Genomic DNA, 57201 nt, shown 5'->3' with positions numbered 1-57201 from the left:
GGTCGGTTTCGCCCGCGCGGTGGCGCTTCATCAGCTCGATCTGGAGCAGGTTGAGCGGTTCGATATAGGGCAGGCGGAGGCGGATCGACGCCTCGAGCGCCGGGTTCTTCTCGAGCAGGCGCGTCTGGCCGGTGATGCCCAAGAGCCCGTCATGCGCGCGGTTCCACCCGTCGCGGATGCGCGTAAAGATCGCATCATGCCCGTCGATATGCCCGGCCAGTTCGGCATAGCGCGCCGCGATCCCCATGTCGGATTTCGCGAGCACCATCTCCATATTGCCGAGCAGCGCCGCAAAAAAGGGCCAGCCCGCTGCCATGTCGGCGAGCAGCGCCTTGTCCTCGAACGCCGCGAAACCCTCGCCGGTGCCGTACCAGCCGGGCAGCATTGCGCGCGACTGCGCCCAACTGAACACCCACGGGATCGCGCGCAGATCCTCGATCGCGCTCGACTTGGTGCGGCTCGACGGCCGCGACCCGATCTTCAGCGTCGCAATCTCGGCGATCGGCGTCATCGCGCGGAAGAAATCCTTGAACGCCGGGGTGTCGTAGACGAGCCCGCGATAGGCGGCGAAGGCGGTGTCCGACAGCTGGTCCATCGCCGCGGTGAAGCGCGCCGCATCCTCGTCGCTCGTCGCCTCCGGTTCAAGGCTCGCGAGCAGGCTCGCCGACACCATCGCCTCGAGGTTCGTCGCCGCGCTCGCCGCGGTGCCATATTTCGCCGCGATCACCTCGCCCTGTTCGGTGATGCGGATGCGCCCCTGCACCGTGCCCGCAGGCTGCGCGCGGATCGCGGCAAAGGCGCTGCCGCCGCCGCGCCCGACCGCGCCGCCGCGGCCGTGGAACAATTGCATCGCGGTGTCGGCTTCTTCGAACACCGGGGTCAGCGCCTGCGACGCCTGATGCAAACCCCAGGTCGAGGTCAGGTAACCGCCGTCCTTGTTCGAATCCGAATAGCCGATCATCACTTCCTGATGCCCGCGCTGGCCGATCTGCGGGCCGATTTCGGGCATCGCGAAATAACGCGCCATGATCGCGGGCGCGCGGTCGAGGTCGGCGATGGTTTCGAACAAAGGCACGACCATCAGGTTCGACAGGCCCGCCGCCTCGCCGCTCCGCCACAATCCGGCTTCGCGTGCGAGGACATGGACCTCGAGCAGGTCGGACAGGTCCTGCGCCATGCTGATGATCCACTGGCAGATCGCGTCATTGCCCAGCCGCGCGCGCACATCGGCGGCGGCGTGGACGATCGCGAGTTCGCCCGCGGTCTCCTCGCTCCACTCGTGCCAGGGCGCGGCGAGCGGCCGGTCGCTTTGCAACTCGGCGGTGAGGAGCGCGACGCGTTCCTCTTCACCCAGCGCCAGATAATCGGCGCACACGCCCGATACCGCCAGCAGTTCGGCGAGCACGCGTTCGTGCACCGCGCTGTTCTGCCGCATGTCGAGCGTCGCGAGGTGGAATCCGAATACTTCGACGGCGCGGATCAGCCGTCCGAGCGCACCGATGCCGGCGAACTGGCCCTTGCCGCTCGCCGACAGGCCGCCCGCGATGGTGACGAGGTCGCGGCGGAAATCGGCCGGGGTCGCGTAGGGCTCGCCGGGCAGTGCCGAAGGGCGCGGGGGCGCGCGGCCCACGATCTGCGTATAAGTGGCGCACAGCCGTGCATAAATGCCCGACAGCGCGCGGCGATAGGGTTCGTCGCGGCGGCTCGGCGCGGTATCGCCGCTCGCCTCGGCCAGCGCTTCGACGGCCTCGGGAACCGCGGCGAGGGTCGCCGATACCGACAGCTCGGCGCCGAGCGCGTGGACGCGGTCGATATAATGACCGAGCACGGCGGCGGCGTTGCGCGACGTCGCCATGTGCATCGTCTCGGCGGTCACGAAGGGGTTGCCGTCGCGGTCGCCGCCAATCCAGCTCCCGACGCGCAGGAAGCTCGCGGGACGCTGCCCCAGCTCGGCTTCCCAACGCGCGTAGAGTTTCGGCACCACGGGCAGGAAAACGTCGCGCAAATAGGTCAGCGCATTGTCGATTTCGTCGGCGACGAACAATTTCTCGGTGCGCAGCGGGCGCGTCTGCCACAGCAGCACGATCTGGCGCCGGATCGCATCCTCGACGACATCGCCCTCGGGGGTCTCGTCGGCGCCGGCGTCGCGCAGCAGCATCAGCTCGGCGATGCGGTTCTTGTGGTCGAGCACCGACTTGCGCCGCACCTCGGTCGGGTGCGCGGTCAGAACCGGCGCGACGAGCGACGCGCCCAGCAGTGCCGCGATCGCGTCGCCGTCGATCCCGTCGTCTTTCAGTTTCTCGATCGCCGCCGCGACCGTCGCTTCGGGCTCGGCCGCAACCCCCTGCCGGTCCTCGGCGAGATTCGCGAGCATCGAGAAGAGCATGAAACCGCGCACGAAGGCGATCGTGTCGTCGAGGCTCAGCGCGTCGAGCCCCGGATCGATCGCCTCGGCCCCCGCGATGCCGCGGTGCCGGTCGACGCTCGACGAGCGGATATATTCGGTCTGGCGAAACAATTTGTCGCCGCCATAAGCGCGGATGACGTCGCCGAGGATCCGCCCCAAATAGCGGATGTCGGGATTTTGCGAGATCTGGATAGGCGGGCCCATGGGCCCAGCTTGCTGCACCTGCGAAGAAGCGGGGTCAAGGCGCGCATAGCTATGCTTTTATTGCGGGCGCGTTAAACCTGTTGAAATTGCTCGCGGGGATATGGGGTCTATGAAGCAACGAAACGCCATGATTGCTGTTTGGGCGGCGCTGCTCATTGCCGTTGGCTCGGCATTGGCGCTCGCTGTTCAGGACGCCGGGACGCCCGCCGAGGACGACCCATTCTTCGTACCGGAAAGCGAGTTGAAACCGGGAGAGAGCAGGAGGGTACCGGTAAGTCCTGATGCGGTCGAGGTTCGGCTTTTTGTTGAGGGGCTGCCTTTCCGCGAGACGCCACATGTACAGGCGCTCATGGATCGGACGGATGGCTTGCCGCTTACCAGCGCGGATCGGGCGATTCTAGATCGGTCGCTTATCCGCCACCGCTTGCTGCCGTCCGAACAGCACGCAACGCCCGCCTGCTACGATCCACATCACGTCTTTCGTTATTTCAATGCGAAGGGCGAGCAGGTGGGCAAGCTGGAGGTTTGTTACTGCTGTCGTCAGGTCCGGGTCTATTCTGACGACCCGCGACGGGCGCGAGGCGAGGTCTTTGACTTCGATTTTGAAGGCGCCGCTGCCATGCTCAAAGCCATGAACGTCCCGACCGACATTAATTGTTCAGGGCACGCCTAACGCGTCCGCACCATGACCAGCGTGCCCATGTCGATCCGCGGTCGGCCGTCGAAGGTCACGCCATTATGCGTGTCGGTGATGAACATCAGCTTCCCCGACGCGTCGGTGATGCGCGCCGAGACCGAATAGCGGCCACGCGGGTCGAGCTTGCGCTCGTCGACGGTCAGCGAGAAGGCAAAGGGCACCTGCCGGCCGTCGGCGGTGAACGACTGCTGGGCGATCGTCTTCGACGGCGCGTCCATCAGGCTGACGTCGCTGAGCTGGATTTCGACCTGCGCGGTCGGGGGCAGAGCCATGCGCTCGCGATAGGTGATGCTGCCGGTGACCGACACCGGCGCTTCGGACGGCGGCATGATCGTCGCGCACGCGGCGAGCAGCGGTGCGGCGATCGCACTGACGGCGAGCATGCGGGTGATGCGAACCATGATGTTTCTCCTTTTTTCGATGGTTGGCGGCCGCCTAGTCCCATCGAGGTGAACCCACGCTGTCGCCCCTGTTGTGCGCTCGTCAGCCTTCCAGTTCAACGTCCCAATAGAGCCAGTCGATCCAGCTCGTGTGGAGATAATTGGGCGGAAAGGCGCGGCCATTGTCCTGCAGCTGCCAGCTCGTCGGGCGCCACGGCTGGCGATAGAGCGGCATATGCGCCTGTTGCGGCGTGCGGCCACCCTTTTTGAGATTGCACGGCGCGCAGGCGGTCGCGACATTTTCCCACGTGGTGCGCCCGCCGAGCCGGCGCGGCACGACATGATCGAAGGTCAGATCCTTGCCCGAGCCGCAATATTGGCACGCAAAGCGGTCGCGCAGGAACAGGTTGAAGCGCGTGAACGCCGGATGCTCCGACGGCTTCACATATTGGCGCAGCGCAATCACGCTCGGGATCGGCATCGTCCACGTCGGCGAATGGATTTCGCGCTCGTAATTTTCGACGATGGTGACGCGGTCGAGAAACACGGCCTTCACTGCGGTCTGCCAGGGCCAGAGGCTCAAGGGATAATAGCTCAGCGGCGTATAGTCGGCGTTGAGAACGAGTGCCGGACAGCTATCGGGATGCCGGGCAAGATCGGGATGGAACATGGCTAAATAACGCTGCCCCCTTTGCTCGCGGGATGGCGCGCCACTGCCGTTCCTGCATGACACCATCATTACATGCCGCATCAGAATCTGACGTCAAGGGGGCTTATGCCCGCAAGATATGGAATGTTTGCCTTTGACTCGGCACAGCATATGGATTCATGGGCGGAAAGATGCTGACGCGTTTCGCCCCCAGCCCGACCGGCGAGCTCCACCTCGGCCACGCCTATAGCGCGGTGCTGGCGCATGAGGCCGCGCGCGCGGCCGGCGGGCGTTTCCTGATCCGCATCGACGACATCGACGGCAGCCGCTCGCGCGAGGAATATGTCGGCGCGTCGCTCGCCGATCTGGCGTGGCTCGGGATCGGCTGGGACGGCGATCCGCTGCGCCAGTCGGCGCGGCTCGGCGCCTATGCCGCTGCGCTCGAAACGCTGCGCGACCGCGGGCTCGTCTATCCCTGTTTCTGTACCCGCGCCGATATCGCGGCGAGCCTTTCGGCGCCGCATGGTCCTTCGGGAGCCGTCTACCCCGGTACTTGCCGCGCCCTGCCGGATGCCGAGCGCCAGCGCCGGATCGCGGCCGAACCGCATTGCTGGCGCCTCGACATGGCGCGCGCGCTAGCGGAAACCGGCGAACTGCAATGGGAGGAGGCGGGGCAGGGGCTTCGCGTCGCCGACCCGCTCGCGCACGGCGATATCGTCCTCGCGCGCAAGGACGCGCCCGCGAGCTATCATCTCGCGAGTACGCTCGACGACGCCGCGATGGGGGCGACGCATATCATTCGCGGCGCCGACCTCATCGCCTCGACCGACGTTCATCGCCTGCTCCAGGCGCTGTTTGGCCTGTCGACGCCGCTCTATCGCCACCATGCGCTTGTCTGCGGCCCCGATGGAAAAAGGCTGGCGAAACGCGACGCCGCGGCGTCGCTCGCCTTACTGCGCGCCGCCGGCGTTGACGGGCGGGCGCTCGCCGCCGATTTGGCGGCGGACCGGCTTCCCGCTGGCTATTCGCTGCAAAATCCCTAAATTGGGGCACATGGAAATCCTGCTCATCCTTGGCGTCGTGATTGCCGCCGGCTTCGTCCTCTTCTCGCTCGCACGTGGGCTCTTCTTTTTCTCGCAAGGCCACCGCGCCCAGATGGACGGCACCGCGCAGGAGAATCAGGTGATGCAGAACAGGATGATGATGGCGCGCGTCAAATGGCAGGCGATCACGATCATCCTGCTCGTGCTGATCGGCCTCTTCGCCGCGGGCAAATAAGTTCGGGCCATGGTTAAGCTCAACAAGATTTACACGCGTACCGGCGACGACGGCACGACGGGGCTCGTCGACGGCTCGCGCATCGCCAAGTCCGACGCGCTGATGGCGGCGATCGGCGACGTCGACGAAGCGAACAGCGCGATCGGGATGGCTGCCGCCGTGCTCGACCCGAAAAGCGATGAGGCCGCCATGCTGTCGCGCATCCAGAACGAGCTGTTCGACCTCGGCGCCGACCTTGCGACCCCGCCCGACATCCAGTTCGGATTCGGTCCGCACGACATGGCGCTGCGCATCGTGCCGAGCCAGATCGCGCGGCTCGAGGACGAGATCGACGGCATGAACGACGCGCTCGCGCCGCTGCGGAGCTTCATCCTCCCCGGCGGCACCGAAGCCGCAGCGCGCCTCCACCTCGCACGCGCGGTGACGCGCCGTGCCGAACGCGCGGCCGTTGCGGCGGGTGCTGCGCGCGATCTCAATCCGCTCGCGCTCAACTACCTCAACCGCCTGTCGGACCATCTTTTCGTACTCGCGCGGCACATCAACGCTGCGGCGGGCGGCGACATATTGTGGAAACCCGGCGCGACGCGATGATTGGCTGAGGGGGTAAATGTTCCCTAAATGTTCTAGACATTCCATCGCGCTGTAACCATAATCGGCTCCAACGCGAAACCGAATCGCACCTCGGGGGATTGTCTCACCATGGCCAGCCGCACCGACGCTTCGCCGACCACCGACACGCCGGAGAGCCTCATATGGCGCTTCGCCGCGACCCGCCGGCTGTCGCTCGATCTTGTCGCGAAGCTCTCCGACGCCGACGCGAGCGCGCAGTCGATGCCCGACGCCTCGCCCGCCAAATGGCATCTCGCGCACACGACCTGGTTCTTCGAAACCTTCATCCTGCGCGATCATGTCGCGGGGTACCGCCTCTTCGACGAGCGTTATCCCTTTCTGTTCAACAGCTATTATGAGGCCGAAGGGCCGCGCCATGCACGCCCGCAGCGCGGCCTCCTGACGCGCCCGTCGCTCGACGAAATCTGCATCTGGCGCGCGCATGTCGACGCCGCGGTGCAGAGCGCGCTGCCCGATCTGCCCCCCCCGGGGCGCGCGCTCGTCGAACTCGGCATCCATCACGAGCAGCAGCATCAGGAACTGTTGCTCACCGACCTCAAGCATCTCTTCGCGCAAAATCCGCTCGGACCCGCCGCGTGGGAAATGCGGATCGCGAGTGAAGTTCGGCAGTTTTCCGCGATGAAGTGGATCGCGGGTGCCGAAGGCATCGTACAGGTCGGGCATGGCGGCACCGGCTTCGCCTTCGATTGCGAAGGCCCGCGCCATGACGCGCTGCTGACCCCGCACGCGCTCGCCAGCCGCCCGGTGAGCAACGGCGAATGGCAGGAATTCGTCGCCGATGGCGGTTATCACACGCCGTCGCTCTGGCTCAGCGATGGTTGGGCGTGGGTGCAGGCCGAGGATGTCGACGCCCCCGCCTATTGGGACGGCGGCCGCCAGTTTACGCTGGCGGGATGGCAGGACATCGATCCCGCCGCGCCGGTCACGCACATCAGCTTTTACGAGGCCGACGCCTTTGCGAGCTGGGCCGGCGCGCGCTTGCCGACCGAGTTCGAATGGGAAGCGGCCGCGGCCACCTTCGATCCGCACGGCGGTCAGCAGCTCGACGCCGCGGGACCGGTGCGGCCCGCGGCGCCCGCCGACGATGACACGGGCCTGCAACAGATGTTCGGCAGCGTGTGGGAATGGACCGGCAGCGCCTATCGTCCCTATCCGGGCTTTCGCGCCGCGCCCGGCGCGGTCGGCGAATATAATGGCAAGTTCATGAGCGGGCAGTTCGTGCTGCGCGGCGGCAGCTGCGCGACCCCGCGCGGGCATATGCGCGCCTCCTACCGCAACTTCTTCTACCCCCACCAACGCTGGCAGTTCACCGGCGTGCGGCTAGCCAAGGATCTTTGACATGGGCGTTGTGCGTCAACTTCGGCAGATTTCCGCCGACGATGCGGGCGTCGATGTCGCATTCCGCGCCGACGTCCGCGCCGGGCTGTCGCAGCAGCAGAAGGCGATTCCGGCGCGCTGGTTCTATGACGCGACAGGGTCGGCGCTGTTCGAGGATATCACGGCGCTCCCCGAATATTATCCGACGCGCAGCGAAACCGACCTTCTCACCCGCTACGCCGCCGACATGGCGTCGGCGATCGGGCCGGGCCGCGCCGTGATCGAACTCGGGTCGGGCAGCTCGACCAAGACGCCGCTGCTGCTCGACGCGATCGCGCCGGCCGCCTATGTGCCGGTCGATATTTCGGGCGATTTCCTGCGCGACAGCGCGCTGGCGCTCGCGGCGCGTTTTCCGGGGCTCGCGGTCTATCCGGTCGAGGCCGATTTCACCCAGCGCGTCACGCTCCCCGACGAAATCGCAGGCCTGCCCAAGCTCGGCTTTTTCCCGGGCAGCACGATCGGCAATATGGTCGCGCGCACCGCGGTCGACCTCTTGCGCAACTGGCGCTGCGCGCTCGGCGAAGGCGCGCTCCTGCTGATCGGGATCGACCGGATCAAGGATGTCGCGACGCTCGAGCTCGCTTATGACGACCCCGCGGGGGTGACCGCCGCGTTCAACCTCAACCTGCTCGAACGCATCAACCGCGAGCTGGACGGCGATATCCCGGTCGAGAATTTCACCCATCGCGCGATCTGGGACGATATCCACGCGCGCATAGAAATGCACCTCGTTGCCGCGTGCGACATGGACTTCACCGTCGACGGCCGCGCCTATCATATGGCCGCGGGCGAGACGATCCACAGCGAGAATAGCCACAAATATGGCGCGCGCGATGCCAACCTGCTTTTGCGCGCATCGGGCTGGACCCCCGTCGCGACATGGGACGATGTCGATCCCGCCTTTGCGCTGATCCTCGCCGAAGCGACGGCGTTCCGCTCCGCGCCCTGATGCTGCCTACTTGACGCGCGGGACCGACGCCGTAGGGGCACAGGCACGGTTTCCAGCGAAAGGACAGCATATGATCGTCGGCGTTATCGGTGCGGGGCAAATGGGCGCAGGCATTGCGCAGGTGTCGGCAGGCGCCGGGCATGACGTGTTGCTGTCCGATATCGACCTCGCGCGGGCCGAAGCGGGCAAGGCAGGGATCGCCAAGGCGCTCGGGCGCCTCGTCGCGAAAGAGAAAATGACGCAGGCTGACGCCGACGCGCTCCTCGGCCGCATCACCCCGGTCGCCGACCATGCCGCCTTCGCGCCCGCCGAGCTCGTCATGGAGGCGGCGACCGAGCGCGAGGAAATCAAGCGCGCTATCTTTGCCAGTGTCGGCCAGCATCTCTCGGCGACAGCGATCCTCGCCAGCAACACCAGCTCGATTCCGATCACCCGCCTCGCGCAGGCCGCGCCCGATGCAGCGCGCTTCATCGGTGTGCACTTCTTCAACCCCGTGCCGGTGATGGGCCTGATCGAGCTGATCCGCGGCCTCGCGACGAGCGACGACACGCTTGCGAAGGTCGAGGCTTATGGCCGCGGGCTCGGCAAGGAGATCGTCCACGCCAACGATGCGCCGGGCTTTATCGTCAACCGCGTGCTGATGCCGATGATCAACGAAGCGATCTTCGCGCTCGGCGAAGGCGTCGCGACGATGCAGGACATCGACGCCGGCTGCCGCCTCGGGCTCAACCACCCGATGGGACCGATCACGCTCGCCGACTTCATTGGGCTCGATACGTGCCTCGAAATCATCCGCGTGCTTTACAGCGGCACTGGCGACCCCAAATTCCGGCCCGCGCCCTTGCTCGTCCAGTATGTCGATGCGGGCTGGGTCGGGAAGAAGGCGGGGCGCGGTTTTTACGACTGGACGGGTGAGGCGCCCGTGCCAACCCGCTGACGCCAATAAAAAGGGACCTTCCCCCGACTTTTATGACTGGACGATCCGCGCGGCATTGGCGACGATGCTTTCGGGGTCGGACATCCTTGTCTGTTGGGGGGAAATATATGCGTTTGGTTTTGGCCGCCGCGGCGGCGGCATTTTCGATTGCGGCGGCACCGGCGCACGCCCAGTCGGTTACGATCAAGAATCCGGCGGCTTTTGTCGCAACCCTGAAAGCCATGGGCTATGCGCCCGGCGCGCTCAGCAACGTCGATACGACGCCCGAGGTCGATGTCAGCATCGATGGTTTCGGAACGACGCTTCGCCTGGTGGGGTGCTCGGGCGGCGCGGATTGTAAATATATCACGCTCGTCGCGTCTTATAGCGATGTGATCAATCCGCCGACGGTGTGGGTGCAGAAAATGAACGACGAGTTCGACCTCCTGCGCGTCGGCAGGAACGAAAAGGGACAACTTTACATGTTCGGCGCTTATGTGGTCGAGGGCCTGCCGCGCAGCGAGCTCAAGCGTATTTTCGATTATTGGGTAGCCGACACCTCGGCGATCGGGACCGAAGCGATCAACGGCGGCTATACGAAGAAGAAATAGCGGAGCCGGCCGGGCCTTTATGCGTTGATATGATGCGCCGTTCCGGCGCGCCAACAGAGGGAAAGACCATGCGCAGCATCTGGTTGATGAGCCTGTCCGTCGCGGCCTTCGCCGTCCCGGTCCATTCATATGCCCAGCAGGGCGCCCCCGAAGAATCGACGATCAAGGATACCGCCAATTCGGTGACCGAACCGTTCGATGGCAAGGAAGTGCCGCCCAAGCTGCTGGCGATCCAGGAGGATCCCTATTCGCTGGCGGGGCTTGGCAAATGCGCGGCGATCATCCGCGAGGTGGAAGAGCTCAACGCGGTGCTTGGTGCCGACGTCAACGAACAGGTCGACAAGAGCCGCGCCAAGAAGCGCGAGGAAACCGCCGGGCGCGTCGCCGGTACGGTGGCAGGCGGAATCATTCCGTTTCGCGGGCTGATTGCCGAAGTAACCGGCGCCAATGCCGAACGGCGGCGCTATGCGCTCGCCGTCTACGCCGGAACGGTGCGGCGCGGTTTCCTGAAGGGCGTCGGGCTCGAGCGCGGCTGCAAGGCGCCCGCCCGGCCCTGATCGGTCACAGCGGCGTATAGACGACGCGGCAGCTTTCGGGCGCCGAACGCAGCGCGGTGTTCCACGTTACGTCATTGCCGTTGCGCTGCAGCCGCGCGCCGCTCTTGTTCTCATAGACCGCCCCGCCGTTCGACGGGGTCTGTTTGAGCACCATCGAACCGCGGCCGTTGACGCGGACGATCGCGGTGTTGCCGACATAGTCGACCTTCAGCTTCGTACCGCGGTTGCATTCATACGTCGTGCCCGTGTTGCGCGGCACCGACGAACAGGCCGCGAGCGCGAGGACTGCGGCGCCTGCCGCGAAAATGGCGGTCGGTTTCATATCCGTTCCCCCTCAATAGCCCGAACGGACGCACAGCACGTCGGCGAGATAGACCCGCCCGCTCACCGTTTCCATATGTTCGCGCGCCGACCCGTTCCAGCCGATCGAGCGGCACCAGTTATCCGCAGTCTGCGCTGCGCAATTGGCCGTCGCCGATCCGCGCGTGCAGGCGAGCACGCGATAGTTGCGCTCTGCGGGCTGCGTGTGGAACTCGGCGAAATTGCCGCGCGCGACCTGGTCGTTCGCGGGCGGATTGGGGTTCCAGCCGCCACCACCACCGCCGACCGGCCGGATCGATTGGATGGTGAGGCCGCGAAGAACGTTGTTCAGCATGGGCGTGTCGCGATCGACCGTTCGGCAATTGCCGCGATAGCGCGATTTCTCGCAGAGCTCCCACCGCCCGTTGGGGACGCGGATGGAATTGACCGGCCAGGAAAGGCCCAGATTGGGCTTTTCCTCGCCGATGAATACCGCGGGGCCGCGATAGCCGGCATCGCGATAGATGGTCGCTTCGGGAGGACGGTCGGGACGGTAGCGTTCGGTTTCGACGGTCTGCGCGTTCGAGGTGGCGAGGAAACCCGCCCCTATCGACGCCGCAGCCGCGGCAAGGATCGACAAACGATAAGCGGTTTTCATGACGGCCTCCCTGTTGACGAACGCGACGTGGGATTTGTTCTGCGGCACAGAATTTACGCTATTCAGGGGCCGCTTGCAAATTTTCCCAACCGATGGAGGCTAATACTTGCTCGTGTCGTAACGATTAGGTCAGGGCACCTTGGCGGGCGCCGTCGCCGGGGGTGCCGCAACATCGGACTTCGGCGTTTCCGCCGGTGCGGCAACGGGCGTGGCGGGTTCGGGCGCGGGGGTCGCCAGCGGCGGGGCAACGCCCAGCATCAGCCCCGCGAGCGCCGCCGACATCAGGTTCGACAGGCTGCCCGCGAGCAACGCCTTCAGCCCCAGCTTGGCGATCATCGGGCGCTGGTTCGGGGCGAGGCCGCCAGTCACCGCCATCTGGATCGCGATCGAGCTGAAATTGGCGAAGCCGCAGAGCGCAAAGGTCGCGATCGCGACCGCGGCCAGCGACATGTCGCCCTGCGCCTTGCCCAGGTCGATGAAGGCGACGAATTCGTTGAGCACGATCTTGCTGCCGAACAGGCCGCCGACCACCGCACTTTCTTCCCACGGCACGCCCATCAGCCACATGACGGGGCGGAAGATCGCGCCGATCACCGCCTGGAACGACAGGTCGGGATAGCCGAACCAGCCGCCGATCCCGGCGAGCAGCCCGTTGGCGAGTGCGACGAGCGCGACGAAGGCGAGCACCATCGCGCCGACCGCGACCGCGAGCTTGACGCCAGTCTGCGCGCCCTGCGCCGCCGCCATAATGATGTTCGCGGGCTTTTCCTCGTCGTGGCTCGCCTCGGGCATGATCACGGGTTCGATGCCGAGGTCCTTCGGATCGTCGGGCATCATGATCTTGGCCATCAGGATGCCGCCGGGCGCGGACATGAAGCTGGCGGCGAGCAGATAGGGCAGCAGCTGTTCGCCGATCATGCTCGCATAGGCGCCGAGGATCGTGCCTGCGACCCCCGCCATGCCGACCGTCATGATCGTGAAGAGCTGCGATGGGCTGAGCCCCGCGAGATAGGGGCGGATGACGAGCGGCGATTCGGACTGGCCAACGAAGATGTTCGCCGCGGCGCCGAGGCTTTCGACCTTGGTGATGCCGGTGATTTTCTGGATCGCGCCGCCGACCCATTTGATCACCAACTGCATGATGCCGAGATAATAGAGGATCGAGATGAGCGAGGCGAAGAAGATGATCACCGGCAGCGCGGCGATCGCAAAGCTGTGGCCGCCCATTTCGGGCGCGGCGAGCGGGCCGAAGATGAAATCGGTGCCGGCCTTGGCATAGCCGAGCAGGTTCGAGACGGCGTTCGACATCGCCTGGATCACCGCACGCCCCCACGGGGTGCCGATGACGAGGACCGCGAATCCGGCCTGGAGCAGGAAGGCGGGCACGACGACGCGGAGCCGGATCCAGCGGCGGTTCGACGAAAAAAGCACGGCGATCGCAAGCAATGCGACGATGCCGACCAAACCGATAAGGCGTTCCATAATGCTGATGCGTCCCCCGCAAGTTAATGGGCCTGAATAACGGGCTTTGGCGCCGGGGCAAGCGCCGCGCGTCGAGCGGTGCTTCCCGGTCTTTCCAGCGCCTGCAAAACCGACTATCGGGCGGCATGACCGAACCGACCTCGGCGGCGCTGCCGCGCACGCTTTCGCCCTCGCTCTTCCTCTTCTCGATCGTCTATGGCGGCATGGTCGTGCTCGCCGGCGTGCTCGGGAACAAGCAGGTCGCGCTGGGAAGTTGGCTGGCGGTCGAGGCGGGCATCTTTGCCTTCCTGATCCTTGTGGCGCTGTCGAGCGCGGTGTCGGAGCTCCACGGACAGTCGACCGCGAACCGCCTCGTGCTCTGGGGCTTCGTCCCGCTCGTGCTGTCGATCATGCTGACCGCACTGGTCCTGGCGCTTCCCGCCTCGCCCGAAATGCAGCCCGAACGGCTGGCGGCGTTCGACATGATCCTCGGACAGAGCCCGCGCCTGATGGCGGCGGGAATCGTCGCCTATGGCACATCGCAATTCCTGAACGTCACGATCTTCAGCAAGCTTCGCGGGCGCGAAGGCGCGGGTACCGGCGCGACATGGATTGCGATCCGCGGCGCGATCGCCAGCGCGCTCAGCCAGATCGTCGACACCCTGCTGTTCGTCACGATCGCCTTTTACGGCGTGTTCCCGATCGCCAACCTGATGGGCGGACAGATGCTCGCCAAGGTTGCGCTGTCGGTGCTCGTCATTCCTTTCGTCATCACCGGCCTGGTCGCTCTCGGCCGCAGCCTCGATGCGAAGAACGCCGGATGATGTCGATGACCGATCCCTCGAAAATGCCCGATCTGCTTGCCAAGGCCGAAACGCTCGTCGAGGCGCTGCCCTATCTGCAGCGCTATGCCGGCGAAACGTTTGTGATCAAATATGGCGGCCACGCGATGGGCGATCCCGAGGCGCAGCGTGATTTTGCCGAAGATGTCGTGTTGCTCAAAGCGGTCGGGATCAACCCGGTCGTCGTCCATGGCGGCGGGCCGCAGATCGGCGCGATGCTGAAGCAACTCGGGATCGAATCGACCTTTGTCGGCGGGCTGCGTGTCACCGATGCCGCGACCGCCGAAGTCGCCGAAATGGTCCTCGCGGGCAAGATCAACAAGGAAATCGTGAGCTGGATCGCCGCGCTCGGCGGTCGGGCGGTCGGCATTTCGGGCAAGGACGCGAACCTCGTCCTCGCCGAAAAGGTCAGCCGGACCGAGCCCGACCCCAATTCGGGGATCGAGCGCCATGTCGACCTCGGCTTCGTCGGTGAACCCGTCGCGGTCGATCCGACGATCCTCGTCAACCTGACGAACGACAATTTCATTCCCATAGTCGCGCCCGTCGCGCTTGGCGCCGACGGCGCGACCTATAATATCAACGCCGACACGATGGCGGGCGCGATCGCGGGCGCGCTCGGCGCGAAACGCTTTTTCCTGCTCACCGACGTCGCCGGGGTGCTCGACAAATCGGGGGCGCTGCTCACCGACCTCGACCGCCCGGCGATCGACGAGCTGAAGGGTGATGGCACGATCACCGGCGGGATGATCCCGAAGGTCGAAACCTGCGTCGCGGCGGTCGACGCCGGGGTCGAGGCGGCGGTCATCCTCGACGGGCGTATCCCGCACGCGATGCTGCTGGAAATTTTCACCGCGAGGGGTGCGGGGACGCTCATTCACCGCTAAGAGACGCGGCAAGACCCTTTTTCGGAGAATTCGCCTTGCTTCTCATGCTCCTCCAGATCGTCCACATCATCCTGACGGTCCTGTGGTGGTTCATCATCGCGCAGGCGGTGATGTCGTGGCTGATTGCGTTCAACGTCATCAACACGCACAACCAGTTCGTCGGCCAGCTCTGGACGGTGCTCGACCGGATCACCGAACCGCTCTATCGCCCGTTCCGCCGCATCATGCCCGATTTCGGCGGACTCGACCTGACGCCGATGCTGGTGCTGATCCTGATCATCATCATCGACGGGCCGGTGCTGAGCTATCTCGCGCGCCTCGCCTACGCCAACGGGATGGCGTGATGACCGCGGCGCAGGTGATCGACGGCAAGGCGTTTGCCGCCGGCCTGCGGGCGCGGATCGCCGACGCGGTTCCGGCGTTTGAAGCCGCGACGGGCCGTGCGCCCGGCCTCGCGGTCGTGCTGGTCGGCGACGATCCGGCGAGCGCGGTCTATGTCGGGTCGAAGGGCAAGGCGACGGTCGCCGCGGGTATGGAAAGCTTTGAATATCGCCTGCCCGCGACCGCGACGCAGGATGAGGTCGAGGCGCTGCTCGCGCAGCTCAACGCCGACGATGCGGTCGACGGCATCCTGCTGCAATTGCCGCTGCCCGGCCATCTCGACGAACAGGCGGCGGTCGCGACGATTGATCCCGACAAGGATGTCGACGGGCTGACCCCGGTCAGCGCCGGGCGCCTCGCGCTCGGCATTGCCGGCATGGTGCCGTGCACCCCCTATGGCTGTTTGCTGCTGCTCCAGGACCGGCTCGGCGACCTGTCGGGCAAGGACGCGATCGTCGTCGGGCGCTCGATCCTCGTCGGCAAGCCGATGGGGCAATTGCTGCTCGGCGCCAATTGCACCGTCACGATGGCGCACAGCCGGACGAAGGATTTGCCCGATCTCGTCCGCCGCGCCGATATCGTCGTCGCCGCAGTGGGCCGCGCCGAAATGGTCAAGGGCGACTGGATCAAGCCCGGCGCGATTGTCATCGACGTCGGGATCAATCGTCTGCCGCCTGCCGACGGCGCCGCGAAAGGGCGGCTGGTCGGCGACGTCGATTATGACAGTGCGGCGGCGGTCGCCGATGCGATCACGCCGGTTCCCGGAGGGGTCGGCCCGATGACCATTGCCTGCCTGCTCCGCAACACGCTTGTCGCCGCGCACCGCCGCGCGGGGCTTGCCGATCCGGAGGGGTTCTGATGCGCCGCTTGCTGGTCGCCGCGCTCGGCCTGACGATGCTGGCGGGCTGCGCCGCGCCGCACGACGAGTTCCGCAACCGCCCGCTTGCCGCGAACCCCAGCGCCTTCATCGCCGCCGAAATCGGCTTTGCCCGGCTTGCACAGGAAAAGGGGCAATGGACCGCGTTTCGCGAGACCGCGCATCCCGACGCGGTAATGTTCGTGCCGCAGCGGGTGAAGGCGCGCGACTGGTTGAAGTCGCAAAAGGACCCCGCCGAGGCGGTGAAGTGGCAGCCGCACGCGGTTTATGTCAGCTGCGACGGCAATTCCGGTGCAACAACCGGCGCGTGGCAGAAGGGGCCGGCGAACGGCTTTTTCACCACCGTGTGGGTGCGTGACGAAAAGGGCCGGATCAACTGGATCCTCGACCATGGCGATGAACTTAAAGCGCCGCGTGAAGCCCCCGACTTCATCGCGTCGAAGCAGGCGGTGTGCGGATCGCGCCCAGCGGTGCCGATTGAGGCTGGCGGCGAGGGCGAGGATATGGCGGTCGGCTTGTCGGCCGATCAGACGCTGAGCTGGACCTCGACCGTCCGCGCCGACAAGTCGCGCCGTGTGAAGATCCGCCTGTGGGACGGCAAGGATATAGCAACGGTCGTCGACGACCAGGTGGCGGCGCCGAAACAGCCATGATCGACCTGTTCATCTCGGCCTTCGTCACCTTGTTCGTCGTGATCGACCCGCCCGGCTGTGCGCCGATCTATGCCAGCCTGACGACGGGCGCGAGCGCGGCGCAACGCCGCTCGATGGCGATCCGCGCGACGATCATTGCGGGGCTGATCCTCGTCTTCTTCGCAATGTTCGGCGAAGCCCTGCTGAGCTTCCTCCACATCGACCTCGACAGTTTCCGCATCGCGGGCGGTATCATGCTGTTCATCATCGCGATCGACATGGTGTTCGAAAAGCGCACCGAACGCCGTGAACAGCGCGCCGAGAAGGTGATGGCGACCCCCGAGATCGAGGATGTGTCGGTGTTCCCGATGGCGATGCCGATGCTCGCTGGGCCGGGGTCGATCGCGTCGGTGATGCTGCTCGTGTCGCAGAACAACGGGCTCGACCGCGCCTTCGTCATTTTCGGCGCGCTGCTGCTTGTGCTGCTGCTGACGCTGGCTGCGCTTCTTTCGGCGGGGCCGTTGATGCGCTTGATCGGCAACAAGGGCGAAGCAGTGATCACCCGGCTTCTCGGCGTCCTGCTCGCCGCTCTCGCGGCGCAGTTCGTGATCGACGGGTTGAAGGCGAGCTTCCCGAGTCTGGCATAAAAAGGGGCGCCGCCTTTCGGCGACGCCCTTTCTTTTCCATGGGAATGGAACCTGTTTACCGCGCCGCGTTGACGTCGGCCTGCGTCACCGGGGCGATGCGGATTTCGACGCGGCGGTTGCACTGATAATCGGCCTCGCTGCGTTCGGGCGAGCATTTGAGCTGCGATTCGCCGTAACCGAGCGTCGCCATGCGCGCGCGCTGGATGCCGCGGCCGGCGAGATAGTCGGCAACCGAAGACGCGCGGCGTTCGGACAAGCCCTGGTTATAGCTGTCGCTGCCGGTCGAATCGGTGTGGCCATAAACGTCGATATAGGTGCTCGGATATTCGGCGAGCGTCGAGGCGACATTGTCGAGCGCGCTGCGGAACTGCGACTTCACCATCGCGCTGTTGAGGTCGAAGGTGACATCGCCGGGCATGTTGAGCACGAGCTGGTCGCCCTGACGCTCGACGTCGATGCCGGTGCCCGCAGTGCGTTCGCGCAGCTTCTTTTCCTGCTGGTCCATATAATAGCCGACGCCCGCGCCCGCGACCGCGCCGATACCGGCGCCGACGATTTCCTCGGTGCGGCTGTTGCGGCCGCCGATCAGGTCGCCGAGCAGGTAACCGCCCAGCGCGCCGCCGACGCCGCCGATCGCGGCCTTCGATATCTTGCGTTCGCCCGTTACGGGATCGGTGACACAGCCGGTCAGCGCGATCGCACCGATGCTGGTAAGGATGGTGAGCTTGATTGCCTTGCTGTTCATTTTTTCGCTCCCTTTATTCGGCGGTTGCTTCTGGTCCTGCATATACCACCCGTCCTGCGGATAACATATGGCGGGCAATCTGGTTCCAGAATTTGACTGAATGAAGGCTGAGCCGGAGGCGCGAGCGCGTGCCATTGTGCAATGCGACGCCTTTCGCTTATAGGGGGCACATGACCGAAGCTGACAGGGGCCGGGCGCCGACGCGCCGTACGACCGCCCAATGACCCCTTTTCCCTGGTCGGATGTTGCGATCATCCTGGTCCTCATCCTGCTCAACGGCGTTTTCGCCATGTCCGAACTTGCGATCGTCTCGTCGCGTGATCCGCGCTTGCAGGCGGCGGAAAAGCGCGGCAGCCGCGGTGCGAAGATTGCGCGCCTGCTCGCGTCCGACCCCGGCCGCTTCCTGTCGACCGTGCAGGTCGGGATTACATTGATCGGCGTTCTGACGGGTGCCTATTCGGGGGCCAGCCTGGGCCAGCCGGTGGCCGAGCGCCTGCAGGCGCTCTTCGGCCTCGATGCCGAGACCGCCTTGTCGGTTGCGTTCGCCGTGGTCATCGCGCTCACCACCTATGCCTCACTGATCGCGGGCGAACTCGTGCCCAAGCAGTTTGCACTGCGCGCGCCCGAGCGGATCGCGATCATCGTTGCGCCGATGATGTACTGGCTGTCGCGGATTGCCGCGCCGCTCGTCTGGATTCTCGACAATAGTTCGGCGCTGGTGTTCCGCCTACTCGGCCTCAACCGCGAATCGGAAGATCGCGTGACCGCCGAGGAATTGCACCTGATCGTCGCCGAGGCGTCGAAATCGGGGGTGATCGAGGAAAGCGAGCGCGCGATCATTTCGGGCGTCGTGCGCCTTGCCGACCGGCCGGTGCGCGAGGTGATGACGCCGCGCAAGGATGTCGACTGGGTCGACGTCGCGCTCGACGCGCGCGCGGTGCGCGACAAGTTGCTCGAAACCCCGCATAGCCGCCTGCCGGTCGCGCGCGGCTCGGTCGACGATATCGTCGGCGTCGTGCAGGCGCGCGACATTGCTTCGGCGCTGTTCCGCGGCGACGTCCTCGACCTCGAGCAATTGATGCGCCCCGCGAAGGTCATCCACGACCAGATCGACGCGATGGACGCGCTCGAGGCGCTGCGTGCCGCCGACGTGCCGATGCTACTCGTCCATGACGAATATGGTCATTTCGACGGACTGGTGACCCCCGCCGACCTGCTTTCGGCGATCGCGGGCGAGTTTGCGTCGGACCAGGATATCGGCAGCGAGCCCTTCGTCGTCGAGCGCGACGACGGCAGCCTGCTGATCGCCGGGTCGATGCCCGCCGACCAGATGGCCGAACGGCTGGGGATCGAACTGGGCGAAGACCGCGACTATGCGACCGCGGCGGGCCATGTCCTCGCGATCCTGAAGCACCTGCCGACTGAAGGCGAGAAATTCACCGACAGGGGCTGGCGCTTCGAGATCGTCGATATGGACGGGCGCAAGATCGACAAGCTGCTCGTCACCGAGGTCAGCAAGCCGAAGGAAGCGGAAGGCTAGAGCTCGCCGCCGAGCGCGCCATATTTCGCTTCGAACCCGGCCTTGTCGCCGCGTGCGAGATAGCCGGCCTGATCGACGATAGCGTCGCGCGCGATGCGGCCCTGGAAGGCGCCGAGCTGCGGATCGATCCGCGCGACGTCGGCGTCGGTCCAGTCGGCGATCTGGCGGAAGCTGGTGACGCCGAGTCCGTTGAGCAACGCGACGAGCTTCGGCCCCACGCCCTTCAGCAGTTGCAGATTGTCGGGTCCCGATTTCGCAGGCGCCGCGGCGGGTTTTGCGGCGGGCGGCGGCGGAACGGTCGGCTCCTCGGGAATGGCTGCGGGTTCAGCCGGTGCTGGCTTCGCGGCGGCTTTCTTGGCCGCCGGTTTGGCCGCCGCTTTCGTTGCAGGCTTCGCCGCTGCTTTCGCCACCGGCTCCTTGGCCGCGGTCTTTTTCGCGGCGGGTTTTGTGGCGGTTTTGGGTTTCGCCGCGGGTTTCGGTGCGGGAGACGGAGCCTCGGCCACCGGTTCGGCGACGGGCGCTGGTTCCGGCGCAGGTGCCTTGGCGGCCGGTTCGGGCGCAGGCGGCGGTGCAGTCGCAGCGACGGGTTGCGGCTTGGGTTCGACCGGCTTGAAGCGCGCGGGTTCGGCCGCAATAATCTCGGGCTTTACCGGTTCGAGCGGTTTGGCCGGCTTTGCCGGCTCGGCGGCGGGTGGTGCAATCTCCTGGGGTTTCGACCGGCCGAACAGCCACCACAGCAACACGACGGCGACAACGAGTCCGACAACCGCGATAATCCAGTTTTCCTGAAGCCAGGCCATGATCTTCTCCGCTTGTGATTTAGGTCCAGCCTATGCGGCCTGCCATGCCGCGTCCAGCCGCGCTTACTCCGCTTCGCGCGCAACCTCGCGCCAGCCGATGTCGCGACGGCAAAAGCCGCTGGCGAAATCGAGCTTGTCGACCGCGGCATAGGCGCGCGCCTGCGCCTCGGTGACCGTGCGCCCCGTCGCGGTGACGTTGAGCACGCGTCCGCCCGCAGCGACGATCTGTCCGTCGGCGCGCGCCGTGCCAGCGTGGAAGACGCGCACGCCGCCCGCTTCGGCGTCGGCGATGCCATGGATCGCGCCGCCCTTTTCGGGGGTCGCTGGATAGCCGTTGGCGGCCATCACGATCGTCAGCGCATAATCGCTGGCGAAGGCGGGCGGGGCCGCACCCTCGAGCGCACCGGTCGACGCCGCATGAAGCAGCGCGGCGAGGTCGCCGGTCGTGCGCATCATCAGCACCTGGCATTCGGGATCGCCGAAGCGGCAATTATATTCGATCAGCTTCGGCCCTTCGTCGGTGAGCATCAGGCCGGCGAAGAGCACGCCGACATAGGGCGTGCCCTCGGCGGCAAGCGTGGCGACGGTCGGGCGGATGATGCGGTCCATCACCGCTGCCTCGAGATCGGCGGTCAGTACCGGCGCCGGGCTGTACGCGCCCATGCCGCCGGTGTTCGGCCCCACGTCGCCGTCGCCGACGCGCTTGTGGTCCTGCGCGCTGCCGAACGCCATCACGTTCGTTCCGTCCGACAGCGCGAAGAAGCTCGCCTCCTCGCCGGTCATGAACTCCTCGATCACCACCTCGGCGCCAGCGCTGCCGAACGCGCCGTCGAACATATCGTCGATGGCGGCTTCGGCCTCTTCGCGCGTTTCGGCGATGATCACGCCCTTGCCCGCGGCGAGGCCGTCGGCCTTGATCACGACGGGGATCGAAAAGCCTTCGAGCACCGCGAGCGCTTCCTCGGCGCTGGTACAGCGAACATAAGCGGCGGTCGGGATTGACGCGCGGGCGCACAGATCCTTGGTAAAGCCCTTCGATCCTTCGAGGCGGGCGGCAGCGGCGCTCGGACCGAAGGCGGCGATGCCGATTTCGCGCAAGCGATCCGCGAGGCCCGCGACGAGCGGCGCTTCGGGGCCGACGACGACGAAATCGATCGCCTGCGCCTTCACAAAGGCGATGAGGCCATCGATGTCGTCCACTCCGATCGCCACGCATTCGGCGTGCGCCTCGATCCCCGGGTTGCCCGGCGCGGCATAGAGCTTGGCGCAGCTTGGCGATTGTGCCAACTGCCAGCTGAGCGCATGTTCGCGCCCCCCCGATCCGACCAGCAGGATATTCATGTCTGTCCCTTTTCCCGACCCGGCGTCCGATAGCGATACGCCCGCGCGGCTGTTAGCCGAGGGCGGGCCCGGCGACAATGCGCCTGCTTTGTCGGTCAGCCAATTGTCGGCCGCGATCAAACGCACGGTCGAGGACGGCTTCGCGCGCGTGCGCGTGCGCGGCGAATTGTCGGGGGCGAAGCGCGCGGCGTCGGGGCATTTCTATGCGGCGCTGAAGGACGATAATGCGCTGATCGACATGGTCATGTGGAAGGGGCAGGCGGCGCGCCTTGCTTTCCGTCCCGAGGACGGGATCGAGGTGATCGCGACCGGCAAGCTCACAACCTATCCGGGCCGGTCGAAATATCAGCTCGTCGTCGACACGCTCGAAGTCGCGGGCGAGGGCGCGCTGATGCTCCTCTTCGAGAAATTGAAGGCGCGGCTCGGCGCCGAAGGGCTGTTCGATCGCGACCGCAAATATGACCGGCTGCCCTATCTCCCCCGCACGATCGGGGTCGTGACGTCGCCGACCGGGGCGGTGATTCGCGACATTCTGCACCGCCTTGCCGACCGCTGCCCGACGCATGTCATCGTCTGGCCGGTGCTGGTGCAGGGCGATGGCGCGGCGGCGCAGGTCGCGAATGCCATCCGCGGCTTCGACGCCATCGCGCCCAGCGGGCCGGTGCCGCGCCCCGACCTTGTCATCGTCGCGCGCGGCGGCGGCTCGATCGAGGATCTGTGGGCGTTCAACGAGGAGGCCGTCGTGCGCGCGATCGCCGACTGCCGTATCCCGACGATCAGCGCCGTCGGTCACGAAACCGACGTGACGCTCGCCGATTATGCTGCCGACGTGCGCGCGCCGACGCCGACCGCCGCCGCCGAGATGGCGGTGCCGGTGCGCGCCGAACTGCAGGCGCAGCTCGCGACGTGGAACGGGCGGATGATCGGCGCGGCGAACCGCCATCAGTCGCTGGCAAGCGAGCGGCTGACCGCGCTCGCGCGCCACCTTCCGAAGCGCGACGCGCTTTATGCGCCGCAGCGCCAGCGGCTCGACGACGCCGGCGAGCGGCTCGACCGCAGCCAGCGTCACCGGCTGATGGTGATTTCCGAACGGCTCGCGACGCGCGGCGCGGCGCTGCGGCCGGCCTTGCTTGCGCGGCGCTGGGACCGCGATCGTGCGCAGCTCGAAGGACTCGGGCGGCTGCTCGACAGCCTCGATCCGCGCGCGCTGCTTTCGCGTGGCTATGCGATGGTGCGGGATAGCGGCGGCGCGATCGTCACGACCGCCGCGAAGGCGAAAGATGCCGGGCATCTGCGGCTCCAGTTCGCCGACGGCGAACTGCCGGTGCAGGTCGGGGATGGTCCGTCTCCTGCGCCGCGACCGCCGCGCAAGGCGCCCCCGACAGGGCCCAAGCGAGGGCAGGGCGAGCTTTTCTGATGTCGGCGGGGGTGGCCGCGCGCGGCGATGCTGTTATAGTCGTGGCGATGACATCCCCCCGAATGGACCAAGAATCATGCTGATCGCCAGCCGCAACCGCCTCGCCCGCCTCCAGTACGGACCGAACGGGTTTCGCGTCCTTGCTCCCGGCGATCATGTCCTTTGCGCGGTGACGGGCGCGCCGATTGGTCTCGACGAACTGCGCTATTGGTCGGTCGCGCGGCAGGAACCCTATGCCAGTGCCGAAATATCGGTGAAAGCCGAACTGGACGCCGCGCGCGACGCATGAGGGTCACGACGGATTGGCGGCGGCATGGGGCGGCGCTGGCGTTGCTGATCATCGCTGCCGGGTGTGTGCCGCCTGCCGAGACCGAAGCGCGGCCTGCGCCCCGGCCCGCCGCCGAGCCGGTCGCTACAGCGCCGTTGCCCGCGCCGCCGCGCGCGCCGGTTCGTCCCGATTTCACGCTGGCAGGGCTCGCCGAACAAGGCTCGGTCATGGTCGGACAGGCGCCTAGCGACACGCGCACCCTTACCTTCGAGGGCAAACCCATTCCCGTCGCCGCGGATGGCCGTTTCCTGATCGCGTTCGACCGCGATGCCGCGCCAAGCGCGCGCCTCGTCGCAACGCTGGCCGACGGCCGCGCGGTCGAGCGCGTCCTCGCCGTTGCGGCGGGCAGCTGGCGGCTCGAACATATCAACGCCCCCTATCGCGGCAGCGCGTCGAGCGACGCCGATTTCGAGCGCCGCCGTCCGGCCGAGCTCGCGCAGATCGCCGCGGCGCGCAACACGGCCGTGGAGTCCGATGGGTGGCGGCAGGCGTTCCGCTGGCCGGTGACGGGGCGCCTGTCGGGCTTCTTCGGGTCGCAGCGCGTGTATCAGGGCAAGCCCGGAACCTATCATAGCGGCACCGATGTCGCGGTCCCCGCCGGCACCCCGTTTGTCGCGCCCGCCGACGGTGTGGTCGTGCTCGCGGCGGCGACGCCCTTCACGCTCGAGGGCCATCTGCTGATCGTCGATCATGGCATGGGACTGAGCAGCGCCTTCCTCCACTGCCAGCGGCTCGATGTGAAGGTCGGCGACCGTGTCGTGCAGGGGCAGCCGCTCGGGACGGTGGGCCGGACGGGACGTGCGACGGGCCCGCATCTCCACTGGGGTTTGAAATGGCGCGACGCACGCCTCGACCCCGGGAAGCTGGCGGGAGCGATGCCCCGGTAATGCGCGGACAGTGCGCTGCGAATTCGTAACCATTGAAACAATATGTCGCGAATGACGCGCTGCAGCATATTGTGTTTCGCCGAGTTTCCGCGTTTGTTGCAAATACGTCACAATGGCTTGCGAAACGGCCAATCGCGCCGGGAATTCCCTTTACTCGACATGAACGAAAGGTCATCCCGCACGCTATCGGGGCGTTTGTGTGCCGGCTTTTTTGCCGTCATGTCGGGGGTCCGGGTAACTCAATCCACCAGTAGCAAGGGACTGCACTGTGAAGAAAACCCAATATTCCAAGCTGAAGCTAGGCGCTGCGCCGCTCGTACTGAGCGTCGCCCTGGTTTCGGCTCCTGCCTACGCGCAGGACGCCGCCGAAGAGACTGCCGCTGCGCAGTCGGAAATCGTCGTCACCGGCTCGCTGATCCGCAACCCGAACCTTGAGCAGTCGACCCCGGTCAACGTCACGACCTCGGACACGATCGAACTGAAGCAGTCGAACGTCGCCGAAGAAGTCCTGCGCGAAATGCCCGGCGTCGTCCCCAGCATGGGTTCGGCCGTCAACAACGGCAACACCGGCGGTTCGTACGTCGATCTTCGCGGCCTCGGCTCGACCCGCAACATCGTCCTCCTGAACGGCAACCGCGTCGCTCCGTCGGACGTCAACGGCCGCGTCGACCTTAACAACATCCCGCTGGCCCTGATCGAGCGCGTCGACGCGCTGACCGGCGCCGCCGTGACCACCTATGGTGCCGACGCCATCACCGGCGTTGTGAACTTCATCACCAAGCGCGATTTCGCCGGTCTGGAAGTCACCGCTTCGCAGCAGATCACCGAACAGGGCGATGGCGCCACCTTCCGCGTCGACGCCACCATCGGCGCGAACTTCGACGATGGCCGTGGTAACGCAGTGCTGAGCATCGGCTACCAGTCGGCCGACGCCATCTATCAGGGCGACCGCGACTTCTCCTTCTTCCAGGTCGACAGCTACACCGGCGGCAATGGCGGTTCGGGCACCGCGGTTCCGTCGCGCTTCTCGGGCACCCGCCCGCTGATCGCCGGCACCAACAACCCGAATCTCGACCCGACCGTCGCCAACGGCGGCCTGCGTCAGGTCAACGCCGCCGGCCAGGGCGTCGGCACCTTCTCGACGTTCAACTTCAACCCCGACAACATCTTCCAGACCCCGTTCGAGCGTTACAACATCTACGCTCAGGCGAACTATGAAGTGTCGGACGCGATCGAAGTCTACACCCGCGGCATGTTCTCGAAGAACAAGGTCTCGACGATCATCGCACCGTCGGGTTCGTTCGGCGGCAACGTCACGATCAACCTGAACAACCCGTTCCTGCCCGCAACGCTGCGCAACCAGTTCTGCGCATTCAACACGGCAACCGATGGCACCTACTCGGCGCGTATCAACCCGACGGATTGCGCCAACGCAGCAACGGCAACCGGTCGTTCGGACCCGAACTATCGTGAAGTCACCGTCACGCTGAACCGTCGTACGCCCGAAGTCGGTCCGCGCATCAGCGACTATCAGACGACCTTCTTCGACTATCGCGTTGGCGCCCGTGGCGGCATCACCGACACGATCGACTGGAACATCGAAGGCGCCTACGGCGAATCGGAGAACGTCCAGACGATCCAGAACTACACGCTGCAGTCGCGCTTCCGTCAGGGCACGCTCGTCAACGGCACGCTCGCCAACCCGGTCTGCCAGGACACGTCGAACGGCTGTGTGCCGGTCAACATCTTCGGCCCCGAAGGTTCGATCACGCCGGAAGCCGCTGCATTCCTGTCGGAAAACAGCTCGACGACCAACCGCACCGCGCTGTCGCAGGTTCGCGCGATCATCTCGGGCGACCTCGGCTTCACCTCGCCGGGCGCGGTCCAGCCGATCGGCTTCGCTCTCGGTGCCGAATATCGCAAGTATACCGCGCAGCAGGCGTCGGATACGCTCGCCAAGACCCCGGGTGAACTCGGTGGCGCCGGCGGTGCGGCTCCCGACATCGACGGCAAGTACGACGTCTATGAAGCTTATGCCGAAATCGTCGCGCCGCTGATCGAAGACAAGCCGTTCTTCGAAAGCCTGACCCTCGAAGCCGGCATCCGTTATTCGGATTACAGCATCGCGGGTGGCGCAGGTTACGACACCTGGACCTGGAAAGCCGGCGGTAGCTGGGAACCGGGTGCGGGCGTCAAGATCCGTGGTAACTACAGCCGCGCTGTCCGCGCGCCGAACATCGGCGAACTGTTCACGCCGCTTTCGGTCGGCCTGACCAACCTCGGTATCGATCCCTGCGCGGGTGCCGCGCCGACGACCAATGCCAACCTGCGCGCCGTCTGTCTCGCACAGGGCGCTCCGGTCGGCACGATCGGGTCGATCACCAATCCGACCGCGGCCCAGGCCAACATCAACGCGGGCGGCAGCCTCGCGCTGCAGCCGGAAAAGGCGAACACTTGGACGATCGGTGCGGTGTTCCAGCCCGACTTCCTGCCGCGCTTCAACCTGTCGGTCGACTATTACAACATCAAGATCGACAACGTGATCGGCGCTCCGCTGCCGGGTGACATCATCTCGGCTTGCTTCGGCAACGTGACCGCCGCCAGCGCTGCTGATCCGGCTTGTACCGTTATCCGTCGTAACCCGACCACCGGTGGTCTCGACGGCGATCCGGCAACGACGCCGGGCCTGTTCGGTCAGACGAACAACAACGGCCGCCTGTTCACCGACGGCATCGACCTGCTGATGAACTACAACATGGATCTGGGCTTCGCGAGCCTCGACTGGTCGTTCGTCGGCAACTGGACGCACTCGTCGAAGTTCAAGTCGGACGTGAACCTGGCGTCGTCGCTCAACCGCGAATGCGTCGGCTACTACAGCGTGAACTGCTCGTTCACGGGCTCGATCCAGCCCGAGTATCAGTTCTCGAACCGCTTCACGCTCGGCTTCGACAAGGTCGACCTGTCGCTGCTGTGGCGTTGGCAGGACAGCGTGTCGTTCGAACCCGCACAGCTGCAGGCTGACCTCGACGCGGCGATCGACGCCGGTGTCGACCCGGTCAACGGCTGCCCCGATCCGACGGGCACCGATCCGAACGGCTGCATGGTCAATCCGGAGTTCCGCAAGATCAAGGCGGCACATTACTTCGACCTGACCGGCCGTTTCAGCGTCAGCGACAACCTGACGGTGACGATGACCGTGCAGAACCTGCTCGACAAGAAGCCGCCGATCGTCGGCAACTCGATCGGTTCGACCACCTACAACAGCGGCAACACCTTCCCGTCGTCGTACGACGCGCTGGGTCGCCGTTACGCGGTGTCGGCGAAGCTGAAGTTCTAGTCGCTTCACGCTTCGGCAAGAATTGGGGGCGGACAGCAATGTCCGCCCCTTTTTCTATGCGCTCGCTCGCCGGGTGGAAGGATGGTTTCGGGGCGGGACCTGCCCCTTGCGAACCCCGGCGAAAGCCGGGCGCCAGCGCGGAAAAGCGTAAGGCTGGCATTGGAATTCTGGACCCCGGCTTTCGCCGGGGCGCACGTCTCTATCGGCAGAAACCGATCGGAAGCTGACGAAAAAGTGGCGTTAGCAAGGGAGACGAACGCGGATGGCGCTAGCGCGGCCGAAGCGCTCCGGGGAGCATCATCGGGATGCCCGCCTGATCGGCGACGGCTTCTACCCAGCCGACGACCTGTTCGATCTCTTCGCCATGGGCGGCTTCGGCCGCGGCGAGATCGCGTTGCCGCTCGCCTGCAAGAAAGGGCGTGCCCGATTTGCTGTTCCGGCCGAGCGCGGGGTGACCGGCGATCGCGGCGCGGTCGCCCGCAAGCCCCAGATGATCCATCGCCGCCGCAACCATCGCAGCCGGATCGCGCGTCAGTTCTTCGCTGTCGAGCGAAGCAATCCGGTCGGGCGCCCAGGCGAGCAGCGCTTCGAACGCTTGCTGTTGCGCGAGCCAGCCGACCGCGGCGACTTGCAGGTCCGACTGGCGAAAATAGTCGCGCGCTTCGAAGCCCAGCGTGACGAAGCCATCGGTCAGATAGCCTTCGAGCAGTTCGCGGCACCACAGCCGGCACCACATGCCCTTGCGCGCGACCGACAGCAGGAAGGCGCGCAACGGTGCGTAAAGCAGGATCGCGCGCGCTTCGGGGCGCAGCATCAACGCGCCGCGCGCGAGCGGGTTGAAGATGTTCGACGGCTTGACGATCACCGCCTCGCGTTGGGTGAAACCGCGTCCGAGCATGGCGAGGGCATCGTCCATCACCGGCGCATGATCGCGCGCGCTTGCGCCGCGCCGACGCCAGCCCACCATGTCGTTGAGCAAGACGGGCTCGGAGAGGCTGGTCGAGACGCCCGGCTGGTCGAGCGCCTGCGCCAGCATCGTCGATGCGCAATAGGCCGAATGAAACAGGAAATGGATCGGCGCACCGCGGCCGGTCGCCGCCTCGCGGCAGTCGGTTCGCCGGATCACGAGCGGCGAATTTTCTTCGCCCAGATGCAGGTCGGTCAGGAAGGGAATCTGCGCGCGCGTCGCGCGGCCGACGCGGCGAAAATGAAAGGCGTCATGTCCCGGATCATAGCGATGCGCGAGCCATTCGGCATCGTCGACGATGGCGGTCACGGGAAGCGCGGCGGTCATCAATCGACCTTGCCGATTGCCCCTGCCGATGGCAAGCATGGGCATGACCAGCACATCTCCGACCGCCTCGCCGATCGAGGCCAACAGGCTTGGGATCGCTGCCCTGCAGGCGGGCGATGCAGAGGCCGCCACAAGGCATTTTTCCATCGCGATTGCGGGCGATCCGCATTCGGGAGCGTTGCAGCGCAACCTTGCCTCGGCATGGCGTGCGCTGGGTGACGACGATCGCGAATTGGCGGCGCTCGATGCCGCGCTGGCGATCGATCGCCGCGACCTGATGGCGTGGGTCCGCAAGGGCGAGCGGCACGAAGCACGGGGCGAAAAGGGCGCTGCGCTCGCCGCATGGAGCGCCGCGATCGCGCTCGGCGGCCAGCTCAAGCCGGTGCCGCAACCGCTCGAGGCGCTTTTGGCGCAAGGGGAGGCCTTTGTCGCGGGTGCGACGGGAACGATGTACGATGCCGCCATGGACGCGTTCGGTGAGGTTCGCGCCGCGCTTTCGGAAACCGAAGCGCGACGGGGCGAAGCGTTCATTGCAAGCGCGCTCGGCCGCCGCCGCGTCTATCAGAATGAATGCGCGGGGGTTTATTATCCGTTCCTGCCCGCGGACGAGTTTTTCGACCGCGATCATTTCCCGTGGCTGGCCGGTATCGAAGCGCAGACCGACGCGATCCGTGCCGAACTGCTTGCCTTGCTCGACGATCCCGGCGAAGCGCTGCGCCCCTATGTGCGACTGGAGGCCGGGACACCCGACACGATCTGGTCGGGCCTCGACAACCGGCTCGACTGGGGCGCCTGCTTCCTGTGGGAATATGGGGAGCCGAACCAGCCGGTGCTTGATCGCTGCCCCGCGACCGCTGCCGCGCTCGCGGCGATTCCCGGCGTGCGTATTCCGGGCCGGGCGCCGAGCGCCTTCTTCTCGATGCTCAAACCGCACACGCGTATTCCGCCGCACACCGGGGTGACGAACACGCGTGCGATCATCCACCTGCCGCTGATCGTTCCGCCCGGCTGCGGTTTCCGTGTCGGGGGTGAGACGCGAAGGTGGGAGGAGGGGGTGGCCGTTGCCTTCGACGACACGATCGAGCATGAGGCGTGGAACGACAGCGACGATTTGCGCGCGGTGCTGATTTTCGATGTGTGGAACCCGCATCTGAGCGAGCGTGAGTGCGATGTCCTGCGGCGCTATTTCGCTTCGGCCGACGCGTCGGGCTATGCGGTTCCGCGCTAGGCGCCAAGCCGGGGACGGCGGGGCCGGGCGCGGCCGAAATTCAGCTTTGCGAAAGCCCCGCGGGGAAATATGATGGCGTATCAGGCTGCGGGCCGAACCCGCGGGAGGAGGATTTATATGAACCGGATTTTGCCTGCATTCGCAGCGTTTGCGTTGCTGGCCGCGCCAGCGGCTTTCGCCGCCGAACAAACCGCCGCCGATCGGGCGCCGCCGTCCAAGCCGCCGTCGGCGATGACGCCGACCGAAATTAAAGAATATAATGTCGGACTGGCGGAGACCCATCCTTATTATATCAAGTGCCGCAAGACGCTCGAAATCGGCTCGCTCGTGAAGAAGATCCGTACCTGCTACACCAATGAGAAGTGGAAGCAGGTGATTGCGAACAGCAGCCAGAACGCGCGCGAGACGACCGAGGCCTTCGTCAGCGGAGCGGGCAGTTCGTCCAACTGATCGGCGGCCGATTCCCTCGAAGGAGCGAGACGATGCGTAAGATGCTCATCCCGGTGCTTCTGACTATCTTCGCGGCGACATCGGCGGCCGCGAACGAAGGCGGCACGACGAACCTCGCGCGCGCGCCATCGGACATGTCGAGCGCCGAAATCGATGCCTATAACCAGGGGCGTACGGCGAACGATGCGGACTATATCCGGTGCCGCCGGATCGAGGTGCCGGGATCGCTCGTCAAGAAGCTGCGCGTTTGCAACACGAACGGCGAGTGGCGGCGGATCGCGGACAAGGGCAACCAGGATGCCCGCGATTCGATGGAAACGCTCGCACGCGGCTGGAGCAATTCGCAAGAACCTGCGGGATCGATCATCTACACGCCTCCAAAATAGGGGAACCGGTGCGATGTTGCATATGCTGACCATGGTCGCGTTTGTCGTCACCTCGGTGTCTGCCGCGGACCCTGCTGCGAGCCGGACAGCGCCCGATCGTCCGCCGTCGACGATGACGAGCAGCGAGATCAAGGCGCACAACGAGGGGCTGCCGCCGACGCACCCCTATTTTGTGAAATGCCGCAAGATCGGGGAAATCGGCTCGCTGGTGAAGAAGGCGCGCGTTTGCCACACGAACGAGCAGTGGAAGCAGTTGTGGGTGCAGGGCAATCAGGATTCGCGCGACACGATGGATGCCTTTTCGAGCAAGGCGGGCGATTGCCGGGCAACCGGCACCTGCTGAAGCGGGTATTTCGGCTGCGACAGGGGGACTTCGATGATCCGCACGATGATGGTTCTGACGCTCGCGACCCATGCGGTGCCTGTCGCCAGCGTGGGTCCTGAGCGCCGCCCCCCGCTCGATCGGCCCGCCTCGACAATGACGAGCAGCGAGATCCGGGCCTATAATGTCGGGCTGGCGCCGACGCATCCCGACTTTATCAAGTGCCGCAAGATCGAGGAAATCGGCTCGCTGGTGAAGAAGGCGCGCGTCTGTCACACGAACGAGCAATGGAAGCGGCTGTGGATGCAGGGCAACCAGGATGCGCGTGACACGGTAGATCATTTCGGCAGCAAGGGAGGCGGTTGCCCGCCGGGGGCCCTTTGCTGAAAATCGGCCGAGCAGAAACAGGAAAGGGCGGCATTTCTGCCGCCCTTTCGTTTATGCCGGGGTGAGTTTCAGGGCCCCGTCTCCCTCGTCGACCTTGATCGTCGAGCCGTCCTTGACCTCGCCCTTCAGGATCAGGTCGGCGAGCGGATCCTGCAGATATTTCTGCACCGCGCGCTTCAGCGGCCTTGCGCCATACACCGGGTCATAGCCGACGCGGCCGAGCCACGCGCGCGCGGCATCGGTGAGGTCGAGCGTGACCTTGCGATCGGTGAGCAGCTTCTGGACGCGCGCGACCTGGATGTCGACGATCCCGCCCATATGCTGCTGCGCGAGCCGGTTGAAGAGCACGATCTCGTCGAGCCGGTTGAGGAACTCGGGCCGGAAATGCGCACGCACGACTTCCATGACGGCGGGCTCGGCCTGTTCGACCGGGGCGTCGTCGGGGAGCGCAGCGATCGCCTGGCTGCCGAGGTTCGACGTCAGGATGATCAGCGTGTTGGTGAAGTCGACCGTGCGCCCCTGCCCGTCGGTGAGGCGCCCGTCGTCGAGCACCTGCAGCAGGATGTTGAACACGTCGGCATGCGCTTTCTCGACCTCGTCGAACAGCACGACCTGATAGGGCCGGCGGCGCACCGCTTCGGTGAGCGTGCCGCCCTCTTCATAGCCGACATAGCCCGGCGGCGCGCCGACGAGCCGCGCGACGCTGTGCTTTTCCATGAATTCGGACATGTCGATGCGGACCATCGCATTGTCGTCGTCGAACAGGAACCGCGCGAGCGCCTTGGTGAGCTCGGTCTTGCCGACGCCCGTGGGCCCCAAGAAGAGGAAGCTGCCGAGCGGGCGGTTGGGATCCTGAAGGCCCGCGCGCGCGCGGCGTACGGCGGTCGAGACGGCGCGGACGGCCTCGTCCTGCCCGATGACGCGCTGTTCGAGCGTCGCCTCCATGCCGAGCAGTTTCTCGCGCTCGCCTTCCATCATCCGGTCGACCGGGATGCCGGTCCATTTGCTCACGACCGCGGCGATATCGTCGGCGGTGACTTCCTCGCGGAGCATCGCGTTTCCTGCGGCCGCCTGCGCCTCCTCGAGCCTTTTTTCGAGGCCGGGAATCGTGCCGTAGCTAAGCTCGCCCGCTTTCGCGAGGTCGCCGGCGCGCTGCGCCTGATCGAGCGCTGAGCGCGCGGCGTCGAGCTCTTCCTTGATCTTCGCCTCGGCGTGGATCTTGTCCTTCTCGGCCTGCCATTTCTGGGTGAGGCCCGCCGACTGTTGCTCCAGGTTGGCGAGCTCGGACTGGAGCGTCGCGAGCCGGTCCTTCGACGCGGCGTCGCTTTCCTTGCCGAGCGCCGCTTCCTCGATCTTCATCTGGATGATGCGGCGGTCGAGGCTCTCGATCTCCTCGGGCTTCGATTCGACCTCCATGCGGATGCGGCTCGCGGCCTCGTCCATCAAGTCGATCGCCTTGTCGGGCAGGAAGCGGTCGGAGATATAACGATTCGACAGCGTCGCGGCGGCGACGATCGCGCCGTCGGTGATCCGCACGCCGTGGTGCAGCTCATATTTCTCCTTGATCCCGCGCAGGATCGAGATCGAATCCTCGACCGTTGGCTCGCCGACGAACACCGGCTGGAAGCGCCGCTGAAGTGCGGGGTCCTTTTCGACATGCTTGCGATATTCGTCGAGCGTGGTCGCGCCGATGCAATGGAGCTCGCCGCGCGCGAGCGCGGGCTTCAGGAGGTTCGACGCATCCATCGCGCCCTCGCCCTTGCCCGCGCCGACGAGCGTGTGCATCTCGTCGATGAAGAGGATGATCTCGCCCTCGGCGGCCTTGACGTCGTCGAGCACGCCCTTGAGGCGTTCCTCGAACTCGCCGCGATATTTGGCGCCCGCGATCAGCGCGCCCATGTCGAGCGACAGGAGGCGGCGATCCTTCAGGCTGTCGGGCACGTCGCCGTTGACGATGCGCAGCGCGAGGCCCTCGGCGATCGCGGTCTTGCCGACGCCGGGTTCGCCGATCAACACGGGGTTGTTCTTGGTCCGGCGCGCGAGGATCTGCACGGTGCGGCGAATTTCCTCGTCGCGGCCGATAACGGGATCGAGCTTGCCTTCGCGCGCAACTTCGGTGAGGTCGCGCGCGAATTTCTTGAGCGCTTCATAGCGGTCTTCGGCCGAAGCGGTGTCGGCGGTGCGGCCGCCGCGGAGGTCGTTGATTGCGGTGTTGAGTGCGTCGGCCTTCACGCCCGCGTCGGCGAAGGCCTTGCCAACCGGGGTCGTCGCCGAAAGCACCATTGCGAGCAACAGCCGTTCGACGGTGACATAGCCGTCGCCGGCCTTGGACGCGACCTGTTCGGCCTGATCGAGCAGGCGCACGGCGTCATTGTCGAGGCCCGGCGTTTGCTGCGCGCCCGAACCCGACACCGCAGGAACCTTGGCAAGCAGCGCGTCGATGCCCTGCACCGCGCGCGGGGCGTCGCCGCCGCTCTTCGCGATCAGGCCCGCGGCCATGCCTTCATTGTCTTCGAGCAGCGCCTTGGCGATATGCTCGGGCGAAATCCGCTGATGGTTCATGCGGATCGCGATCGTCTGCGCCGCCTGCAAAAAGCCCTTGGCGCGGTCGGTAAATTTTTCGAGGTTCATTCAGAAAGCCCCTTTCTTGCCGAGCAAGATAGTGTTGCTATTGTGCAACACAAGGGGCCTTCCGAGGTTCCGCAAAACTCTATTCGCTCCGTGCAAACTGGTCGAGCAGGCGCACGCCGAAGCCGGTCATGCCTTTGGGCACGAGCGAGGTAGCCTTCTCCGAACGGTTGACCCCGGCGATGTCGAGATGCGCCCACGGCGTCGCCTCGTCGACGAAGAAGCCGATGAAATGCGCGCCCAGGCTTGCGCCCGGACCCTGTCCGGTCGCCGAGTTGCGAATGTCGGCGATGTCCGACTTCATCCGTTCGGCATAATCCTTGTGGAGCGGCAGGCGCCACAATTCCTCGCCGCTCGCAGTGCCGGCGGCGGTCAGACGCGCCGCGAGCGCATCGTCGCGCGCGAACAGTCCCGCATAGCTGTTGTCGAGCGCGCCGACGACCGCGCCGGTGAGCGTTGCGATGTTGACGATTGCCTTGGGTTTGTAGGCCTTGGCGACATATTCATTGGCATCGGCGAGGACGAGGCGGCCTTCGGCGTCGGCGTTGACCATCTCGATCGTCTTGCCCGACATGGTGCGAGTGACGTCGCCCGGCCGCTGCGCATTGCCGTCGGGCATATTCTCGGCCAGCGCGGCGACGCCGACGACGTGCACCGGCGCGCGCGACTTGGCGAGCGAGACGACCGCACCCATCGCCGACGCGGCACCCGACATGTCGCCCTTCATATTGCCCATCCCGGCACCGGGCTTGAGCGACAGGCCGCCCGAATCGAAGGTGATGCCCTTGCCGACGAAGGCGGTCGGCGCATCGGGCGAACCCGCCCCGCGATAGCGTACCAGCAGCAGTCGCGATCCGCGCGGGCTGCCCTGGCCGACGCCGACGATCGTTCCCATGCCCAGCTTGCGCATCGCGGCTTCGTCGAGCACTTCGATGCTGACGCCCGCGACGCCGGCGACGGCTTTGCGCACTTCGGTCACGAAGGTTTCGGGGTAGATGACGTTCGCGGGCTCGTTAGCGAGGTCGCGCGACAGGCGGACCCCGTCGGCCAGCGGTTTCCAGCGATTGGCGAAGGCAGTCTCCGCGCCCGACGGATTGGCGCCGATGAAGGTCACGGCGCCGGTCGCCGGCGTTTTTTTGCCGACCGTCTGATAGCGGTCGAACCGATATTGGCCGAGCGCAAAGCCGTAAGCGACGTCGGCGGCATTCGCATCGCCATAAGCGCCCGCGACAACCACCGGCTGCGCTTCGCTCTTGAGCTCCTGTGCCGCTTTTCCGCCCGCTTCGGCGAGCGCGAGCGAGGAGGGCGCTGCGCCCGCGCCGACAAGCAGGATGCGCGGATGCGCGCCAATACCGCGCAGCGACAGCGTCGAGCCGGCCTTGCCGTCGAAACTCGCCGCCGCGATCGCAGCGGTAATCGCCTGCCTTTCGCCGGCACCGAGCGTCACGCCGTCGAGCGGCGGCAGCGCTGCGTCGGTCATGACGATGGCAAGCGCAGCGCCCGCGGGAGCGCTCGCAGCAAAGCCGATCGCGCGTTCGGCGCTGTTGCCGGCGGTTGCCGGAACGACGCCCGATCCGGCAATCGTCTGGGCCATCGCGGCGGGAGTGACGGCGAGCGACAGGCAGGCGGAAAGGAGCAGGCTTTTCATGCGCATGTTTGGATATTCCCCGTTGTTCAATAACCTGACCCCTGCATAGCGGCGTAGCGCTCGCCCGCAAATCCGCCTCGACGAACGACAGCTGCTTGCCATCGGACGACATGCCCGCCACATAGCGCTGCGGGCGAGCCGCCGAAGAGGACCAGACATGTTGCGACGGATTTTGCTCGGTTTCCTGCTGCTGCTGGTGATCACCGCCGCATCGCTCGCGCTCTGGGAGCCGCTGACCGCGGAGGCCCCTGCGGCGCCGGCGTTTAAGCCAACCGATGTCCGCATCGCGCGCGACAGGTTCGGCGTCCCGCATATCTTTGGCAAGACCGACGCCGATGTCGCCTATGGGGTCGCCTACGCCCACGCCGAAGATGATTTTCCGACGCTTCAGGAGGTGCTTGCGATGACACGCGGCCGCGCCGGGGCGATGCTCGGCGAGGACGGCGCGAAGGTCGATTATGCCGAAGCCTTGCTCGACGTCCGCGCGACGACCAAACGCGACTGGCCGCGCTTGCCTGCCGATGTGAAGGCGCTGTTCACCGCCTATGCGGCGGGGCTCAACCATTATGCCGACAAGCATCCGGGTGAGGTGCGCCTGTCGGGACTGTTCCCGGTGACCGGCGAAGATGTCGTCGCGGGGTTCGTGCTGCGCTCGCCCTTCTTCTTCGGGCTCGATTCGGTGCTCGGCCAGCTTGTCGAGGGCAAGGATATGTACCGCGAAGGCGGCCCCGCGCTCGATGCGACGGGCAAGCTGGTCCCGCGCGATCTGACGCCGGTCGGCCGCGATCCCGCCGACAATGGATCGAACGGCATGGCGGTGGCGCCGGCCCGTTCGACCGACGGCGCGACGCGGCTCGTCTCCAACTCGCACCAGCCGTGGACGGGCGGCGTCGCATGGTACGAACTGGTCGTCCATTCGGAAGAGGGATGGGACTTCGCCGGCGCGAACTTTCCCGGATCGCCCTATCCCTTCCTCGGGCACAATAAATATCTTGGCTGGACCAACACGGTGAACCGGCCCGACCTGATCGACGTCTACAAGCTGACCCTCGACGACGGCGGCAAGAACTATCGTTTCGATGGCGCGTGGCGGCCGCTCGAGGAAAAGCGCATCTGGCTGAGGGTAAAGGTCGGCCCGTTCGTGCTGCCGGTGCCGCGCACCGTCTATCGCTCGATCCACGGCCCGGTGGTGAAGAATGAAAAGGGCGCCTTCGCGATCCGCTACGCGGGGATCGACCAGGCGAATATGGTCACCCAATATTACCGGCTGAACAAGGCGAAGAGCTTCGCCGAATGGCGCGCGGCGATGGCGGGGCAGGGCGTGCCCGCGACCAATTTCATCTACGCCGATGCCAAGGGCAATATCGGGCTTTTCTATAACGCGATGTTCCCCGACCGGCAGCCGGGGTTCAACTGGCGCGGCGTGCTGCCCGGCGATACCTCGGCCGACCTGTGGACCAAGACGCTCCCGTTCGACCGCGTACCCGCGCTGGTCAATCCGCGCTCGGGCTATGTGATGAACGCGAACAACACGCCATGGGTCGCGGCGGGGCCGGGCGACGAACTCGATGCCGCGGCCTTTTCGCCGCTGCTGGGGGTCGAGGATGACATGACCAATCGCGCAGTGCGGCTGATCGAGCTGTTCGAGGCATCGGGGCAGATCGACGAAGCGCGGCTGAAGGCGATCAAATACGACACCGCCTATGCGAAGACGGGCTATGCGAAGGCGTGGATGGACCGGCTGCTCGCGCTCGATACGAAGGGCGATCCCGCGCTCGCGCAGGCGCAGAAGCTGCTGCGCCAATGGGACTGGAATCTCGATGGCAAGGGGAAGGGTGATGCGCTGGCGCTGATGGTGCTGCGCCCTGCGAACGGCAGCCACTACCAGCGCCGCGCCGAACCCGACCCGCGCACCGTTCTGAAAGACGTCGTCGCGCACCTGCAGGATCACTTCGACGGACTCGATCCCAAGCTCGGGACGGTGCTGCGGCTCCGCCACGGCGAGGGGGCGAACCGTGTCGACTTGCCGCTCGACGGTGGCAACGACACCGTGCGTGCGTCGACATTGTGGGACGCCGAACCCGACGGGCGGCTGAAGGTCCGCCACGGCGACAGCTTCATCATGTTCGTCACCTGGGACCGGGACGGCCGGGTCCGGTCGGAGTCGATCCAGCCGTTCGGGGCTGCGACGACGCGGCCCGGCAACCCGCACTATAATGATCAGGCGCCGTTGTTTGTCGCGCACAAGCTGAAACCCGTCTTGTTCGATCCGGCGGCGCTCAAGGCCAGCGGGGCGCGATTCTATCGGCCTTGAAAGCCGCGAAACGCTGTCCTAAACCATTGATACAGTGCCGTCCGGCACCCCCGCTTTCGACAGGCTGTCCGTGCCTGCACGCTTTCAAGAGGATATCCATGCCCCGTTTCCATCGCTTCGCCCTTGCCTTGGCGGTCACGACCTCGCTCGTCGCCGCGGGTCCCGCCCTCGCCAAAGCGAAAGCCGGCGAAGCTGCGCCGATCGCCGACCTGGTGAAGGCGGTCGATATTCCGTACCAGGCGTTCACGCTCGACAATGGCCTGCGCGTGATCGTGCACGAGGACCGCAAGGCCCCCGTCGTCGCGGTGTCGGTGTGGTACCGGGTCGGGTCGAAACACGAGCCCAAGGGCAAGACGGGCTTCGCGCACCTCTTCGAACATCTGATGTTCAACGGGTCGGAAAATTCGCCCGGCGATTTCTTCGAGCCGCTGCAACAGGTCGGCGCGACCGACAGCAACGGAACGACCAACGTCGACCGCACCAACTATTTCGAAACCGTGCCGACGGGCGCGCTCGACCGCGCGCTGTTCCTCGAAAGCGACCGCATGGGGCATCTGCTCGGCGCGGTGACGCAGGAAAAGCTCGATAACCAGCGCGGCGTCGTCCAGAACGAAAAGCGCCAGGGCGACAACAATCCCTATGGCCTGCTGCGCTACGAGATCTTCGAAAATCTCTTCCCGACGGGTCACCCCTATCACCACAGCACGATCGGTTCGATGGGCGACCTCAACTCGGCAAGCCTCGCCGACGTGAAGAAGTGGTTCACCGACAATTACGGCCCGAACAATGCCGTGCTGGTGCTGGCGGGCGACGTCGATGTCGCCACTGCAAAGGCCAAGGTCCAGGAATGGTTCGGCGACATCCCCCGCGGCCCGGCAGTGCAGATGCCCGCCGTTCCCGTCCCGACGCTACCCGCGCCGCTCGCGAAGGAAGTCAAGGACCTCGTCCCGACGACGCGCATCTACCGCATGTGGGCGATCCCCGGCCTCAACGATCCCGAAGCGGTACCGCTCCAGATGGCGATGAGCGTGCTCGGCGGGCTGTCGTCGTCGCGGCTGGACAATGCGTTGGTGCGCAAGGACCCCGTCGCCGTCAGCGTATCGGCGGTGGCGCAGCCGTTCGAGGACGCGGGCATCCTGCTCGTCCAGGCCGATGTGAAGCCGGGCGTCGAACCCGCGACCGTCGCCAAGCGGCTCGACGAGGAAATCGCCAGCTTCCTTGCGAGCGGTCCGACCGCCGACGAATTGCAGCGCACCGCGGCGAGCTATCTGGCGGGCACGATCGCGGGACTCGAATCGGTGGGCGGTTTCGGCGGCAAGGCGGTGACGCTGGCCGAGGGCGCGCTCTATTCGAACAATCCCGCTTATTACAAGGTCGAGCTCGACCGGATGGCGAAGGCGACCCCCGAGCAGGTCAAGGCGGTCGCCGACAAGTGGCTCTCGCGCCCGGCCTTTTCGCTGACCTACACCCCCGGTGAGCGCACCGAGGGTGGCGAAAATCGCGGCGGTGCCGTGACGGGCGGCAAGGTGACCGCGCCGGTCCAGCCCGATCGTTACTGGAACGAAGCGCTCGGTGACGTCGGCCCTGACACGGGCGGCGCATCGTCGTTCGCCGACCGTTCGCAGCTGCCGGCGGTCGCGGACCTCAAGGCTCTCGACTTTCCCGCGATCGAACGCGCCAAGCTCAAAAATGGCGTCGAGGTCGTTTTTGCGCGCCGCTCGACGGTGCCGACGGTCAATGTCGCGGTCAGCTTCGACGCGGGCTACGCCGCCGATCCGCACAGCGCGCTCGGCACCCAGTCGCTGATGCTCAGCCTGATGGACGAAGGCACGACGAGCCTCGATTCGATCGCCTTTGCGGAAGCGAAGGAGCGGCTCGGCGCGCAGATCGACGCGACGGCCAACGCCGACGAGACGGTGTTCAGCCTGTTCGCGCTCAAACCCAATCTTCGTGCCTCGCTCGGCCTGCTCGCCGATTACATCCGCAACCCGGCGTTCGACGGCAAGGAATTGGAGCGCGTGCGCGCGCAGCAGCTCAACCGGCTCAAGGCCGAGCTCAACAATCCGAACGCCATCGCCTCGCGCATATTGGCGCCGGTGCTGTATGGCGCGGATCATCCCTATGGCATTCCGCCATCGGGACTGGGCGATGCGAAGTCGGTCACGGCAGCGACGCGCGACCAGCTTGCGGCCTTCCACGCGGCGTGGATTCGCCCCGACAATGCGCGCGTATTCGTCGTCGGCGACACGACGCTCGCCGAAGTGAAAAAGCAGCTCGACGCGACGCTGGGCCAATGGAAGGCGCCGGCGACCGCGAAGCCGGTCAAGCATTTCGACATCGCGATCCCGGCGCCGAAGCCGCGTATCCTCTTGTTCGACCGGCCCAAGTCGCCGCAGTCGGTGATCCTCGCGGGCAAGGTGCTCGCTGCCAAGGGCGGCGACGAGCTCGAAGTGCTGCGCTCGGCGAACGATATCTTCGGCGGCAATTTCCTGTCGCGGTTCAACACGAATTTGCGTGAAACGAAGGGCTGGTCCTATGGCGTGCGCAGCCGCATTTCGGGCGACCAGGATCGGCTGACCTGGGTCGCGGCGGCACCGGTGCAGGCCGACCGCACGGGCGATTCGATCAAGGAGCTGCGGAGCGATCTCAAGGGCTTCCTCGGCGACAAGGGCGTGACGAAGGAAGAGCTCGAGCGTACGATCAACGGCAGCGTCCGCGAACTGCCCGGCAGCTTCGAGACCTCGGGCGACGTGCTCGGGGGGCTCCGCCAGATCGTCAAGTTCGGCCGTCCCGACAATTATTATGAAACGCTGCCGGCAACCTATGAAGCGATGACCGCCGCCGAAATCGACGCTGCGGCGCGTAAGGCGCTCAGTACCGACGATCTCGTTTATGTTGTCGTTGGCGATGCTGCGGTGGTGAAACCGCAGCTTGACGGACTGGGCCTGCCTGTGGAAACGGTGTCCCTGTCTAACTAACATCAGTTTCAGTAAGGAGAGCCCCAATGTCCCAAGTCGATGGCAGCTATGATTGCGTCACCAAGTCGCCGATGGGCGACCAGAAGTCGGTGTTCACCGTGAACAGCGACGGCGGCAGCTTCACCGGCCAGAACGCCGGCGCGATGGGTTCGCTCGATGTCGAAAATGGCAAGGTCGACGGCAACAAGCTGACCTGGACCATGAACATGAAGGTGCCGATGCCGATGACGCTCGAATGCGAAGCGACGATCGACGGCGATGCGCTGACCGGCACGATCAAGGCCGGTGCGTTCGGTTCGATGGCGATGACCGGCACCCGTCAGGGCTGAGCTACGCCTTAAGACAAGCGAAGGGCCGTCCGCTCCTCAAAGGGGGCGGGCGGCCCTTTTGCTTTGCATAGCAATGCCCTTGGCCATGAGGGGCTATCCAAAGCGGCGGGTTAGGCGCATAGGCTGCTGCCATGCACAAACCGGCCCAATCCCCCCAACGGAGCCTGCCGGGCGCCCGTGAAATGGTCGTCATGATGGCGATGGTGATGGCGCTCAACGCCCTCGCCATCGATTCGATGCTGCCCGCGCTGCCCGCGATCGGCCAGACGCTGGGTGTCACGGTGGCCAATGATCGCCAGCACGTCATTTCGATTTACCTGCTCGGTATCGGCTTTGGCTCGCTGCTTTACGGCCCGCTGTCGGATCGTTTCGGGCGCAAGGGGGTGCTCGTCCCTGCGCTGTTCGCCTATCTGGCGCTGTCGATAGGCTGCGGCCTCGCGACCAGCTTTACCATGTTGCTCGTGCTCCGCTTCATCCACGGGCTGGTCAGCGCCGCGCTCGGCGTCATCGTCGTCGCGGTGATCCGCGACCTGTTCGCGGGCGACGCGATGGCAAAGCGGCTGTCGCTGATCTTCCTTGTCTTCATGATCGTGCCGATCATCGCGCCGACGATCGGCGCAGGGATTGCGGCGGTCGCGGGCTGGCGTGCGATTTTCATCGTGCTGGCGGTGATGTCGATCGTGATGCTGCTCTGGCTTCGCAGGCTCCCCGAAACGCTCGATCCGGCGGACGTGCGGCCGCTCGACCTCAAGACGATGGTCGCGGGCTGGGCGACGGTGACGCGCCACCGCCGTGCGGCGGGCTATATGATCGCGTCGGGAATGATGCAGGGCGCGCTTTACGGCTATCTCAACAGCAGCGAGCAGATCATTTCCGAGGTGTTCGGCGCGCAGGCGCTGTTCCCGCTGATCTTCGCCTGTGTCGCGATCGGCATCGCGATCGCCAATTTCTCGAACGCCGCGATCGTCGAGCGTTTCGGTGCGCGGCGCGTGTCGCAATCGGCGGTCTTCGCCTTCATGGCGACGTCGATCCTGCAGATCGTCGCGGCACTGAGCGGCGCCGAGACTTTGTGGATGTTCACCGCGCTGATGATGGTCAATGTCGGGCTTGTCGGTTTCATCGGGAGCAATTTCGGCTCGATCGCGATGGAGGATTTCGGCCATATGGCGGGCGTCGCTTCCTCGTATCAGAGCTTTGCCAAGACGCTGCTCGCCGCGACCGTCGGCGCGGCGATCGGACAGCAATATGACGGGTCGACGCTGCCGCTGGCCTATGCCTTCCTGATCAGCGCCGTCGTCGGTCTTGCCCTCGTCTTCTGGGCCGAACGCGGCAAGCTGTTCACCCGGCCGGGAACCGCACCGAAAAGCCCCTACTGACAAAGAAAAGGGGCCGTCCCGGCATTTGCCCGGACGGCCCCTTTCTTATCTTTGGCTGATGGCCTCAGTTGATCGGAGCGTGCGGCTCCAGATCATCCTCGTGCACCTCGACAACCCCGCGGCCGAGATGGCTGCGGCTGCGGCTGTAGAGATAATAGAAGACCAGTCCGATAGCCCCCCAGATCGGCAGCACGAGCATCGCATCGAGCGGCAGGTTGAGGAACAGGAAGATCGTGCCCGCAATGGTCAGCGGGCCGACCAGCCACAGCGCCGGCGTGGTGAAAGCGCGCGGCTGGTTCGGCGCGGTCTTGCGCAGGATCATCACCGCGACGGCGACCATCATGAACGCATAGAGCGTACCGGCGTTGGCGATGTCGGCCAGCTTGCCGACCGGCAGGAAGGCGGCGGCGATCGCGACCGCGACGCCCGTGATCGCGGTGATGACGTGCGGCGTTTTCCACTTCGGGTGGACCTTGCTCCACGATTCGGGGAGCAGGCCGTCGCGGCTCATCACGAAGGCGACGCGGGTCTGGCCGAACAGCAGGATCAGGATCACCGACGGCAGCGCGACGAAGGCGGCGATGCCCAGCATGTTGCCGACACCCGACCAGCCGATCTGACGCAGCACATGTGCCAGCGCTTCGTTCGAGCAGACGAGCGGCAGCTGGTCGGCGGCGAAGGTGGCGCACTGACGCGCCAGTTCTTCCGAACCCGCGGGGAAGGGCACGCCGTTCGGCCCCATGATCGGCTGGCCGCCGACGGTGCCGATCGCGCCTGCCGCGACCAGAATATAGAAGACGGTGCAGAACAGCAGCGAGCCGATCAGGCCGATCGGCACGTTGCGCTGCGGATTCTTGGTTTCCTCCGCCGCGGTCGAGACCGCATCGAAGCCGACATAGGCGAAGAAGATGGTTGCGGCGGCGCCGACAGCACCGATGCCCGATCCGAAGCCGCCGAAAACGCCGGCGGGCAGGAAGGGGTTGAACTTGTCGGTGGAGAAATAGTCGCTGGGCAAGGTCAGCACGATGAAGGCGGTGAGCGCGGTGACCTTGATCGCGACGAGGATTGCGTTGACGCGTGCACTCTCGGTGGTGCCGATCATCAGCAGCCAGGTGATCAGCAGGGCGATGAAAACGGCCGGCAGGTTGATGAAGCCGCCCTCGATTCCGCCGAGCGCCAGCGGCGCGCCAGCGAGATAGGATGGCAATTGTATCCCGAGGAACTCGTTCAGGATCGTTCCTGTGAAATAGCCGGACCACCCGACCGACACCGCCGACGCTGCGACCGCATATTCGAGGACAAGGGCCCATCCGACTGTCCAGGCGAGGACTTCGCCCATGGTCGCATAGGTATAGGTGTAGGCGGAGCCTGCGACCGGGATCATCGCGGCGATCTCGGCATAGCAGAGCGCGGCGACGATGCAGATCAGTCCGGCGATCGCGAAGGCAAGCATCAGGCCGGGGCCGGCTTTTTGCGCCCCGGCAGAGGTTAGCACGAAAATGCCGGTGCCGATGACGCAACCGATCCCGAATAGTGTCAGCTGAAATGCACCGAGCGTTCGGTGCAGCGACTTTTTCTCGGCAGTGGCCAAGATGGCGTCGAGCGGTTTGACGCGACCAAATATCATCCAATATTCCCCTTTGGGGCCCAGTGCGGGCCTTCTCATGGCGGGGTAGACTAGCCGCTCCGTGCGTCAGCGCAACTTAATTTCACGGGGCGAGCGCAGCTTTCGTCGTGTGAGCGTGGCTTTACCGTACGGTAAAGCGCACGCGGTCGATCATTCGCCCGCCCGGATCGACGAGTGCGAGCATGTGGCTGCCGGGGCGCGGTAATATCTGCTGGCCGGCGTCGGCGTCTCCGAGCGGTTTTTTGTCGAGGATCAGGCGGTATCCGGTCACCGATCCGCTGACCGTGACGGCCAAGCGCTGGCGGTCGATCGGGATGTCGGGGTCGAGCGCATAGACGCTGCCGCTGACCGGGCTGGTGATGCGCGGGCGGCGCGCGGCTTGCGGTGCAGCTGCCATTTCGTTCTGCGCGGTGCCGGCGAGGAAATATTCGCGGCGCGGCGGTTCGCGGGTGCCGGGGAGTGCGATCTGCCGCGCTTCGACGCCGTCGGGCATCGTCGGCGGCTTGCCGGGGTTGCCCGCGTGGAGCGCGAGCATCACGTCGCGCCAGACGGGGGCGGCGCCCGAAGTGCCCGACACCGCGCGCATCGAATCGCCTTCGAGATTGCCGACCCAGACCGCGACGGTGAAGCGGTCGGACCAGCCGATGCACCAATTATCGCGCATGCCCTTCGAGGTTCCCGTCTTTGCGGCGGCCCAGAAGGGCAGGCGGAGCGCGCTGTCGGCGCCGAAGGCGTCGGTGCGGGCCGAGGCGTCGGCAAGGATGTCGCCGACGATGAAGGCGGCGGCGGGGTTGACGATCTGGCGGGGAACTTCTCGATCGTTGCGCATATCGCCGAAGTGGACCGGGGACCATTTTCCGGAATTTGCGAATGTTCTGAAGGCGTTGGCTTGTTCGACGAGCGAAACCTCGGCCGAGCCGAGGGCGAGCGAGAATCCGTAATATTCGCCGTCCTCGACGAGGCCGTGGTAGCCCAGGGTCCAGAGGCGGTCGCGGAACTGCTGGACGTCATCGATCACGAGCGCGCGGACGGCGGGGACGTTGAGCGAGCTGGCAAGCGCATGGCGGACGCTGACCGGCCCCTTGAAGCTGTGGTCGTAATTTTTCGGGACATAGAGGCCCGAGGCGGTGTCGAGCTGGACCGGGCTGTCGTCGAGGATCGAGGCGGCGGTGAGCCAGCCATGCTCGATCACCTGTGCATAGAGATGCGGCTTCAAGGTCGAGCCCGCCTGCCGCCGGGCGTTGGCGCCGTCGACCGACGCCGCGGTCGATTTGAGGCCGACGCCGCCGACATAGGCGAGCACTTCGCCGGTGGCATTGTCGAGCACGACGACCGCGCCGTCGCGGACGCGGTCGGAGCCGAGTCCGGCGAGCTGGCGGCGCAGCGCGATGATCGCGGCGGTCTGGATGCGGCGGTCGATGGTGGTTTTGACGCGCTTGCCGGGCTGATCGAGCAGGCGGACGGCAAGGTGCGGCGCGAGCGCGGGGTCGAAGCGCGCGGCTTGCTCGCCCGAGACGAGCGTTGCGGCGGCGGCGCGGATCGCGGTGCAATCCTTTGCCTGCGCGACGCGGCACGCACGGCGGCCGAGCGCCTCGGCGCCCGCAGCGGGGTTGGGGAGAAGCCCAGCTAAGAGCGCCGCGTCGGTGCGGTTCATCTCGGCGGGCGTCTTGCCGAACAGGCTTTGCGCACCCGCACCGATCCCCTGCGCTTCGCCGCGCAGCGGGACGAGGTTGAAATAGGCCTCGAGCATTTCCTCGTGCGACCAGTCGGCGGCGAGCGCCTGTGCCGCGCGCATCTGGCGGATCTTCTTGCGCCAGTCGCGCTGGCCGGGCTGCGCAAGCGTGGGATCGAGAAAGGCGGCAAGCTGCATCGGCAGCGTCGAGGCGCCGCGCGAGCGCCCGCCGGCCCCGCCTAATGAGAGGCGGGTACGCGCCGCGCTCGCGATCGCGAGCCAGTCGACCCCGCCGTGCGACCAGAAGCGGCGGTCCTCGTTCCGGACGACGGCGTCGCGGACGGCGGGACTGATGTCGTCCAATGGCACCCAGGCGAGGCGGCGGCGCTCGAAATTGACGCGCTCGCTGTCGAGGAGCTGGCCGTCGCGGTCGTAGAGCCAGGCCTCGCTGGCTTTCCAGCCGGCGCGCACCTTCTCATATTCCGGCATCGCGGGCGGGCGGGTGAAAAGATGCGCGATGGTGACGAGGACGAGCGCCGCGAGCGCGGCCCACGCGAGAGCGTCACGCCAGCTGCGTTTGCGGGATGAATCCATCGTCTAAATTAGCGCGTGCTCCCGCGAAGGCGGGAGCCCATCTCCGGCCGGTGCGAGTTTGAACCCACCGGAGATGGGTCCCCGCCTTCGCGGGGACACATGGATAGAGTGGCGCGCGCGCGTGAAGCCATTACGACCCCACGCTCGCCACCGTCAGCGGCGCGTTCGGCCACTGGCCGCGGATCGCGGGCGAATACATCGCCTCGACGCGCGTCGGCGGCAGGGTGAAGCGGCCCGACCCGTTGAGGCGAACGACATATTCGACCGCGTGGGTGCCCGCGGGCATCCAGCCGAAATAGCCGCGCCAGCTGTCCTTGCCGCGTTCGACATAGCTCGGCTGCGCGCCCGATCCGCCGGCCTGCTGTGCGAGCATTTCGGACTGACCGCCGAGGTTGCCGACGATCGTCGCGCCGGGCGCGACCGGATCGTTGATCACGACCCACGTCCGCCCTGCGGCCGCGACGACCTCGATCCGCACCTTGATCACGTCGCCGCGCGTCAGCCGGTCCTTGTTCGCCGCCTTGACGATGCTGACCGAACGCTTGATCCGGTAACCCGCGTTGAGCGGTTCCTTCAATGGCACCGCCGCCTTGACGCTGACGGTCGCCCACGGCGTGCCGGTGCCTTCGTGGCTCAGGCTCATCGTCGCGGCATTGAGCGCGACGCGGAGCGGCGAGACTGGCTCGGCGGGAAGCGGCCAGCTTTGCGAGGCGGTGGCGCCCGCGAGGCTGACATTGGTGACGCCGGTGATCGCGCTCGCGGGATACAGCTCGGCGAAGCGGCGGACGGTGACCGCGCCCCATGCGTTGGCGGGGGTGGTGTCCCAATGGCCCTTGCGCTGGCGCTGCGCGACGCCGACCATCAGCTTGCCCGCGTCATCCTCCCAGCCCTTGCGGCCGAGGACGGCTTCGAGAGCCTTGATCGCCATTTCGTCGCCGCTCGTCATCATCCACCACGGCGCTTTCGCATCGTCGACGAGGTCGAGGCGCGTGCCTTCGTAGACGAGGCGCTTCCTGAGTTCGGCTTCGGCCGCGGTGCGCAGCGCGGGGGCGTTCCGCACCCCCGGCGTCTTTTCGAGCGCGACGAGCCAGTCGGCGAGCGTGCCGGTCGCCATGTCGATCGGCGCGACGTCGATCGCCGCGACGAGGCTGGCGCTCGACGCATTGTTGCGCGCGAGTGCCGCCAAGGCCGCAATGCGGACGGGGCGGATGTCCCACGGGCCATAGCCCTTGCGCGTCAGCCGTCCTTCGACGACCGCCTGCAAGGCTTTCACCATCTTCGCTTTGGACGCCTCGGGGATCGCGAAGCCGTTCGCCGCGGTCACGTTCATGACATAGGCGGTGAGTTCGATCGATCCGGTGAGATTCTCGTTCGGCCAGTAGCGGAGCAGCCCGTCGTCATCGAGATAGGTCGGCATCGCGCCCGCGAGCGCCTGCCACCGCCCGACGTCGCCGAGCGCCACCGCGCGCGACGTCTGCTGTTCGAAACAGGTATAGGGATAGGCCGCCATATAGTCGCGCACCCCGGTGAGCGGCGGCGCGAGCGTGCCCGCGAGCGCGATATCGACATAGCCGCCGGGCAGCGCGCCCGCCGGAATCGCGATCGGCAGCGTCGTCGCGGGGCCGACGCGGAACAGGCTGGCGGCCCAGGTTTCGACCGGCACCGCGGGTTCGACGACCTGTTCGAAGACGAGGCGGTCGCGCGCCTTGCCGCCCTTTGCGACCGCATCGACGGTCCATTGGATGGGACCGGTTTGTTCGGGGGCGGTCATCGACCAGCTGATCGGCACCGCGCCGCCCGCCGGAATGGTGACGGTGAGCGGGGGCGCGGTCGCGACGGCGGGCGACAGCGTCGGGGTCGCGGTGACCTCCATCGGCTGGTCGGTGCCGTTGCGCAGCGTGAAGCGCGCATCATAGGTGTCGCCGGTGCGTACCAGTTCGGGCATGCCGGCGAAGACGCCGAGATCCTGTACGGTGCGGACGCTCGTCTCGCCGGTGCCGAAATATTGCGAGCCGTCGGTGGCGATCGCGACGAGGCGGAAGCCCGACAGATTGTCGCTGAGCGGTACGTCGACCATCGCGCGGCCCTTGCTGTCGAGCGGGACATTGCCTTTCCACAGCAGGACGGGGCGGAAGTCCTCGCGCGTCAGGCCCGACAGGTCGCCGCCGCCGCCGCCGCCGGGTTCGAGCGCCTTGCGGCCGTAATGCCGCTTGCCAACAACCTGCATCTGCGCGGTCGAGGTGAGTACGTCGAGCGTGCGTTCGCCCATCATCGCGTCGATGACCTGCCAGCTTTCGTTGGGCGCGAGCTGGAGCAGCGCCTCGTCGACCGCGGCGAAAGCGACGTCGGCGTTTTTGGGCGCCTTGCCGTCGGGGGTCTTGACCTCGATCGCGACCTTCGCGGTTTCGCGGACCGAATATTTCGCCTTGTCGGCCTTCACCTTCACGCCGAGCTGATGGCCTTCCCAGCCGACCTTGATGCGCGCGATGCCCATGCGGTAGCTCGGTTTGGCAAGGTCGACCAATGCCGTGGGCGGGGCGGCTTCGCTATTCTCGATCTTGAAGCCGACCGCGCGTTTCATCTGGCGGAACCAGCTTTCGCCGCCGGTTACACGCCCGCGCACCGCCATGACCGAGACATAGACGTCGGGCGCATAAGTGGCGGGCAGCTTGACCTGCACGACGGGGTTGGTGCCCTTGAGCGGCACGACGAAGCTCGACAGCACGCCCTCGCGTTCGACGGTGACGAGCGCGGTTGCTTCGCGGAACGGCATGCGGACCTGGAAGCGGGCGGTGTCGCCCGCCGCGTAGCGCGGCTTTTCGGCGATCACGTCCATGCGGTCGCCATTGTCGCCGCCGAACCACCAGTCATTGTCGCCCGCGAGCCAGACCGAGCGCACCGCGCGCGCTTCGTTGCCGTCGGCATCCTGCGCCGTCGCGACGACGGTGACTTCGCCCGAGACGCCGGGTGCCATCGCGCAGCTCGCGCGGCCAAGCTTGTCGGTCGTCGCGCTGCACGTCGCGTCGAGGCGCGTCGTGCGCATCTGGTTGTCATAGGCGTAGAAGCCGCCGATCAGGCGGCGCCGCGCGGTAATGATTTCGCGGTTATAGAGTGCGACCTGCACGCGCTGGCCGGCGATCGGCTTGCCGTCGAGGTCGAGCGCGATGAAGTTAAGGCGCAGGTCGTTGTCGCGCATCAGCCAGCCGTCGGTCTTGAGCCCGAGCCGGACGGCCGACGGATAGAGGGTGATGCGGCGGCTCGACGTCAGCGTTTCGCCATTCGCATCCTCATAGTCCATTTCGGCGGCCATCAGCGTCGGTTCGGTGATCGGCTGGTCGACCGTGACATTGGTCGTCGCGGCGCCATTGGCGTCGAGTTTCAGCGGCACCGAGCGCGCGAGCGGCAGTTCGGCCGACGGTTCGTCGCCGCTGTCGTCGAGCTGGACGACGCCTTCCTTCACCGGCTGGCCGTCGAAATCCCAATCCTTATAATCCTCGGGCGGCGACCAGCTCGCGCGGAAATTGGTGCGCAGTTCGACCGGAATGTTCGGCGCGGGGCCGCCCGAGAGATAGCCGACGAACAGGTTGAGCGGGACGGCAGCGGGGCGCACGAGCGCGGTCTTCGGTCCGGTGATCGTCGCCTTCATCGTCGGCAGGCGATATTCGTCGACCTTGACCGACTGGCCCGACCAGATCGTCTTGTCCTCGCCGTCCATGTCCTTGGTGACGAAGACGAGTTCATAATCGCCCATCGGCGCCGAGGCGGGGACGTTCCAAACGGACTCGCCGCTGCCGCTCGCGGGAATCGCGAAGGGCATTTCGAATTCGGTGTCCGAACCGCGGTGGACGAGGCGCAGTTTGCCCGCGAGCGCCTCGGGGGTGCGGAAGCCCAAGCCAACGGGGCGGCGCAGGATATGCTTCATATGCACCGTCTCGCCCGCTTTCACGAGCGCGCGGTCGAAGATGGTGTGGAGGATGTCGCTCCGTTCCGACCAGCCATAGGGGAGGTCGAAATCATAGGGGCGGATGCCGCTGCCCCAGTCGGTGAGGGTGAAGCTGAAATCGTCGCCCGAGCGCGCGCTGACCATCAGCGCATGGCCTTCGCTGCTCGCCGGATCCGCATCGTCGCGGCAACTCGAATAGGTTTCGGGCTGCGGCAAGCCGCCCGCGAAGGCGAGGCGGCCCGCCTTGTCGGCGGTGCCGCGCGCGAGCAGGCGCCCGGTGCAGCTGTCGGTGACGCGGATTTCGGCGCCCGAAACGGGGAGGCCGCTATTGAGCGACGTCACCCACGCGAGCGAGCCTTCGCGGCCCCATTTGAAATGCACCGCCATATTGGTGACGAGCGCGGCGGTCGCGACGTAACGCGTCGATTTGCGGCCGAGGAGTGCGGCGCCGAGTTCGGGGCTCGCGATCTCGACGACGTGGAAGCCCTTTTCGGCGAGCGGGATGCCGACGACTTCGAATTCCTTGCCGCCCGCGGCGGGCGCGAGCTGCATGTTCCGGCGCTCGCCGCCCGACGGCGCGCCGTCGAACACCGATTTGGTGCCGGTGTAATTGACCGTGACCTCCTTGCCGGCCGCGTTCTTTTCCTCGCGATAGTCGGTGTCGTCGGCGTCGGCGACGCGTTTCAGCCAGCGCGCGATCGCGGCATCGTCGTTGCCGACCTTGAGCGTCGCGGCGGGCATTTTGAGGTTCGACTGGACGAGGCTGCTTTCGACCCCGCGCACGGTGACGGGCAGCACGCCGCCCTCGCCCGCTTCGAGGATGCCGAATTCGGCGGCGAATTTGACCAACGGCGGGGCGCGGTCGATGTGGAATTTCAGCGGGAAGTTCGACTGATTCTGCAGCTTGCGGCCGCTCTGGTCGGTGACGTCGGCGGGGAGGACGAGCGTTGCGTCGACATTTTGCGGCAGCGGGCCGGTGAAGCGGACGCTTGTCAGCCAGGCGTCGTTGCGGTCATCGTCGTCGATCTTGGGCGTCAATTTCCTGCCGTCGGCGGTGTTGAGCGTCGCGGCGAGGATCGTTTCGCGCGATACGGGCGACGCGAAGCTCAGTGTCACATCCTTGATCGGGTTGCAGCCCGCCTGCGGATTGATGCGGCTGCACGACATTTTCGCGGTGAAGGCGGGGCGCACATCATGGTCGAAACGCTGGTCGCGCCCGGCGGTGCGACCGGGGACGCCCGCCTGCGAAATGCGCGCGTCCCAGACCAGTGCCATTTCGCGGCCCGGGGGCAGCGGGCGGCGGCATTTGACGGGGACGATGCGGTCGAGCGCGGCCTCGCGGTCGGCGCCCGCGGCGGGGAAGCGCTGCGGCAGGCCCGCGTCGTAGGTGAAGGACTGGCGCGACCAGTTGTTGTCGCCGAGCCCGGTCAATATCTGCGTCGCGGTGTCGCGCGGCAGGACGTCGACGGGGATCTTCTCGCCGATGCCGTCGACCGCGCAATAGGCGAAGCGGCCGACCGAGGCGCGGTCGGCAGCGACGTTGGTCGCGACGAGGAAGACCTGATCCTCCTCGATATCGCCGTCCATCCCGCCCGCGAGCACGGCGCGCGCCGAGGGGCCGCCGGTGTCGAGCGCGAAGCGGCTGTTGCCCGCGACCGAGACGCCGCGCGCGGTCTTGAGCCCGTCGCGCAGCTCGACATGGCACGCGAGCCCGCCGGGGAGCGCACGCTCGAATTCGAGCACCCAGGTGCGCGTGTCGACCCAGCGGGACGACGACGGGAGTTTGCAGTCGTTCGTGGCAGGGGCAGGGGCGCGGGGATCGCCGAGCGGCACCATGTCTTCCGAAAAGCGCAGCGTGAAGCGCGTGATCGTGCCGTCGCCGGTGCCCGAGCTGCCGGGAGTCGCGAGCGTGACCTGCGGAACGGTGTCGGCGGCGGTCGCGGCCATCGCGAGGGTCAGGGGCAGGACCAGCGCCAGTTTTGCCTTGCCGGCCAATGCCGTAGCGAGCGCGCGCCATCCCTTGCCCATCGTCAACTCCCCGTTTCGGTCCGAACGCTATCCTGCTGGAAACAGGGGACAGAGTCCACCCGTCGCCGCATATCGCCCACGGTTAATCGCGCCTGGAGAAATTGCTGTGACCGCCGTCATAGACAGCGGCGGGATTCAGCGTGCGAGCATCGGTCCGAGGGGCTGTCCCGCGAAAATATGGACGTGGAGGTGCGGGATTTCCTGATGGCTGTCGAGGCCGACGTTGGCGAGCAGGCGGTAGCCGGGCGCGACGAGGCCCTGATCGCGCGCGACCTTGCCCACCGCGCGGACGAAGCCTGCGATTTCGGCGTCGCTGCCGCGCTCCGAAAAATCGTCCCAGCTCACATAGGGGCCCTTGGGGATCACGAGGATGTGCAAGGGCGCCTGCGGATTGATGTCGTGGAAGGCGAGCGCGAATTCGTCCTCGTAGACGGTCTTCGACGGCAGTTCGCCGCGCAGGATACGCGCGAAGATATTGGTCTCGTCATAGGGGAGGGTGGCGTCGATCGGCATGGGAGAAACTCCGGTTACTGGCGGCTGGCTTTTTCGGCGTGGCCCGAGGTACCGTGGCGGCGGTCGAGTTCGGCGGCGATCATGTCCCACGCGAGGCCGCGTGTCGCGAGCAGGATCGAGAGGTGGAAGACGAGATCGCTTGCTTCGCCGACAAGCGCGGCATCGTCCTCGCTGACCGCGGCGATGACGGTTTCGACGGCTTCCTCGCCGAGCTTCTGCGCGACTTTGCCGCGGCCTTTCGCCGCGAGGCTCGCGACATAGGAGGCCTCGGCCTCGCCCGCGGCGAGCCGGTCGTGGATGACCGCCTCGAGCCGCCCCAGCGTTTCGCCCATTGCCTTGCTCATCGCGCGATCCTTTTGTCCCGATCCTTCGCGAGCGTGCCTAGCCGCGACATGCCGCCGCGACAAGCGGGCGGCGGCCCTTCGAAAAATTACCGCGGCGTAAACCATATCGAAACGCACGCCGCCTAGATTCCGAGACGCCGGGGGGCGAGACAGTTTTTAAATCGGACGAAGATTATGAAAATGGACACCACCCCCACGGTGTTTCTGGCCGCAACGGCCTCGGTGATTGCGCTGGCGGCGAGCCCGGCGATGGCGCAGGCGAGCGACGAGATCGTCGTCACCGGATCACGCATCGCGAAGAGCGAATTCACCAGCGCCGACCCGATCCAGGTCATCGACCCTGAAAATGCGAAATTGCAGGGGCAGGTCCAGCTTGCCGATGTGCTGCAGCAGGTCCCGGCGGCGCAGGGATCGATCCAGATCACCTCGGCGATCTCGAACCGTTTCGTCGCCAACGGCGGTAACGATGTGCAGACGGTGTCGCTGCGCGGGCTCGGTGCCGAGCGGACGCTGGTGCTGATCAACGGCCGCCGCGCCGGCCCGGCGGGAATCCGCGGATCGGTCGCGCCGTTCGACCTCAATGTGCTGCCGCTGTCGGTGGTGCGGCAGGTCGAGATACTCAAGACCGGCGCATCGTCGATCTATGGCTCCGATGCCGTAGCAGGCGTGGTCAACATCCTGACCCGCGACGACCTCGACGGGTTCGAAGGCGGCGGCTTCTCGTCGATCACCGAGCATGGCGGCGGCGAGAGCTATGGCGTCGATGCGAGTTTCGGGAAGAAATTCGACCGCGGCCATCTCTTTGCGACGGTCGATTATTTCCGCCAGCAGAATCTCACCCGCCGCGATCGCGGCTTCCTCTTCTGTTCCGAGGAATATCTGAAGCGCGAGGCCGATGGCAGCCGCGCCGATATCGTCGATTTCCGCACCGGGCGCCCGGCGTGCAGCAGCACGCAGGCGAACATGATCGTGTTCAGCGATTTTTCGGGGGTCGACCAGAACGGCTTTCCGACCTTTGGTCCCGGGCTGATCGCGCCGAACGGGCAGGCGATCTTCGCCGGCCAATATGGCAATGAATTTGCGGGCGTCGGCATTCCGATCAATGCGTATAATCCGATCGGCGTGGCCGGGCCGGCCAATTTCTACGGGGTCAATTTCGATGGCCCGTCGACCGGCGCGCTCAACCAGTTCGAGCCGGTCGAACAGGATTCGGACGTCTTTTCGGACGTACGCCGCGTGAGTGCCTTTATCGAGGGCGCCTATGACGTGACCGACGGCATCACCGCCTATGGCGAATTCCTGTTCAGCAACCGCAAGTCGCATAACAATGGCTTCCAGCGCATCGAGCTCCAGCAGTTCACCGGCGCGTCGATGCTGCCTTTTTTCCTGTGCGATCCGACCGCCTATAATTGCGACCCGAATGACCTCGGCGATCCGCTCAACGGCGAGTTTGCGGGCAATCTCATCCTGCGCCCGCGCGTGCTGGTGAAAACCGAAAGCGCGGCCGACGTCGATTATTATCGCGGCGTGTTCGGGCTGCGTGGCGAATTTGGCGGCGGGTGGAAGTGGGACGTCCACGGCCAGCACAGCCGCTCGGACGCGAGCTATACACAGGACGTAATCTATCAGGACGCCATCGCGTCGCAGACCTTGCGTACACGCTCGTGCGCCGGAACGACGACCGCGATCCGCGGCGTGCCGTGCATCGATATCGACTTTACCGATCCGCGCGTGCTGCGCGGCGATTTCACGCCGGCAGAGCGGGCCTTCCTGACGGGACGCGAAACGGGGCGCACCTTGTTCAAGCAGACCTCGGCCGAGGCGCTGCTGACCGGCAAATTGTTCAATCTTCCGGCGGGATCGGTCGGCGTCGCGGTCGGCGCGAATATCCGACGCGACGAAATCAACGATACGCCGGGCGAGGCGACCCTGGCCGGCAATGTCGCCAATTTCACGACCTCGGGCATCACCGCGGGCCGCACCGTGTCGAAGGAGCTCTTCGGCGAAATCGAAGTGCCGCTGCTCGAAGGCGTGCCGATGGTCGAGCGGCTGACGCTGTCGGGCGCGGCGCGCTATACGCATGTCGAGGCGACGCGCCGCGACGGGGCGAGCGACAAGTTCAGCGACACGACGTGGAAGGTCGGCGCCGACTGGGCGGTCACTGACTGGCTGCGTTTCCGCGGAACCTGGGGGACCTCGTTCCGCGCGCCCGCGCTGTTCGAACTTTTCCTTGAAAACCAGACGGGCTTCCTCGGCCAGCAGGCGATCGATCCGTGCGTCCAGACCGCGGCAAGGCTCGCGGCGGGCGCGATCAGCCAGCGCATCTTCGACAATTGCGCGGCCGACGGAATCGCGCCGAACTATGCCGGCGGGATCGGTCCCGCGACGATCGTGTCGGGGGGCGGGATCGGCCAGCTCAGGCCCGAAACCTCGACGGCGAAGACGGTGTCGATCATCCTGACCCCCGATCTGTCGGGGGCGCTATGGGGCGGGCTGAAGACGCGCCTTGCGGTCGATTATTTCGACATCAAGGTGAAAGATGAAATCACTTTGCTCGGCGCGGCGAATATCCTGCGCGGCTGTTATGATTCGGACGTCGCCGACGAACCGCTGTGCGGGCTGTTCACGCGCACCGCGACCGGTCCCGACCGGCAGAGCATCGCGAGCGTCACCGACCGTTATGTCAATATCAGCCGCCAGCGGAACCGCGGCGTCGACCTGTCGGTGGCGATCGACCAGGATCTCGGCAAGCTCGGCGCGCTCGCGTTCCGCGCGCAGATGACCTGGCAGGTCGAGGACAAGGTCGCGCTCTTCCCCGGCACCGAGGTCGACGACAATGGCAAGATCGGTAACCCGAAATGGGTCGGCGACTTCAACCTCGGCTGGATGAAGGACGGCTGGACGCTGTTCTACGGGCTCGACGTTACCGGCGCAGCGTCGAACATGAAGGACCTGCTTCGCGCGCAGGGCGGCGATGCGTGCCGCACCTCGGGCTTCCGCCCCGGCGGGCGTTTCTGCCCCGACGTCAGCGTGCCCGCGACCTTCTATCATTCGCTGTCGCTGAGCCGCGATGTTGCCGAACGCTTTCGCATCACGCTGGGGGTCGCGAACCTGTTCGACACCCCGCCGCCGCGCGTATCGACGGTGGTCGCCGCGACGCCGCCGGTGATCGGGCAGGCGCCGGCGTTCGGGACGCAATATGATTATCTGGGGCGGCGCTTCTTCCTGAGCGTGCGCGGGAAGATTTGATGGCCGGTTTGGGGTGGGTGGGGAGCGGACGTTGCAGTGATGAACTGATTTCCCCTCTCGCTTGCGGGAGGGGCAGCGAGGCTTGCGAACTTGTTCGTTAGCCGCAGCGGGGTGGGCCTGATCGTAACGTGGCTGCCCACCCCCGACCCCTCCCGC

47 protein-coding genes (1 of these 47 only partly in view) are annotated in these 57201 nt (G+C 66.1%); 30 read left to right on the top strand and 17 right to left on the bottom strand.

Annotation, left to right across the window (positions count from 1 at the left end):
* Positions 1-2611 carry the 5' portion of a phosphoenolpyruvate carboxylase gene (gene ppc / locus VGN62_RS17470; RefSeq protein ID WP_327456242.1) on the bottom strand. It extends 68 nt beyond the left edge of the window, so the window shows 2611 of its 2679 coding nt (coding positions 1-2611); it begins with the start codon at positions 2609-2611; its stop codon lies beyond the left edge, outside the window.
* 109 nt (positions 2612-2720) lie between these two features.
* Between ppc and VGN62_RS17465 the strand changes: the two genes are divergently transcribed.
* A complete protein-coding gene (locus VGN62_RS17465; protein WP_327456240.1) occupies positions 2721-3284 on the top strand; it encodes a hypothetical protein in 564 nt (187 codons plus the stop codon).
* Here VGN62_RS17465 and VGN62_RS17460 read toward each other — a convergent pair.
* Together VGN62_RS17460 and VGN62_RS17455 are read right to left on the bottom strand one after the other, a co-directional pair.
* Positions 3281-3709 carry a YbaY family lipoprotein gene (locus VGN62_RS17460; protein WP_327456238.1) on the bottom strand — a complete coding sequence of 143 codons (429 nt, stop codon included), beginning with the start codon at positions 3707-3709 and terminating at the stop codon, positions 3281-3283. The genes VGN62_RS17465 and VGN62_RS17460 overlap by 4 nt on opposite strands.
* Before the next feature lie 82 nt (positions 3710-3791).
* The gene (locus VGN62_RS17455; RefSeq protein ID WP_327456236.1) at positions 3792-4358 is read right to left on the bottom strand and encodes an HNH endonuclease; all 567 of its coding nucleotides are present in this window, start codon (positions 4356-4358) and stop codon (positions 3792-3794) included.
* Positions 4359-4528: 170 nt separating this feature from the next.
* On the opposite strand from VGN62_RS17455, the gene gluQRS reads away from it, so the two are divergent.
* The 8 genes from gluQRS to VGN62_RS17415 all read left to right on the top strand — a co-directional run bounded on the left by gluQRS (position 4529) and on the right by VGN62_RS17415 (position 10655).
* Positions 4529-5380 carry a tRNA glutamyl-Q(34) synthetase GluQRS gene (gene gluQRS, locus VGN62_RS17450; RefSeq protein WP_327456234.1) on the top strand — a complete coding sequence of 284 codons (852 nt, stop codon included), beginning with the start codon at positions 4529-4531 and terminating at the stop codon, positions 5378-5380.
* A gap of 10 nt (positions 5381-5390) precedes the next feature.
* Entirely contained in the window at positions 5391-5615 is a 225-nt protein-coding gene (locus VGN62_RS17445) for a hypothetical protein (protein WP_327456232.1), read from the top strand.
* A 9-nt stretch (positions 5616-5624) separates the two neighbouring features.
* Positions 5625-6206 (top strand): cob(I)yrinic acid a,c-diamide adenosyltransferase, encoded by a 582-nt coding sequence (locus tag VGN62_RS17440; RefSeq protein WP_327456230.1) that lies wholly within the window; start codon positions 5625-5627, stop codon positions 6204-6206.
* A 108-nt stretch (positions 6207-6314) separates the two neighbouring features.
* On the top strand, positions 6315-7583 hold the full coding sequence (gene egtB, locus VGN62_RS17435) for an ergothioneine biosynthesis protein EgtB (RefSeq protein ID WP_327456228.1): 1269 nt from the start codon (positions 6315-6317) through the stop codon (positions 7581-7583).
* A 1-nt stretch (position 7584) separates the two neighbouring features.
* Positions 7585-8571 carry an L-histidine N(alpha)-methyltransferase gene (egtD, locus tag VGN62_RS17430; protein WP_327456225.1) on the top strand — a complete coding sequence of 329 codons (987 nt, stop codon included), beginning with the start codon at positions 7585-7587 and terminating at the stop codon, positions 8569-8571.
* A 70-nt stretch (positions 8572-8641) separates the two neighbouring features.
* Positions 8642-9508, top strand: coding sequence for a 3-hydroxyacyl-CoA dehydrogenase NAD-binding domain-containing protein (locus VGN62_RS17425; protein WP_327456223.1), 867 nt, complete (start codon positions 8642-8644; stop codon positions 9506-9508).
* A 107-nt stretch (positions 9509-9615) separates the two neighbouring features.
* Complete coding sequence (locus tag VGN62_RS17420) at positions 9616-10098, top strand: hypothetical protein (protein ID WP_327456221.1); 483 nt, start codon at positions 9616-9618, stop codon at positions 10096-10098.
* A gap of 68 nt (positions 10099-10166) precedes the next feature.
* Positions 10167-10655: a hypothetical protein gene (locus tag VGN62_RS17415; RefSeq protein ID WP_327456219.1), complete on the top strand. Its 489-nt coding sequence runs from the start codon at positions 10167-10169 to the stop codon at positions 10653-10655.
* A gap of 4 nt (positions 10656-10659) precedes the next feature.
* Here VGN62_RS17415 and VGN62_RS17410 read toward each other — a convergent pair whose 3' ends face one another.
* The 3 genes from VGN62_RS17410 to VGN62_RS17400 form a co-directional block, all read right to left on the bottom strand.
* The gene (locus VGN62_RS17410) at positions 10660-10977 is read right to left on the bottom strand and encodes an MliC family protein (protein ID WP_327456217.1); all 318 of its coding nucleotides are present in this window, start codon (positions 10975-10977) and stop codon (positions 10660-10662) included.
* A gap of 12 nt (positions 10978-10989) precedes the next feature.
* Positions 10990-11613, bottom strand: a complete 624-nt coding sequence (locus VGN62_RS17405; protein ID WP_327456215.1) for a beta/gamma crystallin-related protein — start codon at positions 11611-11613, stop codon at positions 10990-10992.
* A 129-nt stretch (positions 11614-11742) separates the two neighbouring features.
* Positions 11743-13095: a NupC/NupG family nucleoside CNT transporter gene (locus tag VGN62_RS17400; protein ID WP_327456213.1), complete on the bottom strand. Its 1353-nt coding sequence runs from the start codon at positions 13093-13095 to the stop codon at positions 11743-11745.
* A gap of 125 nt (positions 13096-13220) precedes the next feature.
* Between VGN62_RS17400 and VGN62_RS17395 the strand changes: the two genes are divergently transcribed.
* From VGN62_RS17395 to VGN62_RS17370, 6 genes are read left to right on the top strand one after another with little or no spacing between them, the layout of a single operon-like run.
* A complete protein-coding gene (locus tag VGN62_RS17395; protein ID WP_327456211.1) occupies positions 13221-13898 on the top strand; it encodes a queuosine precursor transporter in 678 nt (225 codons plus the stop codon).
* Complete coding sequence (argB, locus tag VGN62_RS17390; protein WP_414713296.1) at positions 13895-14803, top strand: acetylglutamate kinase; 909 nt, start codon at positions 13895-13897, stop codon at positions 14801-14803. Before VGN62_RS17395 ends, argB begins: the two co-directional genes overlap by 4 nt.
* Positions 14804-14847: 44 nt before the next feature.
* On the top strand, positions 14848-15147 hold the full coding sequence (locus VGN62_RS17385) for a YggT family protein (RefSeq protein ID WP_062185958.1): 300 nt from the start codon (positions 14848-14850) through the stop codon (positions 15145-15147).
* On the top strand, positions 15147-16043 hold the full coding sequence (gene folD / locus VGN62_RS17380) for a bifunctional methylenetetrahydrofolate dehydrogenase/methenyltetrahydrofolate cyclohydrolase FolD (RefSeq protein ID WP_327456207.1): 897 nt from the start codon (positions 15147-15149) through the stop codon (positions 16041-16043). Before VGN62_RS17385 ends, folD begins: the two co-directional genes overlap by 1 nt.
* Positions 16043-16714: a hypothetical protein gene (locus VGN62_RS17375; RefSeq protein ID WP_327456205.1), complete on the top strand. Its 672-nt coding sequence runs from the start codon at positions 16043-16045 to the stop codon at positions 16712-16714. The genes folD and VGN62_RS17375 overlap by 1 nt, the downstream gene beginning before the upstream one ends.
* A complete protein-coding gene (locus VGN62_RS17370; protein WP_327456203.1) occupies positions 16711-17340 on the top strand; it encodes a MarC family protein in 630 nt (209 codons plus the stop codon). The genes VGN62_RS17375 and VGN62_RS17370 overlap by 4 nt, the downstream gene beginning before the upstream one ends.
* A gap of 55 nt (positions 17341-17395) precedes the next feature.
* Here the strand turns inward: VGN62_RS17370 and VGN62_RS17365 are convergent, their stop codons facing one another.
* Positions 17396-18085 carry an OmpA family protein gene (locus VGN62_RS17365; RefSeq protein ID WP_327456201.1) on the bottom strand — a complete coding sequence of 230 codons (690 nt, stop codon included), beginning with the start codon at positions 18083-18085 and terminating at the stop codon, positions 17396-17398.
* A 220-nt stretch (positions 18086-18305) separates the two neighbouring features.
* Between VGN62_RS17365 and VGN62_RS17360 the strand changes: the two genes are divergently transcribed.
* Positions 18306-19625, top strand: coding sequence for a hemolysin family protein (locus tag VGN62_RS17360; protein WP_327456199.1), 1320 nt, complete (start codon positions 18306-18308; stop codon positions 19623-19625).
* Here VGN62_RS17360 and VGN62_RS17355 read toward each other — a convergent pair.
* On the bottom strand, positions 19622-20425 hold the full coding sequence (locus VGN62_RS17355) for a hypothetical protein (RefSeq protein ID WP_327456197.1): 804 nt from the start codon (positions 20423-20425) through the stop codon (positions 19622-19624). The genes VGN62_RS17360 and VGN62_RS17355 overlap by 4 nt on opposite strands.
* A 63-nt stretch (positions 20426-20488) precedes the next feature.
* Positions 20489-21766 carry a phosphoribosylamine--glycine ligase gene (gene purD, locus VGN62_RS17350; RefSeq protein WP_327456195.1) on the bottom strand — a complete coding sequence of 426 codons (1278 nt, stop codon included), beginning with the start codon at positions 21764-21766 and terminating at the stop codon, positions 20489-20491.
* Between purD and xseA the strand changes: the two genes are divergently transcribed.
* From xseA to VGN62_RS17330, 4 genes are all read left to right on the top strand, one after another.
* The gene (gene xseA / locus VGN62_RS17345) at positions 21765-23183 is read left to right on the top strand and encodes an exodeoxyribonuclease VII large subunit (RefSeq protein ID WP_327456193.1); all 1419 of its coding nucleotides are present in this window, start codon (positions 21765-21767) and stop codon (positions 23181-23183) included. The genes purD and xseA overlap by 2 nt on opposite strands.
* A gap of 76 nt (positions 23184-23259) precedes the next feature.
* Positions 23260-23472 carry a DUF2093 domain-containing protein gene (locus tag VGN62_RS17340; RefSeq protein ID WP_327456190.1) on the top strand — a complete coding sequence of 71 codons (213 nt, stop codon included), beginning with the start codon at positions 23260-23262 and terminating at the stop codon, positions 23470-23472.
* Positions 23469-24398 (top strand): M23 family metallopeptidase, encoded by a 930-nt coding sequence (locus VGN62_RS17335; RefSeq protein ID WP_327456188.1) that lies wholly within the window; start codon positions 23469-23471, stop codon positions 24396-24398. The genes VGN62_RS17340 and VGN62_RS17335 overlap by 4 nt, the downstream gene beginning before the upstream one ends.
* Before the next feature lie 268 nt (positions 24399-24666).
* Positions 24667-27735, top strand: coding sequence for a TonB-dependent receptor domain-containing protein (locus VGN62_RS17330; RefSeq protein ID WP_327456186.1), 3069 nt, complete (start codon positions 24667-24669; stop codon positions 27733-27735).
* 268 nt (positions 27736-28003) lie between these two features.
* Here VGN62_RS17330 and VGN62_RS17325 read toward each other — a convergent pair whose 3' ends face one another.
* Positions 28004-29029: a hypothetical protein gene (locus VGN62_RS17325; protein ID WP_327456184.1), complete on the bottom strand. Its 1026-nt coding sequence runs from the start codon at positions 29027-29029 to the stop codon at positions 28004-28006.
* A gap of 43 nt (positions 29030-29072) precedes the next feature.
* Between VGN62_RS17325 and VGN62_RS17320 the strand changes: the two genes are divergently transcribed.
* The 5 genes from VGN62_RS17320 (at position 29073) to VGN62_RS17300 (ending at position 31802) form a co-directional block, all read left to right on the top strand.
* Positions 29073-30257: an aspartyl/asparaginyl beta-hydroxylase domain-containing protein gene (locus VGN62_RS17320; protein ID WP_327456182.1), complete on the top strand. Its 1185-nt coding sequence runs from the start codon at positions 29073-29075 to the stop codon at positions 30255-30257.
* 72 nt (positions 30258-30329) lie between these two features.
* The gene (locus tag VGN62_RS17315; protein ID WP_327456180.1) at positions 30330-30707 is read left to right on the top strand and encodes a hypothetical protein; all 378 of its coding nucleotides are present in this window, start codon (positions 30330-30332) and stop codon (positions 30705-30707) included.
* A 32-nt stretch (positions 30708-30739) separates the two neighbouring features.
* Positions 30740-31093, top strand: a complete 354-nt coding sequence (locus tag VGN62_RS17310; RefSeq protein WP_327456178.1) for a hypothetical protein — start codon at positions 30740-30742, stop codon at positions 31091-31093.
* Positions 31094-31106: 13 nt separating this feature from the next.
* Complete coding sequence (locus VGN62_RS17305; protein ID WP_327456176.1) at positions 31107-31436, top strand: hypothetical protein; 330 nt, start codon at positions 31107-31109, stop codon at positions 31434-31436.
* Between the two features lie 33 nt (positions 31437-31469).
* Entirely contained in the window at positions 31470-31802 is a 333-nt protein-coding gene (locus VGN62_RS17300) for a hypothetical protein (protein ID WP_327456174.1), read from the top strand.
* A 51-nt stretch (positions 31803-31853) separates the two neighbouring features.
* On the opposite strand, the gene clpB is transcribed toward VGN62_RS17300, so the two are convergent.
* Positions 31854-34433 (bottom strand): ATP-dependent chaperone ClpB, encoded by a 2580-nt coding sequence (clpB, locus tag VGN62_RS17295; protein WP_327456172.1) that lies wholly within the window; start codon positions 34431-34433, stop codon positions 31854-31856.
* A 79-nt stretch (positions 34434-34512) separates the two neighbouring features.
* Positions 34513-36078, bottom strand: a complete 1566-nt coding sequence (locus VGN62_RS17290; protein WP_327456170.1) for a leucyl aminopeptidase — start codon at positions 36076-36078, stop codon at positions 34513-34515.
* A 157-nt stretch (positions 36079-36235) separates the two neighbouring features.
* On the opposite strand from VGN62_RS17290, the gene VGN62_RS17285 reads away from it, so the two are divergent.
* From VGN62_RS17285 to VGN62_RS17270, 4 genes are all read left to right on the top strand, one after another.
* Positions 36236-38392, top strand: coding sequence for an acylase (locus VGN62_RS17285; protein WP_327456168.1), 2157 nt, complete (start codon positions 36236-36238; stop codon positions 38390-38392).
* Positions 38393-38490: 98 nt separating this feature from the next.
* The gene (locus VGN62_RS17280) at positions 38491-41370 is read left to right on the top strand and encodes a pitrilysin family protein (RefSeq protein WP_327456166.1); all 2880 of its coding nucleotides are present in this window, start codon (positions 38491-38493) and stop codon (positions 41368-41370) included.
* A gap of 26 nt (positions 41371-41396) precedes the next feature.
* The gene (locus VGN62_RS17275) at positions 41397-41699 is read left to right on the top strand and encodes a hypothetical protein (RefSeq protein WP_192647182.1); all 303 of its coding nucleotides are present in this window, start codon (positions 41397-41399) and stop codon (positions 41697-41699) included.
* Positions 41700-41830: 131 nt separating this feature from the next.
* On the top strand, positions 41831-43075 hold the full coding sequence (locus tag VGN62_RS17270) for a multidrug effflux MFS transporter (RefSeq protein ID WP_327456163.1): 1245 nt from the start codon (positions 41831-41833) through the stop codon (positions 43073-43075).
* Between the two features lie 64 nt (positions 43076-43139).
* Here VGN62_RS17270 and VGN62_RS17265 read toward each other — a convergent pair whose 3' ends face one another.
* From VGN62_RS17265 to VGN62_RS17245, 5 genes are all read right to left on the bottom strand, one after another.
* On the bottom strand, positions 43140-44702 hold the full coding sequence (locus tag VGN62_RS17265) for an amino acid permease (RefSeq protein WP_327456161.1): 1563 nt from the start codon (positions 44700-44702) through the stop codon (positions 43140-43142).
* Between the two features lie 121 nt (positions 44703-44823).
* Positions 44824-46968 carry a penicillin-binding protein 1C gene (pbpC, locus tag VGN62_RS17260; RefSeq protein ID WP_327456159.1) on the bottom strand — a complete coding sequence of 715 codons (2145 nt, stop codon included), beginning with the start codon at positions 46966-46968 and terminating at the stop codon, positions 44824-44826.
* A 130-nt stretch (positions 46969-47098) separates the two neighbouring features.
* The gene (locus VGN62_RS17255; RefSeq protein WP_327456155.1) at positions 47099-52939 is read right to left on the bottom strand and encodes an alpha-2-macroglobulin family protein; all 5841 of its coding nucleotides are present in this window, start codon (positions 52937-52939) and stop codon (positions 47099-47101) included.
* Positions 52940-53074: 135 nt separating this feature from the next.
* Positions 53075-53452 (bottom strand): histidine triad nucleotide-binding protein, encoded by a 378-nt coding sequence (locus VGN62_RS17250; RefSeq protein ID WP_327456153.1) that lies wholly within the window; start codon positions 53450-53452, stop codon positions 53075-53077.
* A 14-nt stretch (positions 53453-53466) separates the two neighbouring features.
* Complete coding sequence (locus VGN62_RS17245; RefSeq protein WP_327456151.1) at positions 53467-53796, bottom strand: phosphoribosyl-ATP diphosphatase; 330 nt, start codon at positions 53794-53796, stop codon at positions 53467-53469.
* Positions 53797-53976: 180 nt separating this feature from the next.
* Between VGN62_RS17245 and VGN62_RS17240 the strand changes: the two genes are divergently transcribed.
* Complete coding sequence (locus VGN62_RS17240) at positions 53977-57045, top strand: TonB-dependent receptor domain-containing protein (protein ID WP_327456149.1); 3069 nt, start codon at positions 53977-53979, stop codon at positions 57043-57045.
* Positions 57046-57201 lie beyond the last annotated feature (156 nt).

Origin of the sequence: Sphingopyxis sp., assembly GCF_035998905.1 — a bacterium.
Taxonomy (GTDB): Bacteria; Pseudomonadota; Alphaproteobacteria; order Sphingomonadales; family Sphingomonadaceae; genus Sphingopyxis.
This window is presented reverse-complemented; position numbering and strand designations above follow the sequence as displayed.

What these genes read in the sequence shown, in the direction of transcription:
- VGN62_RS17385 (WP_062185958.1), top strand. Translation starts at nt 14,848, where the DNA reads ATGCTCCTCCAGATCGTCCACATCATCCTGACGGTCCTGTGGTGGTTC.
- VGN62_RS17455 (WP_327456236.1), bottom strand. Translation starts at nt 4,358, where the DNA reads ATGTTCCATCCCGATCTTGCCCGGCATCCCGATAGCTGTCCGGCACTC.
- egtD (WP_327456225.1), top strand. Translation starts at nt 7,585, where the DNA reads ATGGGCGTTGTGCGTCAACTTCGGCAGATTTCCGCCGACGATGCGGGC.
- argB (WP_414713296.1), top strand. Translation starts at nt 13,895, where the DNA reads ATGATGTCGATGACCGATCCCTCGAAAATGCCCGATCTGCTTGCCAAG.
- VGN62_RS17405 (WP_327456215.1), bottom strand. Translation starts at nt 11,613, where the DNA reads ATGAAAACCGCTTATCGTTTGTCGATCCTTGCCGCGGCTGCGGCGTCG.
- folD (WP_327456207.1), top strand. Translation starts at nt 15,147, where the DNA reads ATGACCGCGGCGCAGGTGATCGACGGCAAGGCGTTTGCCGCCGGCCTG.
- VGN62_RS17285 (WP_327456168.1), top strand. Translation starts at nt 36,236, where the DNA reads ATGTTGCGACGGATTTTGCTCGGTTTCCTGCTGCTGCTGGTGATCACC.
- VGN62_RS17445 (WP_327456232.1), top strand. Translation starts at nt 5,391, where the DNA reads ATGGAAATCCTGCTCATCCTTGGCGTCGTGATTGCCGCCGGCTTCGTC.
- gluQRS (WP_327456234.1), top strand. Translation starts at nt 4,529, where the DNA reads ATGCTGACGCGTTTCGCCCCCAGCCCGACCGGCGAGCTCCACCTCGGC.
- VGN62_RS17265 (WP_327456161.1), bottom strand. Translation starts at nt 44,702, where the DNA reads ATGATATTTGGTCGCGTCAAACCGCTCGACGCCATCTTGGCCACTGCC.
- VGN62_RS17395 (WP_327456211.1), top strand. Translation starts at nt 13,221, where the DNA reads ATGACCGAACCGACCTCGGCGGCGCTGCCGCGCACGCTTTCGCCCTCG.
- VGN62_RS17370 (WP_327456203.1), top strand. Translation starts at nt 16,711, where the DNA reads ATGATCGACCTGTTCATCTCGGCCTTCGTCACCTTGTTCGTCGTGATC.
- VGN62_RS17275 (WP_192647182.1), top strand. Translation starts at nt 41,397, where the DNA reads ATGTCCCAAGTCGATGGCAGCTATGATTGCGTCACCAAGTCGCCGATG.
- VGN62_RS17310 (WP_327456178.1), top strand. Translation starts at nt 30,740, where the DNA reads ATGCGTAAGATGCTCATCCCGGTGCTTCTGACTATCTTCGCGGCGACA.
- VGN62_RS17240 (WP_327456149.1), top strand. Translation starts at nt 53,977, where the DNA reads ATGGACACCACCCCCACGGTGTTTCTGGCCGCAACGGCCTCGGTGATT.
- VGN62_RS17465 (WP_327456240.1), top strand. Translation starts at nt 2,721, where the DNA reads ATGAAGCAACGAAACGCCATGATTGCTGTTTGGGCGGCGCTGCTCATT.
- VGN62_RS17375 (WP_327456205.1), top strand. Translation starts at nt 16,043, where the DNA reads ATGCGCCGCTTGCTGGTCGCCGCGCTCGGCCTGACGATGCTGGCGGGC.
- pbpC (WP_327456159.1), bottom strand. Translation starts at nt 46,968, where the DNA reads ATGGATTCATCCCGCAAACGCAGCTGGCGTGACGCTCTCGCGTGGGCC.
- VGN62_RS17315 (WP_327456180.1), top strand. Translation starts at nt 30,330, where the DNA reads ATGGCGTATCAGGCTGCGGGCCGAACCCGCGGGAGGAGGATTTATATG.
- VGN62_RS17340 (WP_327456190.1), top strand. Translation starts at nt 23,260, where the DNA reads ATGCTGATCGCCAGCCGCAACCGCCTCGCCCGCCTCCAGTACGGACCG.
- VGN62_RS17425 (WP_327456223.1), top strand. Translation starts at nt 8,642, where the DNA reads ATGATCGTCGGCGTTATCGGTGCGGGGCAAATGGGCGCAGGCATTGCG.
- VGN62_RS17400 (WP_327456213.1), bottom strand. Translation starts at nt 13,095, where the DNA reads ATGGAACGCCTTATCGGTTTGGTCGGCATCGTCGCATTGCTTGCGATC.
- VGN62_RS17245 (WP_327456151.1), bottom strand. Translation starts at nt 53,796, where the DNA reads ATGAGCAAGGCAATGGGCGAAACGCTGGGGCGGCTCGAGGCGGTCATC.
- VGN62_RS17300 (WP_327456174.1), top strand. Translation starts at nt 31,470, where the DNA reads ATGATCCGCACGATGATGGTTCTGACGCTCGCGACCCATGCGGTGCCT.
- VGN62_RS17325 (WP_327456184.1), bottom strand. Translation starts at nt 29,029, where the DNA reads ATGACCGCCGCGCTTCCCGTGACCGCCATCGTCGACGATGCCGAATGG.
- VGN62_RS17305 (WP_327456176.1), top strand. Translation starts at nt 31,107, where the DNA reads ATGTTGCATATGCTGACCATGGTCGCGTTTGTCGTCACCTCGGTGTCT.
- VGN62_RS17460 (WP_327456238.1), bottom strand. Translation starts at nt 3,709, where the DNA reads ATGGTTCGCATCACCCGCATGCTCGCCGTCAGTGCGATCGCCGCACCG.
- VGN62_RS17320 (WP_327456182.1), top strand. Translation starts at nt 29,073, where the DNA reads ATGACCAGCACATCTCCGACCGCCTCGCCGATCGAGGCCAACAGGCTT.
- VGN62_RS17440 (WP_327456230.1), top strand. Translation starts at nt 5,625, where the DNA reads ATGGTTAAGCTCAACAAGATTTACACGCGTACCGGCGACGACGGCACG.
- xseA (WP_327456193.1), top strand. Translation starts at nt 21,765, where the DNA reads ATGTCTGTCCCTTTTCCCGACCCGGCGTCCGATAGCGATACGCCCGCG.
- VGN62_RS17290 (WP_327456170.1), bottom strand. Translation starts at nt 36,078, where the DNA reads ATGAAAAGCCTGCTCCTTTCCGCCTGCCTGTCGCTCGCCGTCACTCCC.
- VGN62_RS17270 (WP_327456163.1), top strand. Translation starts at nt 41,831, where the DNA reads ATGCACAAACCGGCCCAATCCCCCCAACGGAGCCTGCCGGGCGCCCGT.
- VGN62_RS17335 (WP_327456188.1), top strand. Translation starts at nt 23,469, where the DNA reads ATGAGGGTCACGACGGATTGGCGGCGGCATGGGGCGGCGCTGGCGTTG.
- VGN62_RS17355 (WP_327456197.1), bottom strand. Translation starts at nt 20,425, where the DNA reads ATGGCCTGGCTTCAGGAAAACTGGATTATCGCGGTTGTCGGACTCGTT.
- VGN62_RS17410 (WP_327456217.1), bottom strand. Translation starts at nt 10,977, where the DNA reads ATGAAACCGACCGCCATTTTCGCGGCAGGCGCCGCAGTCCTCGCGCTC.
- VGN62_RS17415 (WP_327456219.1), top strand. Translation starts at nt 10,167, where the DNA reads ATGCGCAGCATCTGGTTGATGAGCCTGTCCGTCGCGGCCTTCGCCGTC.
- VGN62_RS17420 (WP_327456221.1), top strand. Translation starts at nt 9,616, where the DNA reads ATGCGTTTGGTTTTGGCCGCCGCGGCGGCGGCATTTTCGATTGCGGCG.
- VGN62_RS17365 (WP_327456201.1), bottom strand. Translation starts at nt 18,085, where the DNA reads ATGAACAGCAAGGCAATCAAGCTCACCATCCTTACCAGCATCGGTGCG.
- purD (WP_327456195.1), bottom strand. Translation starts at nt 21,766, where the DNA reads ATGAATATCCTGCTGGTCGGATCGGGGGGGCGCGAACATGCGCTCAGC.
- VGN62_RS17250 (WP_327456153.1), bottom strand. Translation starts at nt 53,452, where the DNA reads ATGCCGATCGACGCCACCCTCCCCTATGACGAGACCAATATCTTCGCG.
- VGN62_RS17255 (WP_327456155.1), bottom strand. Translation starts at nt 52,939, where the DNA reads ATGGGCAAGGGATGGCGCGCGCTCGCTACGGCATTGGCCGGCAAGGCA.
- VGN62_RS17360 (WP_327456199.1), top strand. Translation starts at nt 18,306, where the DNA reads ATGACCCCTTTTCCCTGGTCGGATGTTGCGATCATCCTGGTCCTCATC.
- clpB (WP_327456172.1), bottom strand. Translation starts at nt 34,433, where the DNA reads ATGAACCTCGAAAAATTTACCGACCGCGCCAAGGGCTTTTTGCAGGCG.
- VGN62_RS17280 (WP_327456166.1), top strand. Translation starts at nt 38,491, where the DNA reads ATGCCCCGTTTCCATCGCTTCGCCCTTGCCTTGGCGGTCACGACCTCG.
- egtB (WP_327456228.1), top strand. Translation starts at nt 6,315, where the DNA reads ATGGCCAGCCGCACCGACGCTTCGCCGACCACCGACACGCCGGAGAGC.